65 protein-coding genes and 1 riboswitch (1 of these 66 cut by a window edge) are annotated in these 56,859 nt (G+C 36.8%); of the genes, 40 read left to right on the top strand and 25 right to left on the bottom strand.

What is annotated here, in order from left to right:
* A protein-coding gene (locus ACQKMI_RS17180; RefSeq protein WP_427490904.1) for a hypothetical protein crosses the window boundary here: on the top strand, window positions 1-192 show its 3' portion. The gene continues 108 nt to the left of window position 1, outside the view; the window shows 192 of its 300 coding nt (coding positions 109-300); the start codon falls outside the window, past its left edge; it ends in the stop codon at window positions 190-192.
* Window positions 193-238: 46 nt separating this feature from the next.
* On the opposite strand, the gene ACQKMI_RS17175 is transcribed toward ACQKMI_RS17180, so the two are convergent.
* Both ACQKMI_RS17175 and ACQKMI_RS17170 read right to left on the bottom strand, forming a co-directional pair.
* Window positions 239-592, bottom strand: coding sequence for a hypothetical protein (locus ACQKMI_RS17175; protein WP_427490902.1), 354 nt, complete (start codon window positions 590-592; stop codon window positions 239-241).
* 23 nt (window positions 593-615) lie between these two features.
* Complete coding sequence (locus tag ACQKMI_RS17170; RefSeq protein ID WP_427490900.1) at window positions 616-1,311, bottom strand: DUF2225 domain-containing protein; 696 nt, start codon at window positions 1,309-1,311, stop codon at window positions 616-618.
* A 594-nt stretch (window positions 1,312-1,905) separates the two neighbouring features.
* Here ACQKMI_RS17170 and ACQKMI_RS17165 point away from each other — a divergent pair.
* Together ACQKMI_RS17165 and ACQKMI_RS17160 are read left to right on the top strand one after the other, a co-directional pair.
* Complete coding sequence (locus ACQKMI_RS17165) at window positions 1,906-2,682, top strand: Cof-type HAD-IIB family hydrolase (protein ID WP_427490898.1); 777 nt, start codon at window positions 1,906-1,908, stop codon at window positions 2,680-2,682.
* 143 nt (window positions 2,683-2,825) lie between these two features.
* On the top strand, window positions 2,826-3,422 hold the full coding sequence (locus ACQKMI_RS17160) for a DedA family protein (protein ID WP_427490896.1): 597 nt from the start codon (window positions 2,826-2,828) through the stop codon (window positions 3,420-3,422).
* Between the two features lie 438 nt (window positions 3,423-3,860).
* On the opposite strand, the gene ACQKMI_RS17155 is transcribed toward ACQKMI_RS17160, so the two are convergent.
* The 3 genes from ACQKMI_RS17155 to ACQKMI_RS17145 all read right to left on the bottom strand — a co-directional run bounded on the left by ACQKMI_RS17155 (window position 3,861) and on the right by ACQKMI_RS17145 (window position 6,743).
* Window positions 3,861-4,598 carry a cyclase family protein gene (locus ACQKMI_RS17155; protein ID WP_427490894.1) on the bottom strand — a complete coding sequence of 246 codons (738 nt, stop codon included), beginning with the start codon at window positions 4,596-4,598 and terminating at the stop codon, window positions 3,861-3,863.
* Window positions 4,599-4,724: 126 nt separating this feature from the next.
* Window positions 4,725-4,829, bottom strand: a riboswitch (SAM riboswitch).
* A gap of 163 nt (window positions 4,830-4,992) precedes the next feature.
* Entirely contained in the window at window positions 4,993-5,400 is a 408-nt protein-coding gene (locus ACQKMI_RS17150) for a hypothetical protein (protein ID WP_427490892.1), read from the bottom strand.
* Window positions 5,401-5,558: 158 nt separating this feature from the next.
* The gene (locus tag ACQKMI_RS17145) at window positions 5,559-6,743 is read right to left on the bottom strand and encodes an MFS transporter (protein ID WP_427490890.1); all 1,185 of its coding nucleotides are present in this window, start codon (window positions 6,741-6,743) and stop codon (window positions 5,559-5,561) included.
* A 110-nt stretch (window positions 6,744-6,853) separates the two neighbouring features.
* Between ACQKMI_RS17145 and ACQKMI_RS17140 the strand changes: the two genes are divergently transcribed.
* Complete coding sequence (locus tag ACQKMI_RS17140) at window positions 6,854-7,237, top strand: winged helix-turn-helix transcriptional regulator (protein ID WP_427490888.1); 384 nt, start codon at window positions 6,854-6,856, stop codon at window positions 7,235-7,237.
* Between the two features lie 54 nt (window positions 7,238-7,291).
* Here ACQKMI_RS17140 and ACQKMI_RS17135 read toward each other — a convergent pair whose 3' ends face one another.
* Window positions 7,292-8,137 carry an aldo/keto reductase gene (locus ACQKMI_RS17135; protein WP_427490886.1) on the bottom strand — a complete coding sequence of 282 codons (846 nt, stop codon included), beginning with the start codon at window positions 8,135-8,137 and terminating at the stop codon, window positions 7,292-7,294.
* A gap of 228 nt (window positions 8,138-8,365) precedes the next feature.
* Here ACQKMI_RS17135 and ACQKMI_RS17130 point away from each other — a divergent pair, with 228 nt between their 5' ends.
* The 9 genes from ACQKMI_RS17130 (at window position 8,366) to ACQKMI_RS17090 (ending at window position 17,361) form a co-directional block, all read left to right on the top strand.
* Window positions 8,366-9,175, top strand: a complete 810-nt coding sequence (locus ACQKMI_RS17130; RefSeq protein WP_427490884.1) for a GNAT family N-acetyltransferase — start codon at window positions 8,366-8,368, stop codon at window positions 9,173-9,175.
* A gap of 265 nt (window positions 9,176-9,440) precedes the next feature.
* Window positions 9,441-9,884 carry a VOC family protein gene (locus ACQKMI_RS17125; RefSeq protein ID WP_427490882.1) on the top strand — a complete coding sequence of 148 codons (444 nt, stop codon included), beginning with the start codon at window positions 9,441-9,443 and terminating at the stop codon, window positions 9,882-9,884.
* A gap of 315 nt (window positions 9,885-10,199) precedes the next feature.
* Window positions 10,200-10,868, top strand: coding sequence for a response regulator transcription factor (locus ACQKMI_RS17120; RefSeq protein WP_427490880.1), 669 nt, complete (start codon window positions 10,200-10,202; stop codon window positions 10,866-10,868).
* The gene (locus tag ACQKMI_RS17115; protein ID WP_427490878.1) at window positions 10,865-12,226 is read left to right on the top strand and encodes a sensor histidine kinase; all 1,362 of its coding nucleotides are present in this window, start codon (window positions 10,865-10,867) and stop codon (window positions 12,224-12,226) included. The genes ACQKMI_RS17120 and ACQKMI_RS17115 overlap by 4 nt, the downstream gene beginning before the upstream one ends.
* A gap of 459 nt (window positions 12,227-12,685) precedes the next feature.
* The gene (locus tag ACQKMI_RS17110) at window positions 12,686-13,597 is read left to right on the top strand and encodes an ATP-binding cassette domain-containing protein (protein ID WP_427490876.1); all 912 of its coding nucleotides are present in this window, start codon (window positions 12,686-12,688) and stop codon (window positions 13,595-13,597) included.
* A complete protein-coding gene (locus ACQKMI_RS17105) occupies window positions 13,594-14,304 on the top strand; it encodes an ABC transporter permease (protein WP_427490874.1) in 711 nt (236 codons plus the stop codon). Before ACQKMI_RS17110 ends, ACQKMI_RS17105 begins: the two co-directional genes overlap by 4 nt.
* Window positions 14,305-15,042, top strand: a complete 738-nt coding sequence (locus ACQKMI_RS17100; protein WP_427490872.1) for an ABC transporter permease — start codon at window positions 14,305-14,307, stop codon at window positions 15,040-15,042. It begins immediately after the preceding gene.
* Window positions 15,043-15,204: 162 nt separating this feature from the next.
* Window positions 15,205-16,467, top strand: coding sequence for an erythromycin esterase family protein (locus tag ACQKMI_RS17095; protein WP_427490870.1), 1,263 nt, complete (start codon window positions 15,205-15,207; stop codon window positions 16,465-16,467).
* Between the two features lie 735 nt (window positions 16,468-17,202).
* Window positions 17,203-17,361 (top strand): DUF1540 domain-containing protein, encoded by a 159-nt coding sequence (locus ACQKMI_RS17090; RefSeq protein ID WP_082172635.1) that lies wholly within the window; start codon window positions 17,203-17,205, stop codon window positions 17,359-17,361.
* Window positions 17,362-17,407: 46 nt separating this feature from the next.
* On the opposite strand, the gene ACQKMI_RS17085 is transcribed toward ACQKMI_RS17090, so the two are convergent.
* From ACQKMI_RS17085 to ACQKMI_RS17070, 4 genes are read right to left on the bottom strand one after another with little or no spacing between them, the layout of a single operon-like run.
* Window positions 17,408-17,653: a group-specific protein gene (locus ACQKMI_RS17085; protein WP_427490868.1), complete on the bottom strand. Its 246-nt coding sequence runs from the start codon at window positions 17,651-17,653 to the stop codon at window positions 17,408-17,410.
* A gap of 31 nt (window positions 17,654-17,684) precedes the next feature.
* Window positions 17,685-17,939 carry a hypothetical protein gene (locus tag ACQKMI_RS17080; protein ID WP_427490866.1) on the bottom strand — a complete coding sequence of 85 codons (255 nt, stop codon included), beginning with the start codon at window positions 17,937-17,939 and terminating at the stop codon, window positions 17,685-17,687.
* The gene (locus ACQKMI_RS17075) at window positions 17,902-18,996 is read right to left on the bottom strand and encodes a sensor histidine kinase (protein WP_427490864.1); all 1,095 of its coding nucleotides are present in this window, start codon (window positions 18,994-18,996) and stop codon (window positions 17,902-17,904) included. Before ACQKMI_RS17075 ends, ACQKMI_RS17080 begins: the two co-directional genes overlap by 38 nt.
* Entirely contained in the window at window positions 18,987-19,712 is a 726-nt protein-coding gene (locus tag ACQKMI_RS17070; protein ID WP_427490862.1) for a response regulator transcription factor, read from the bottom strand. The genes ACQKMI_RS17075 and ACQKMI_RS17070 overlap by 10 nt, the downstream gene beginning before the upstream one ends.
* Window positions 19,713-19,869: 157 nt before the next feature.
* Here ACQKMI_RS17070 and ACQKMI_RS17065 point away from each other — a divergent pair, with 157 nt between their 5' ends.
* The 4 genes from ACQKMI_RS17065 to ACQKMI_RS17050 all read left to right on the top strand — a co-directional run bounded on the left by ACQKMI_RS17065 (window position 19,870) and on the right by ACQKMI_RS17050 (window position 23,467).
* Window positions 19,870-20,793 (top strand): ABC transporter ATP-binding protein, encoded by a 924-nt coding sequence (locus ACQKMI_RS17065; protein WP_427490860.1) that lies wholly within the window; start codon window positions 19,870-19,872, stop codon window positions 20,791-20,793.
* Window positions 20,786-21,478, top strand: a complete 693-nt coding sequence (locus ACQKMI_RS17060; protein ID WP_427490858.1) for an ABC transporter permease — start codon at window positions 20,786-20,788, stop codon at window positions 21,476-21,478. The genes ACQKMI_RS17065 and ACQKMI_RS17060 overlap by 8 nt, the downstream gene beginning before the upstream one ends.
* A 428-nt stretch (window positions 21,479-21,906) precedes the next feature.
* Window positions 21,907-22,779: a DUF4097 family beta strand repeat-containing protein gene (locus tag ACQKMI_RS17055; protein ID WP_427490856.1), complete on the top strand. Its 873-nt coding sequence runs from the start codon at window positions 21,907-21,909 to the stop codon at window positions 22,777-22,779.
* Between the two features lie 31 nt (window positions 22,780-22,810).
* Window positions 22,811-23,467 (top strand): uridine kinase family protein, encoded by a 657-nt coding sequence (locus ACQKMI_RS17050; RefSeq protein ID WP_427490854.1) that lies wholly within the window; start codon window positions 22,811-22,813, stop codon window positions 23,465-23,467.
* 80 nt (window positions 23,468-23,547) lie between these two features.
* On the opposite strand, the gene ACQKMI_RS17045 is transcribed toward ACQKMI_RS17050, so the two are convergent.
* From ACQKMI_RS17045 to ACQKMI_RS17035, 3 genes are all read right to left on the bottom strand, one after another.
* The gene (locus ACQKMI_RS17045) at window positions 23,548-24,198 is read right to left on the bottom strand and encodes an SIMPL domain-containing protein (protein WP_427490852.1); all 651 of its coding nucleotides are present in this window, start codon (window positions 24,196-24,198) and stop codon (window positions 23,548-23,550) included.
* A gap of 63 nt (window positions 24,199-24,261) precedes the next feature.
* The gene (locus tag ACQKMI_RS17040; RefSeq protein WP_427490850.1) at window positions 24,262-24,885 is read right to left on the bottom strand and encodes a DUF2238 domain-containing protein; all 624 of its coding nucleotides are present in this window, start codon (window positions 24,883-24,885) and stop codon (window positions 24,262-24,264) included.
* Window positions 24,886-25,002: 117 nt separating this feature from the next.
* Window positions 25,003-25,305 carry a YunC family protein gene (locus tag ACQKMI_RS17035; RefSeq protein ID WP_079562172.1) on the bottom strand — a complete coding sequence of 101 codons (303 nt, stop codon included), beginning with the start codon at window positions 25,303-25,305 and terminating at the stop codon, window positions 25,003-25,005.
* Between the two features lie 326 nt (window positions 25,306-25,631).
* On the opposite strand from ACQKMI_RS17035, the gene ACQKMI_RS17030 reads away from it, so the two are divergent.
* Window positions 25,632-26,369, top strand: a complete 738-nt coding sequence (locus tag ACQKMI_RS17030; protein WP_427490848.1) for a polysaccharide deacetylase family protein — start codon at window positions 25,632-25,634, stop codon at window positions 26,367-26,369.
* A 79-nt stretch (window positions 26,370-26,448) separates the two neighbouring features.
* Here the strand turns inward: ACQKMI_RS17030 and ACQKMI_RS17025 are convergent, their stop codons facing one another.
* Window positions 26,449-26,709 (bottom strand): hypothetical protein, encoded by a 261-nt coding sequence (locus ACQKMI_RS17025; RefSeq protein ID WP_427490847.1) that lies wholly within the window; start codon window positions 26,707-26,709, stop codon window positions 26,449-26,451.
* A gap of 107 nt (window positions 26,710-26,816) precedes the next feature.
* Here ACQKMI_RS17025 and ACQKMI_RS17020 point away from each other — a divergent pair, with 107 nt between their 5' ends.
* On the top strand, window positions 26,817-27,608 hold the full coding sequence (locus tag ACQKMI_RS17020) for a DUF2268 domain-containing protein (protein WP_427490846.1): 792 nt from the start codon (window positions 26,817-26,819) through the stop codon (window positions 27,606-27,608).
* 276 nt (window positions 27,609-27,884) lie between these two features.
* Here the strand turns inward: ACQKMI_RS17020 and ACQKMI_RS17015 are convergent, their stop codons facing one another.
* From ACQKMI_RS17015 to ACQKMI_RS17005, 3 genes are all read right to left on the bottom strand, one after another.
* The gene (locus tag ACQKMI_RS17015; protein ID WP_427490844.1) at window positions 27,885-29,207 is read right to left on the bottom strand and encodes a CitMHS family transporter; all 1,323 of its coding nucleotides are present in this window, start codon (window positions 29,205-29,207) and stop codon (window positions 27,885-27,887) included.
* Window positions 29,208-29,312: 105 nt separating this feature from the next.
* Window positions 29,313-30,026: a response regulator gene (locus tag ACQKMI_RS17010; RefSeq protein WP_427490842.1), complete on the bottom strand. Its 714-nt coding sequence runs from the start codon at window positions 30,024-30,026 to the stop codon at window positions 29,313-29,315.
* Entirely contained in the window at window positions 29,995-31,533 is a 1,539-nt protein-coding gene (locus ACQKMI_RS17005; RefSeq protein ID WP_427490840.1) for an ATP-binding protein, read from the bottom strand. The genes ACQKMI_RS17010 and ACQKMI_RS17005 overlap by 32 nt, the downstream gene beginning before the upstream one ends.
* Window positions 31,534-31,834: 301 nt before the next feature.
* On the opposite strand from ACQKMI_RS17005, the gene ACQKMI_RS17000 reads away from it, so the two are divergent.
* Window positions 31,835-32,347: a DNA-deoxyinosine glycosylase gene (locus ACQKMI_RS17000; protein WP_427490838.1), complete on the top strand. Its 513-nt coding sequence runs from the start codon at window positions 31,835-31,837 to the stop codon at window positions 32,345-32,347.
* Between the two features lie 77 nt (window positions 32,348-32,424).
* Here ACQKMI_RS17000 and ACQKMI_RS16995 read toward each other — a convergent pair whose 3' ends face one another.
* Window positions 32,425-33,291 carry an endo alpha-1,4 polygalactosaminidase gene (locus tag ACQKMI_RS16995; protein WP_427490836.1) on the bottom strand — a complete coding sequence of 289 codons (867 nt, stop codon included), beginning with the start codon at window positions 33,289-33,291 and terminating at the stop codon, window positions 32,425-32,427.
* A gap of 160 nt (window positions 33,292-33,451) precedes the next feature.
* Here ACQKMI_RS16995 and ACQKMI_RS16990 point away from each other — a divergent pair, with 160 nt between their 5' ends.
* Window positions 33,452-33,910: a hypothetical protein gene (locus ACQKMI_RS16990; RefSeq protein ID WP_427490834.1), complete on the top strand. Its 459-nt coding sequence runs from the start codon at window positions 33,452-33,454 to the stop codon at window positions 33,908-33,910.
* Window positions 33,911-34,257: 347 nt separating this feature from the next.
* Window positions 34,258-35,127, top strand: a complete 870-nt coding sequence (locus ACQKMI_RS16985) for a hypothetical protein (protein ID WP_427490833.1) — start codon at window positions 34,258-34,260, stop codon at window positions 35,125-35,127.
* Window positions 35,128-35,578: 451 nt separating this feature from the next.
* On the opposite strand, the gene ACQKMI_RS16980 is transcribed toward ACQKMI_RS16985, so the two are convergent.
* Entirely contained in the window at window positions 35,579-36,070 is a 492-nt protein-coding gene (locus ACQKMI_RS16980) for an SRPBCC family protein (protein WP_427490831.1), read from the bottom strand.
* An 11-nt stretch (window positions 36,071-36,081) separates the two neighbouring features.
* Window positions 36,082-37,485 (bottom strand): PLP-dependent aminotransferase family protein, encoded by a 1,404-nt coding sequence (locus ACQKMI_RS16975; protein ID WP_427490829.1) that lies wholly within the window; start codon window positions 37,483-37,485, stop codon window positions 36,082-36,084.
* Window positions 37,486-37,599: 114 nt separating this feature from the next.
* Between ACQKMI_RS16975 and ACQKMI_RS16970 the strand changes: the two genes are divergently transcribed.
* Window positions 37,600-38,559 carry a proline dehydrogenase family protein gene (locus ACQKMI_RS16970; RefSeq protein WP_427490827.1) on the top strand — a complete coding sequence of 320 codons (960 nt, stop codon included), beginning with the start codon at window positions 37,600-37,602 and terminating at the stop codon, window positions 38,557-38,559.
* A 103-nt stretch (window positions 38,560-38,662) separates the two neighbouring features.
* Complete coding sequence (locus ACQKMI_RS16965; protein WP_427490825.1) at window positions 38,663-39,022, top strand: YybH family protein; 360 nt, start codon at window positions 38,663-38,665, stop codon at window positions 39,020-39,022.
* Here ACQKMI_RS16965 and ACQKMI_RS16960 read toward each other — a convergent pair.
* Window positions 39,019-39,813, bottom strand: coding sequence for a sulfite exporter TauE/SafE family protein (locus tag ACQKMI_RS16960; RefSeq protein WP_427490823.1), 795 nt, complete (start codon window positions 39,811-39,813; stop codon window positions 39,019-39,021). The two genes, ACQKMI_RS16965 and ACQKMI_RS16960, sit on opposite strands and share 4 nt — an antisense overlap.
* 249 nt (window positions 39,814-40,062) lie before the next feature.
* On the opposite strand from ACQKMI_RS16960, the gene ACQKMI_RS16955 reads away from it, so the two are divergent.
* The 12 genes from ACQKMI_RS16955 (at window position 40,063) to ACQKMI_RS16900 (ending at window position 49,651) form a co-directional block, all read left to right on the top strand.
* Complete coding sequence (locus tag ACQKMI_RS16955) at window positions 40,063-40,629, top strand: nucleotidyltransferase family protein (protein ID WP_427490821.1); 567 nt, start codon at window positions 40,063-40,065, stop codon at window positions 40,627-40,629.
* Between the two features lie 25 nt (window positions 40,630-40,654).
* On the top strand, window positions 40,655-41,119 hold the full coding sequence (locus ACQKMI_RS16950) for a DinB family protein (RefSeq protein WP_427490819.1): 465 nt from the start codon (window positions 40,655-40,657) through the stop codon (window positions 41,117-41,119).
* A 10-nt stretch (window positions 41,120-41,129) separates the two neighbouring features.
* Window positions 41,130-41,960, top strand: a complete 831-nt coding sequence (locus tag ACQKMI_RS16945) for a helix-turn-helix domain-containing protein (protein ID WP_427490817.1) — start codon at window positions 41,130-41,132, stop codon at window positions 41,958-41,960.
* Between the two features lie 222 nt (window positions 41,961-42,182).
* Complete coding sequence (locus ACQKMI_RS16940) at window positions 42,183-43,157, top strand: ABC transporter substrate-binding protein (RefSeq protein WP_427490815.1); 975 nt, start codon at window positions 42,183-42,185, stop codon at window positions 43,155-43,157.
* A 395-nt stretch (window positions 43,158-43,552) separates the two neighbouring features.
* Window positions 43,553-44,560, top strand: a complete 1,008-nt coding sequence (locus ACQKMI_RS16935; RefSeq protein ID WP_427490813.1) for a FecCD family ABC transporter permease — start codon at window positions 43,553-43,555, stop codon at window positions 44,558-44,560.
* A 37-nt stretch (window positions 44,561-44,597) separates the two neighbouring features.
* Complete coding sequence (locus ACQKMI_RS16930; protein WP_427491004.1) at window positions 44,598-45,581, top strand: FecCD family ABC transporter permease; 984 nt, start codon at window positions 44,598-44,600, stop codon at window positions 45,579-45,581.
* Window positions 45,582-45,610: 29 nt separating this feature from the next.
* Window positions 45,611-46,393 (top strand): ABC transporter ATP-binding protein, encoded by a 783-nt coding sequence (locus ACQKMI_RS16925; protein WP_427491003.1) that lies wholly within the window; start codon window positions 45,611-45,613, stop codon window positions 46,391-46,393.
* Entirely contained in the window at window positions 46,390-47,169 is a 780-nt protein-coding gene (locus ACQKMI_RS16920) for an alpha/beta hydrolase (protein WP_427490811.1), read from the top strand. Before ACQKMI_RS16925 ends, ACQKMI_RS16920 begins: the two co-directional genes overlap by 4 nt.
* Before the next feature lie 102 nt (window positions 47,170-47,271).
* Entirely contained in the window at window positions 47,272-47,745 is a 474-nt protein-coding gene (locus tag ACQKMI_RS16915) for a GNAT family N-acetyltransferase (protein ID WP_427490809.1), read from the top strand.
* Window positions 47,746-47,756: 11 nt separating this feature from the next.
* Entirely contained in the window at window positions 47,757-48,401 is a 645-nt protein-coding gene (locus ACQKMI_RS16910; RefSeq protein ID WP_427490807.1) for a hypothetical protein, read from the top strand.
* A gap of 157 nt (window positions 48,402-48,558) precedes the next feature.
* Entirely contained in the window at window positions 48,559-48,987 is a 429-nt protein-coding gene (locus ACQKMI_RS16905) for a hypothetical protein (RefSeq protein ID WP_427490805.1), read from the top strand.
* Window positions 48,988-49,138: 151 nt separating this feature from the next.
* Window positions 49,139-49,651 (top strand): YfiT family bacillithiol transferase, encoded by a 513-nt coding sequence (locus ACQKMI_RS16900; RefSeq protein WP_427490803.1) that lies wholly within the window; start codon window positions 49,139-49,141, stop codon window positions 49,649-49,651.
* Between the two features lie 150 nt (window positions 49,652-49,801).
* On the opposite strand, the gene ACQKMI_RS16895 is transcribed toward ACQKMI_RS16900, so the two are convergent.
* Together ACQKMI_RS16895 and ACQKMI_RS16890 are read right to left on the bottom strand one after the other, a co-directional pair.
* On the bottom strand, window positions 49,802-50,413 hold the full coding sequence (locus tag ACQKMI_RS16895) for an exosporium glycoprotein BclB-related protein (protein WP_427490801.1): 612 nt from the start codon (window positions 50,411-50,413) through the stop codon (window positions 49,802-49,804).
* Between the two features lie 250 nt (window positions 50,414-50,663).
* The gene (locus tag ACQKMI_RS16890) at window positions 50,664-51,821 is read right to left on the bottom strand and encodes a hypothetical protein (RefSeq protein WP_427490799.1); all 1,158 of its coding nucleotides are present in this window, start codon (window positions 51,819-51,821) and stop codon (window positions 50,664-50,666) included.
* A gap of 245 nt (window positions 51,822-52,066) precedes the next feature.
* On the opposite strand from ACQKMI_RS16890, the gene ACQKMI_RS16885 reads away from it, so the two are divergent.
* The 4 genes from ACQKMI_RS16885 (at window position 52,067) to ACQKMI_RS16870 (ending at window position 54,523) form a co-directional block, all read left to right on the top strand.
* On the top strand, window positions 52,067-52,705 hold the full coding sequence (locus tag ACQKMI_RS16885; protein WP_427490797.1) for a hypothetical protein: 639 nt from the start codon (window positions 52,067-52,069) through the stop codon (window positions 52,703-52,705).
* A 141-nt stretch (window positions 52,706-52,846) separates the two neighbouring features.
* A complete protein-coding gene (locus ACQKMI_RS16880) occupies window positions 52,847-53,422 on the top strand; it encodes a hypothetical protein (RefSeq protein WP_427490795.1) in 576 nt (191 codons plus the stop codon).
* Window positions 53,415-53,711 (top strand): hypothetical protein, encoded by a 297-nt coding sequence (locus ACQKMI_RS16875; RefSeq protein ID WP_427490793.1) that lies wholly within the window; start codon window positions 53,415-53,417, stop codon window positions 53,709-53,711. Before ACQKMI_RS16880 ends, ACQKMI_RS16875 begins: the two co-directional genes overlap by 8 nt.
* Before the next feature lie 14 nt (window positions 53,712-53,725).
* Entirely contained in the window at window positions 53,726-54,523 is a 798-nt protein-coding gene (locus tag ACQKMI_RS16870; RefSeq protein ID WP_427490791.1) for a hypothetical protein, read from the top strand.
* Window positions 54,524-54,674: 151 nt separating this feature from the next.
* Here ACQKMI_RS16870 and ACQKMI_RS16865 read toward each other — a convergent pair whose 3' ends face one another.
* Window positions 54,675-55,217 (bottom strand): isoprenylcysteine carboxyl methyltransferase family protein, encoded by a 543-nt coding sequence (locus ACQKMI_RS16865; RefSeq protein WP_427490789.1) that lies wholly within the window; start codon window positions 55,215-55,217, stop codon window positions 54,675-54,677.
* A 1-nt stretch (window position 55,218) separates the two neighbouring features.
* The gene (locus ACQKMI_RS16860; RefSeq protein ID WP_427490787.1) at window positions 55,219-56,301 is read right to left on the bottom strand and encodes a type III polyketide synthase; all 1,083 of its coding nucleotides are present in this window, start codon (window positions 56,299-56,301) and stop codon (window positions 55,219-55,221) included.
* Window positions 56,302-56,859: the final 558 nt, after the last annotated feature.

Genomic DNA, 56,859 nt, shown 5'->3' with positions numbered 1-56,859 from the left:
CTATATTTACAGTTTTATACGGCTGGCAACGGTGATGCACTTCTTATTAGGATTGAGGATGGTTCCGTTTGGTATTGGAGTCATGAGGAAGATGAGTTCGACCTACTAGCCAAGCGTTTTACTATCTATGTAGAGCGAGCTACAGCTTTAGGTTGTATAGGTGCAGATTGTGGTTTGAGCGGAGGCAGGTGAAAAAACATCTCCAAAGCGTAAGTACACTGTAGAGATGTTAATTGTTTTATTTATAGTGATACGTGCTAGCTCTTTGATTATTTCGCTGTATTTGATTGAACCATGCACGATCCTTTTCCTCTTGTTTTAATGTACTAACGATGGTGGATGAGCAGCTAACACAGATTTTTGCCTGAGTAATTTGTCCACAGCGTTCACAAGGTGCGCCTAAATTAGGAAAAATCGACTTTTTTAATTTTCCTGTTTTCACCCATTTATAGAGTAGCTCAGATGAAACCCCAGTTAATGCAACTACCTCATCGTTCGTTAAATAGCGATTGTTTTTTCTAAGTAAAAAATGATGTAATTCCGAAAAAATATCTTCTTCTCTCACATCAATCCTTTTGGTAAATAGCAGCATGTTTATCACTCTCCCCGTGTACTTCAATTTATGACTTCTCCTATACTTTCATTTGCATTGTTAGGCTGCTCGTCATATTTATAGTTTTCCCAACGATTTCGTGCTAGTTTTCGATATTTATTGGAAACATTTCGATCTGCAATTAATCGAGAGAATCCTTTTTTCGCCTCGGCAATATCTCCAAGTCGAAGGCTTAATTCGGCATGTAAATATTGAATTCTCTCTCCACCCTCTTGATTGGATGCAAAAGATTTGCTGTAAAAATCTCTTGCTGCAAAGAGGTAGCGCATTTCCGATTCATGATCATTTTTTAAGCGATATAGCCAGGCTATTTTTAGTGCGAAGTTGGCCATAAGAAGGGACTCTTCCATCGATGCTCTTGATACAAGATAAGCTAATTTAAGGCTTACAATGGCATCATCAATCGTACGCTCCTTGCAGATATCCATAGGTTTTTGTAGCTCTTTAATGTACAGCTCATCAATAAGAAGCATGAACGGTCCATACGTTCTTGTCATAGATTTGTGGTAAGCGTAGCCACAATGAGGACAAACGGCAACTTCATATAATAACGGGTTTAAACCTTCATAAACTGGCATGAAGTCTGTTTGTTCTTCGATAATTTTATATCGATTAGGGCGGACTTTATATGTAGTAAAATGCTTTTTGCAAAACTTACAATCCACACTACTTTCATAGTAGTAAATGTTAAATGCCATAAGAATCAACTCCTTTACATTCAGACGGTTATTATTTCTTTTGTTCTATTTATAAGATGGATAGTATCGTTCAATGTATTTAATTAGTTATCTTTTATTTTAACAATTCTATGTTCTTTGGTATACTCCTTTAGAATTATTGAACTAAAAATGTTCTCTACATTTTAGTTGTTTGAAATTTTGATATGTACCCGTAATAGTGTTTATCGGTGTCGTTAAAGCAAGTTATACATTCGTTTTAGTTTGTCAAAATATGTACAAATGTTTAATTAAATAGCTACTGATTTTTATATAATAAAGTAAAAATACATGTAGGTGAAAACACCTATATGTATTTTTGGTATAAAGATGTTTCTTAATGTAAAATTATAAGCGCATTAATTGGTAAAAAATGGGGTGTTTATGGATGGTGAAGAGGAGTCACACAATGCATGTCTGTGGCGGAAATTAGCATCTTTAAACTAGAGAGAGTAATCATCAAAAGTTGTGGATGATATTTGTTAAAACAATGCCATGTATAAAGGTTGAATGGAGGTGAAGGCTGGGCTAATCGATATAATTGATAAAATTATGTAAAAAGATAAGGAGCGAACGATGGATTATAAAATTGTATTCTTTGACGTAGATGGAACGCTGGTTAATTACGAAGATGGTCGTATTGAAGAAAGTACAAGGAACGCTATCGAGCAATTAAAGAACAAAGGAATTCATATTGTTGCTGCTACAGGAAGACCTTTATCGATGTGCCAAGATTTAAGAAATGTAGGAATAGAGACGTTTATTACAGCTAATGGTGCATATGTTAAGCACCAAGATCAAGTCATACATAAAATCCCTGTTGCAAAAGAAATTGTCCAAGTAGTTAAGGCTTTTGCTGATGAAAATAATCAAAGTCTATCGTTTTTTACAGAACAATTATCAATGAATAACGTCCAAGAAGAAAAGACATTAAAAGCCATACAAGAAACATTATCTTTGCAAGAGTTTCCTGTTATTAATGAAGATATTGTAAAGCAAGAGGTTTACTTAATGTGTTTATATGGTGATGAGGATATTGAGAAAAAGTATACTTCAAAATTTCCTCATTTATTATTTAAAAGGTGGCACCCTTACATTACTAATGTTTTGCAACATGATGTTTCCAAATCTATTGCTGTCCAAGCTGTGTTAGATTATTTCGACTTGAGTCCTGAGGAAGCGTTTGCTTTTGGAGATGGAGATAATGATATCGACATGCTGGAGCAGGTCGGCCTTGGTATTGCAATGGGCAATGGTAGTGAAGCATTAAAAAATATCGCTGATTATGTAACGAAAAAATCAACTGAAGATGGAATTGATTATGCTCTTCGTGAGCTACAAATAATTAGTTAGTAATGAAAAACATTTTTAAGATACAACATTGATGAATGCATGGAGAAAATTGTAATAAATTCATAACACTCATAATGTTATCTCTATTGAGTTATTATAAAGCTAACTATTAAAAATTATTACGATTTAGGTGGGATGGATTTATGGCGCATCACGTGCAATCTCTTATTGAACATTATGGATATTTTGGCATTATTCTTATCCTGGTTGGAGGGATTGTCGGGCTGCCACTTCCTGATGAAATATTTTTAACATATGTAGGGTATAGTGTATATCGTGAAACTCTTTCACATATTCCAGCTTTAATCAGCGCTATCGTAGGTGCAGCGGGGGGAATTACCTTGAGCTACTATATAGGCTATAAATTCGGGCTCCCCTTATTACAAAAATACGGTTCGAAAATCCATATAACTGAACAGAAAATTGATTTTACGAAAAAGTTATTTGAAAAAATTGGACCAATATTATTATTAATAGGGTTTTTCATTCCTGGTGTGCGTCATCTTACTGCATATATTGCGGCTATTAATAATTACCCTTATAAAAAATTCGCTTTCTTTGCTTATGCGGGAGCAACTATATGGACATTTACTTTTATTACCTTAGGAATGGTGCTTGGAGAGAAATGGCATTATGTTGGGGTATATTTATCCCGCTACAGTATTTATCTCATAGTATTGTTCATCATCATTATGTTGATCGTTTATGTTATTTTCAAAAGAAAGAATTCACCTAAATAAATGATTAAGAAAGGTCTGGTTCAATATTTATTGAATCAGACCTTAACTTGTCGAGTTTAATTTAAATAAAGTGTATCAAAAAACAAAGGTTGATTTTCACTCCGAGCTGGCGCTTTCCGCGGGCTTGGCTTCAATCTCCTCGTCACTCCGTTCCTGCGGGGCTTTCAGCGCAAGCTCATCCCGCAGGAGTCGCCACTCTCCGCGAAAATCAACAGTTCCTCATCATAGAATGAGTCGACGAGCGAAACAAAATAGTATTATAGCTATGGTTAAAATACTATACAAGGCAAGCCTCACCACATAGACTTCTCGAGTAAAACAAGATTAGATGCTCTTCATAAAATGCTAAATGGCAAAGTCTGTCAATTAAATTACCATACAGCTCTGTGCAAAACAAAGTGGTGTTTGTCCGCATTTCAAATCGTACCTATTGCTATTTTAAGGTAATATAGCAAATGAACGGACAGGGAATCCAGATGCTTTTTCAGGCTTTGGCACAATATTGAATATAACTCCACCTTTTGGAGGGAGCTTATCCAAATTTGTCATAAGCTCAATTTGGTAAGTATCTTGCTCAAGCACAAAATATTCGCCGTCTAACTTACCGTTTGTACGGAAATCTGCTGCTGAATCTGTATCAAAAGTTTCGTGGCCGACAGCACTTACTTTTCGTTCGTTGAATAAAAATTGTAACGCTTCTAATCCCCAGCCAGGAATATGATTATTGCCATCAGCATCTTTGTTGCTGAAAGACTCTTTATCTGGCCAGCGTTTACTCCAATCAGTACGCAGGGCAACAAAGGTACCTGCTTCAATTTCTCCATGTTCAGCTTCAAAGTCAAGAATATCTTGAACACTTAATGTGTAATCGTTATTAATTTCGGCATCCTTCGATTTATCAATAACGATTAGTGGTAGCACTAGTTCTTTTAAGTCCAGTTCTTCTAAATAGCGTGTATCTCGCACAAAATGAATAGGTGGGTCGATATGTGTTCCATATTGCCCTGGGAAAGTGAATTGTTGTGCAAAGAAGCCATCATCATGGGAAAATAATGTTTCAAATTTTGCATCGTCGAACACAAAGAAGTGTGGAGAATTTGGACCAAATGTATGTGTTAAATCGACCCATTCTTTCGATTTCAATAATTGAATTGCTTGTAAAAGTTCGTTTGCCATACTATTTCCCTGCTTTCTATTCATATTTTGGGTGCTATTTTTTGCTTATCATTCTCGTTAAATAGCAAATAAAAAAGAGTCCTCCTTGAAGAAGAGGACTCTTGTGCAAAGCAACTAAAGTAAGTCTTCTCATCTTCAAGGCTAAATTTTGCCATTTGGAATTAGCACCATACCTATAGGCTGGTTGCTGAGACTTCATAGGGCCAATCCCTCTGTCTCTCTTGATAAGAAAATGCGATATAAGAATTTTCAGAAATAAAGTTTACAAACACTTTAGCATATTTGTTTATAGTTTACAAGTTTGATAGGGATACAAGGTTAAAAAATTAAACATTTCAAAATCTCCATAAACATGCTAAAAGCAAAAAGAGGCCCTCTTCAAAGGACCAACTCTTCACCAACTTAAAGCTAATGTAAGCTTACAACATCCGCTATCAGTAAATATTATACGAATTCCATCTGGCGTATAGGTAGTTTCGAATTTTATCGTAACGCCAGTTGACGTAATTAATTTTTCAACTTCTGTTTTATTTGATAGTTGTGCTGCGTTCATAAGATCATGTGCAAATTGCTCTGATTCATCAATTTTATCCGTAAGTAATTGTGCTTGCTGCATAATAACCTTAATCCGTTTCGCAGAAGTCTTTAATTTCACTGTATTGATGGATGGAAATGGACTTCTATTCGTTGGGTCTGGCATTGCTAGATGTCTAGAAGGTTGTTGAGAGATTGGCTGATTTGCCATTACCCATGTTGGATAATAATTAGGATAGACAAAATACGGATAAGGATTGTAATACAACTAAACTCCTCCTATCCTATAGCTGATACCTTATCTTATGTACAATAAAGACTTTCGGTGTTAATGGTTGATGCTTTGAAAAGAATGAGCAAAAGTGGAATAGGATAAAAAATGAAAGGAAGCTTGGTTAAGACTTCCTTTCATTTTTTATCCTAGATCTATAGTTTGTTTCTATCGAAGATTAACCATAGTAACGTAGTAGCTGCCGCAAGCATCACCAAGGCGAATCCGTATATAGGTGTATGAGCTAATGATTGGTGGCGAATGATGAATCCCCCGATATATGAACCTAGAAAAATGCCAATATTAAAAGCTGAAATATTTAATGCTGAAGCCATTGAAATAGCTGAGGGTATATACTTTTCTGAAAGCTGAACGGCATAAAGCTGTAATCCTGGTACATTCATAAACATAAATAGCCCCATCATAAAGACCATCATTAATCCAATAAACGATGATTCCAAAAAGAAGCCGATGCCGAGTAATGATAATGCTAAGCCTATAAAGATAATAAAGATAGAACGTAAAGGGTTATTATTCGCAAAATGACCACCTAATGTATTACCAATTGCAACAAAAATACCGTATCCAACTAAGATCACGACAATTGCTTTCGGTGAGTAGCCCATATACTGCTCTAAGATAGGAGAAACATATGTGTATACTATGAATGCTCCACCGTATCCAATCGCAGTAATGAAGAGAATTAATAGCATTCGTATATTCCCTAATACTTTTCCGATATCGCGAATTGATATTGGATTGCCTTTAGATAACTGACTAGGAACAAGCAGGGCATTACTTATTAACCCGATAATACCAATTAAAACAATGAAAATGAACGACATTCGCCAGCCAGTTATTTGTCCAATAAAAGTTCCTAGGGGGACACCGGTGACAGTTGCTAATGTTAGCCCTGTAAACATAAAAGCTATTGCACTTGCTCGTTTATTAGGTGCCACAACATCTGCAGCGATAACAGAGGCAATAGACATAAACACGCCATGTGCTAATGCTGAAATAACGCGGCCGGCAAGTAGTAATGAGAATGAGGGTGCTAAGGCTGCAAGTAAATTCCCGATAATAAAAAGTACCATGACGAGCAGTAACACATTTTTGCGACTAATGCGAGATGTTAATGCTGTTAAAAGCGGTGCCCCAATAGTTACACCTAGTGCATATATGGAAACAGTTAAACCCGCAGTACTTAACGTTATGTCGAAATCTTCTGTAATTAATGGAAGTAGTCCAACGCTTATAAATTCTGTAGAGCCGATACCAAATGCACTGATTGCAAGTGCGAGTAATGTTAGTTTAGCATTCGGCAATTTTGTATCTTTCATTCTATTAAAATCTCCTTTGATTTTTTGTATAGTGTATAGTAATATTCATACATACCAAAAAGTTGTGTAGAGTACTTTTAGTTACTTTTGAATGTTACAGGAGGTTTACAATGAAAAAAGTTTATAATATTGGTGTCGAAGCCACTCTTGAAGTCATTGGGGGCAAATGGAAACCTATTATTCTTTGTCATCTTAACCACCATGGTCAGATTCGTACGAATGAATTTCGCCGATTGATTCCAGGCATTTCGCAAAAAATGCTAACAAGCCAATTGCGTGAATTAGAGCAGTCTGGATTAATTAATCGCAAGGTCTTCAATCAAGTACCGCCAAAAGTTGAATATTCGCTAACACCTTATGGTCAAGAGATGGACCCTGTGCTGAACGTCCTTTGCACTTGGGGTGAAAAACATATTGAAAAGCTACAAGATAAAGGTGAAGATGTACTGTTAATGCAACGTGATGAAGATATCGCGATGATGCATACATCTTAAATAGATTGGAAAGAGACTGTCTAAGAGAAGATAATTAGACAGTCTCTTTTCTGTTTATAGAGCAAAGTCAAAGTCATTTGGATTTGGCCCAACACGTTGGTCCAAATTCATATCGTTAATGATCGCCATCTCTTCATCAGTTAGTGTGAAATCAAAAATATCAGCGTTTTGAATCATACGCTCTTTACGCACAGATTTTGGAATTGTGATGATACCGTTTTGAATATCCCAGCGTAAAATAACTTGAGCATTTGATTTTCCGTATTTTTCAGCTATTGTTGAAATAGTTTCATGATTAAGAAGTCCACCTTGCATTAATGGTGCCCAAGCTTCCATTTGTATATTGTGCTCTTCGCAAAATGAACGTAGCTCAGCTTGTTGTAATCGTGGATGGAATTCCACTTGGTTAATAACTGGTGTGATACGAGCTGTTTTAAGTAGATCCTGTAAGTGCGACACATGGAAATTACATACCCCAATAGCTTTAATTTTCCCTTGCTCGTATAAATCTTCGAGTGCTCTCCAAGCTTCTGCAAATTTATTTTTACCTGGCCAATGAATGAGATAGAGGTCTAAATAATCTAGCCCTAATTTTTCTAAGCTGTCCTCGTATGCTGCGATTGTCTCTTCATAGCTCAATCCATCGTTCCATACTTTGGATGTAATAAATAAATCCTCACGTTTTAAATCTGTAGCAGTTAGAGCCTGTTTAATGCCTTCACCAACCCCTGCTTCATTGCCATAAATAGCTGCAGTATCGATACTACGGTAACCAACCACAATCGCATTTTTCACCATTTCTGCTGTAGCATCATTCTCTACTTGAAATACGCCTAAACCCATTCCTGGCATTTGTAAGCCATTATTTAATGTGATTGTATCTTGTAAATGATTGATCATTTTTCTGTCCTCCAATTTTCGGTAGTGCTTTGTTGCTTTCTTATTATGCTTTCATGCCATTGCAAAAAAAAGTACGCACTTTTTAGTTTCATAGAAACGTGTAGGTTACTTTTGTGAGATATCAATGGTTCACAGGAAGAAATTTTTATTAGTTTACGTGGTTCGGCCCTTTGTGTAGGTTACAATTAGTGGTAGAAAAGTAAATCTTATAGGGTGGGTGAATAAGGAGTGGTAATAACGAAAAACTTGGCAGATAACTTTGAAATGACGGAAATTAAGATGTTTGAGTCGAGGCTGAATGCAATTAAGGAAATTCAGAACAATGCCATGGGAGTGGAGGTTGTTCAATTTGATGGTGCTTATGCTTTCTCCATAAAAAATATCCCCGGTCCCTCTTACAATGTGGTAAAGGGCGATAGTTTTAGTTCGGAGAATAGTATAGATAAAATCCTTAGCTTTTATAGAGCAAGAGAAATACCAGTTCGTTTTGATTTAGCCCCTCAATATGTAAATGCTACTTCGCTACAAAAGTTACATAATGCTGGTCTTTTTCAGAGTGATTTTCATGCAACATTATATTGTAAGCTAAACGAAGAGACGGTAGGGAAAACAAAGAATTCGTGCATTAAAATAAGACAAATCAAGGAAGACGAATTTGATTGTTACGGGAATATCTATGTTGAAGGTTTTGGTATGCCAGCATTTTTAGCAGAAAGTGTCGCAGCCAATAATCAAGTGTTGTGTGACAAGCCAGGTTGGTCGTTTTACATTGCTTCTCTTCAAAACGAGGACGTTGGGGTTAGTTCTTTCTATGTATATAATGGGACAGCCATTTTAGCTGCATCGGCCGTGAAACCAACTGCCCGTAATCAAGGAATTCACCAAGCATTCATACAGTTTCGTATCAATGAAGCCTTGAAACAAAATTGTATTTTAATGATAGGTCACGCAAAATTTGCATCCATAAGCCAAAATAATATGGAACGATGCGGATTAAAAATGGCTTATACAAAAAGTATATGGACAGAAGCAACATGAATGGTTTACAGAAGGTGGAAGGGGATTCAATGCTTGAAATAGAATAAGTAAGGGATGCTTTTATCTTCATTCAGCAATAAATGTTTTTGTATCTTCAGCTACAGAAGATGAGGATCCTATTCAATGGTTGTTCCAAATACCTACTGAATGAAGATAAAGCCTCCGGCGGATGTCACGGATTTTGAAAGGAATGAATTGTGCAAGCACAATTCAAAATCCGGACGCAATTACGCCAAGGCGAAATTGATATAAAGGAGATGGATAGATGAATCGTTTGAATTTAATAACGTTGGGTGTAAAAGATATGGTCGAGTCTCTTAGATTTTATAGAGAGGGTCTGGGGTTTGAAGTGATTGTTTATGGTGAGGAAACAAATCCAGATGTTATTTTCTTTAATAATGGAGGGACAAAAATCTCACTGTTTCCGATTGACCGTTTAGTAAAAGATATTAACGAGGCAAATCCACCGGCTATTGGCAATGGCTTTAATGGAATCACACTTGCTTATAACGGAAAGTCGAAAGAAGAAGTTGATCAAGTGTTTGATTTAGCTAAAAATGCCGGGGCGAAAATCGTCAAGGAGCCGGAAACTGTATTCTGGGGTGGCTATAGTGGCTATTTCCAAGACCCAAACGGCTACTATTGGGAAGTTGCTTATGGGGATATGTGGAAGTTTGATGATAATGATATGATGATAATTACTGATTAAAAGAAAGAAAGACGTATTTGGGGAATCCAAATACGTCTTTTTATAGTTTGCCTGTTTTATCGATGAAATTTTAAAGTTACCGCCCAACCTTTTAGTTTTATTACCCAACTTTTAAAGTTTATTACCCAAATTTGAAAGTTTATCGCTCAACTTTCAAATTTTATCGACATACCGAGCTTTAGATGTGATTTATTAAATGAATCTCTCACTTTACAGACAACGATTGAGTACAAATCTATGAAATCGTATAATACGAATATGCTTCTAATAACATTTATTTCTAAAATTTAGTCGTGGATTGGGAGGGTTACCATTTTGTATAACATATTGTACATAGAGGACGAAAAAGAGATTGGTCAATGGGTGACAAAGGATTTAACGGAAAGAGGTTATGAGGTTACATGGCTTGAATCTGGGGAAGAGGTCGATCAGCACATAGCTTTTAAAGATATCGCTATATTGGATGTGATGCTGCCAGGCTTAGATGGCTTTTCAATTGGCAAAAGAATAAAGCGGGAAAATAAAGAAATCCCGATTTTAATGCTATCAGCAAGAACTGCTGTAGAGGATAAAATAGAGGGCCTTAACTTCGCAGACGATTATTTAACGAAGCCATTCCACCCAGATGAGCTTATAGCTCGTGTAGAGGTTTTACTAAGAAGATATCAAAAGAATGATGATGTATTAGAACTTCAACATTTAAAAATTTATACAAAAGATATGCGGATTATCAACAAGGAAACTAATGAAGAAATTCAATTAACGGGTAAGCAATTCTATTTATTACAGTATTTTATTCGCCATTTAAATCAAATTTTAACGAAGGAACAGCTCTATGAAGGTGTCTGGGGAGAAAGCTACATTGAAGGCGATAAGACATTAATGGTACATATTCGATACTTAAGAGAAAAAATAGAAATAAATCCAGCTAAGCCGACAATTATTGAAACCATTCGTGGTATTGGATATAGGGTGAAACAATGAAATTTTTTCGTTCATTACTAGCTAAGTATATGTTTATCATTCTGTTCGCTATTTCTATTGTTCAAATAGCCTATCTCGTCATTCCTCTTTTTGTTTTAGGGATTGCCCAAAATGGAGAAGATGATCTTTCAAAGGGAGCTGAGATTGAGAGTAAAGTAGAGGAAAAATGGCATGCAGAAGCTAAAAGTTTAAAAAACATGACAAAGGAAGCAATTGTTCAACATTTTGAAAGTTGGAAGAAACAATACCCTAAAGCATCTATGTTTTGGGTAGGTGAGGATGGTACATTGCTTACAACATTGAATGTGACTGAGCAACTGCCATTAAAATGGACACCAGCATTTACAACAAAGTTTATAAAAGAACGCTATGGTGGAGATCCATTTACTGTCATTGCTTTTTTAGGTGAGGATGAATCGAATGGATTTATCGTTTTTGAAATTCCTAAAGAAGTGTTTAAGCCACCAATTAGGGGTGTTTATGAAAAATATGGGACCTTTGTATTTTTCGGTGTTATTGCGATTATATTATTTTTCATTATCATCTCCTTTTTATTTTTCAGAGGGATTCGAAAACGGTTATTGCACCTTCAGGAAGCGATGGAACTTCGTGATGTAGATGGCTTACCTATTGAAACGAAGGTCAAGAAGAAGGATGAAATCGGTCAGCTTGAACATAGCTTTAATCGCATGGTGTGCGAGCTTAGGGAGAGTAAGGATCGTGAGCAAAAGGAAGAACAGTTAAGACGTGAATTGATTGCTAATTTATCACATGATTTACGAACACCATTAACGAAAATACGAGCGCAATCCTATTCAATTAGTAAAGAGGCGTTATCAGAGGATGGAAAACAAGCGATTAAGGCAATGGAAACATCGATTGTTAGTGTTGACGCTTTAATAGAAAATTTAATGTCCTATACATTGCTGATGGCTAGTAAATATAAATTTGAGGCGAAAGAAATCAACGTTATACGTTTTGTACGTGAGCAAATGACTACATGGTATTCAGTGTTTGAAAAGGAAGGCTTTGAAATCGATATTGAACTACATTCATTTGAGAAAAATGAATGGCAAGTGGATCCGATTTGGCTTGGACGTGTATTTGATAATTTATTTCAAAATATATTACGTCATGCAAGTAGCGGGAAATATATTGGCGTGGAAAACGAATCGACGGAGCACTATGATGCATTTATCATAAAAGATCACGGGAACGGAATGAAAAATGAATCCGATGCTAAAGGTGCTGGTATCGGCTTATCTATAGTCGATATTATGGTGAAGGGCATGAATTTAGACTGGGATATTGAGTCAAGCGAATCCGGCACCAAGATTAAAATTAAACATTACAAGTAGAATAATTCATGCAGCATGTTAAGGAGTGCTTCACTTCAGTAATTGTCTAAACAGTATGCCAGCATAGCTAATAGAATGCTATTTTTATGATTCATACTCCATACATACTCCGTGGGAAAGCAGGACGGAGTAGTACTTTATAGTAAGGCCATTGGAATTGCTTTCATAAGATATCTTCTTTTAAAGCTCATCACAAAAATAGGGGATTCCAATTGATTAAACGTACGTCATGTAAATAAGTTGATTGGAGTGGAGGCTGGGCGACTCCTTGGGGATCAGCGTCACAGATGAGACCCTGGAGCGCAGCGAAGCGGCTCATCGGACGCCCCCAGGAAAGCGCCCAGCCGGAACGGAAATCAACCCACGTTATGACAAAGTGTCTTTTTTAAACAAAATTTAACCTTAGACCTTACCTGTTTTTAACCTTCATTACTTATGATAATTACAGAGGTGAGGACAATGGAATATATCGTACAAACAGAAAACTTATCAAAGAGCTTTGGTAAGGAGCAAGCTGTATCAAATATAAATTTAAAAATACGTAAAGGTGAAATATATGGATTTTTAGGACCTAATGGAGCGGGGAAAACGACAACGATTCGTATGCTTCTTGGTTTAATGAAGCCATCTTCTGGAACTATTAAAATGTTCCAAAAAGATTTAACGAAGGAACGAATTAATATTTTAGCAAAGGTTGGTTCATTAGTAGAGAACCCTTCTTATTATCCACATTTAACGGCTTATGAAAATTTAGAAGCGTTAAGAAAAATTTTAGGTGTCCCGAAATCACGTATCGATGAAGTGTTAGAAATTGTTCGTTTGAAGGATGCCGCAGAAAAAAAAGTAAAGGGCTTTTCTCTTGGGATGAAGCAGCGTTTAGGTATAGCTGCATCGTTGTTACATAATCCTGAATTACTTATTTTAGATGAACCAACGAATGGTCTTGATCCATCTGGTATTATCGAAATTCGTAATTTGATTAAACGACTACCTTCAGAGTATGGAATGACGATTATTATTTCAAGCCATCTATTATCAGAAATTGATCAAATGGCTACACAAGTGGGCATTGTGACAAAGGGGAAAATGATTTTCCAAGATTCGATTGAAGCAATGCGTAGATTTGCCCAGCCAAAGGTAGTCATTAAAGTGAGTGACGGTGAAAAGGGCTGGCGTTCATTAGTAGCAAATGGCATTAAGGCAGAACATAAGGGTGACCTCATTTTATTTGATGAATGTTCAGATGAAAAGGTAGCACATATTGTACAAATTCTTGTACAAGAAGGCATTTCGGTTTACCGAGTAGAAGAAGAGAAACGATCTTTAGAGGATATCTTCCTTCAAATGACAACAGGAGAGCAAGCGCTATGATAGGAAAACTGTTAACTTCTGACTTTTTGAAAATTAAACGCAAAGGATTATGGTTTTTAACAGCTTTAGGACCAATAGGTGTTGTTGCTCTACAAATGGTGAATTACGGTGTAAGGAAGGACTATCTGTTAGAGCAAAGCGAGGACGATTGGGGCTACTATTTATTAAATGTTCATTCATTTACACCACTTGCTATCGTTTTAGGGATTGCTATTTTAACTTCATTTATAGCGAGCATTGAAAATGAAACGAACGCTTGGAAGCAATTAATTGCACTACCGGTGTCTAAATTAACGGTGTATTTATCAAAGTTCACTGTTCTAGCGATTTTACTGTTCTTGTCTTCCACGATATTAATGCTAATGACATTGACTTACGGAATCTTTTTAGACTTAGGCAATAGCACACCTTATATGGAAATTGCTAAATTTGCTTACTATCCATATTTTGCTTCATTGCCAATATTGGCACTTCAACTTTGGATTGCAAGTGTTTGTCATAATCAGGGGATCCCAATTACAGTTGGCATTTTCGGCGTGATTTTTGCGTATTCCTCCTTTGTATTGCCTGATTGGATGATTTGGAAATGGCCATCTTTAATGAATCAATGGGATGAGCCCGTTATAAATGTCATGCTAGGAATCAGCATTGGTATTTTGCTGTATATTATCGGAATGATAGATTTCGCTAGAAGGGATGTAAAGTAAATGTGGTCAATACTGAGCGCTGAATGGTTTAAACTGCGAAAATCTAAAATGGTGCCAATCATTTTAGCCGGGCCGATAATCGGACTTTTTATCGGATTAACATCAAATTTAGAATCTAATACGCAAGATCTTGATGTGAATCCTTGGTACATTTCTTTGTTTTCAATGAATTTAACATACGCATTATTGTTTCTACCTTTAATTGCAGGGGTATTAGCAAGTCTTATTTGTAGATATGAGCATCAATCCGGCGGTTGGAAACAGCTTTTAGCATTACCGGTGACAAGAGGAAGAGTATTTGTAGCTAAGTATGTATTAATTATTCTTCTTATGTTGGCGATGCAGTTATTATATTTATGTTCTATATTTGCTGTAGGCATGATAAAGGGCTATACAGATCCTTTCCCGATGGAGATTGTTTGGAAGAGCATTATCGGAGGATGGGTAGCGACATTGCCATTAGTGGCTTTGCAGTTGTGGATGTCTATCATGTTTAAAAGCTTTGCTGCCCCATTTGCAGTTAATGTAGTTTTTACTTTACCTTCTATACTGGCAATCAATTCAAAAACTATCGGACCCTACTATCCATGGGCTCAACCATTCTCAATGATGTATGTAGGCGGCAATACGGATGATGTATTCTTCGTACCTTGGGATCAATTATTAACAGTTGTAGGCGGAGGATTCTTACTGTTTTTCCTTGGAGGATATTTATATTTCCAACGAAAAGCTGTATAAAGTGAAACTTTAATCAGTGGGATTTTACTTCATCCCCACTGATTATTTGTCTTCACCAATTGGGCGATTATGGGCAGTTAAACTTTCACTCCTTCTCGAAATGTGAATTTCTGCCTGCTAACGTGGGATAACTTTTTTATAAATAAAGGGAGGTTTTTTTAAATGGTACTTGTTAAAAGGAGTTTTTTGTTAATTTCAACAATATTTCTTGTGTTTGTTTTAGCAGGATGGGGAAAGGTAGAGGCTGTTAAGGATGCTTCAAAATATACATCTGCGGTTAATGATATCGATATTCCGAATGACGTGAAAGTAATTGGTTTTGGAGAAGCAACACATGGTAACGTGGAATTCCAAACTTTAAAGAAGGATGTATTTCAAGCCTTAATAAAAAATGAAAATGTTCGTGTTTTTGTGTTAGAAGGTGATTTTGGTGGCGCTCAGCAAATTAATCAGTTTATTTTAAATGGTACTGGCACAGCTGAGGAAGCGGTAAAAGCTTTGGATTATGGTATTTATAAAACAGAGCAAATGATTGAGTTTGTTCAGTGGATGCATGATTACAACATGACTGCCAATGAGAAAGATAAAATTTATTTTTACGGTAACGATATGCAACGCTATGATTATAGTAAAAAAGGGTTATTAGACTATTACGAAGTGGTCAATAGTGAAGGTGCTAAGAAATATAAGGCACAGTTAAAAGATGCGACGAATAAAACAATGAGAGATTTATCTAGTAGTCAGCTAGAGGAACTTGACAAAAATATGGATGCAATCATAAAAGATTTGAAAACAAATAAAGATTCTTATGAAAAGCAATCGTCGAAAGAAGCTTATTTACTTGCTGCTCAATATGCGCAAATTATGAAGCAGCGAACGCAATTATTTTTAAGTGATAGTAATTATACGAATCTTCGTGATGAATATTTAGCGAACAACTTACAATGGATCGTTGATTTTGAAGCGGCTCAAGGTCATGATAAAGTACTGATGTCTGCTCATAATGGACATATAGAGAAAACTTCGGCGAATCTGGCAGGGTACAAATCTATGGGTCAATATTTAGACGAAGTGTATAAAGATGCGTACTTCGCTATTGGGACTGACTTTGTTAACAATACGTTTCAGGCACAAAATGGGTCTGGCGTAAGAAAAGAGTATACAATTAAGCACCATAATGCATTAATAGATGCTTTCAGCGAAGTGAAGGAAAATATATTCTATGTAGACTTTAAAAAGGCTAATGAATCTCCGGATTTAGCTGACATCTTAGCAAAAAAACAAAGAATGGGTAATATCGGAGATGACTTTAGTGTTTGGTATAAGTTTATGAAGATGCTTTATACAATTAATATGACACCTGCTGAGGCATATGATGGCATTATAATTGTGCAAGAGGCAACGCCAACAAAGGTTATTGAATAACGTGGAGAAAAACTATTGTGACAATGAAATTAAAGAATGACTCTTACGGCACAACGAGTAGTTGATTTCCGTTCCGACTGGGCGCGTCGGGGCAACAGGATGTTGGTCACGAAGGCGTTATCACAGGATGTGATAACGCCTTCGTTCCCCTATCGCTAATCCCCAAGGAGTCGCCCAATCTCTACTCCAATCAACCACTACTTAGCGTATATTTATTTAGATGTCACTCTAATTAATAGTAATAAAACAATACTTCAGCAACAATGGATTGTCTGTGCAAAGCGACAGCAATAATTGCTTTTATATTCGAAGACATAGTGGCAACAACAAGAGATACAATTGCATCACTGTTGTAAATCTATTCTGTTCAAATATAGTGAGCTGTCATAGCGTTCACTTTTGAAATGTATAAAATTTATAAAAGTTCTATTATTGTTGATTGGAGTGGAAGGCTACTCGACTCCCGTGGGAAAGCGAGACAGGCGAGACCCTGCACGGAGCGTAGCGGAGGAAGCGGCTCGACGCTCGCCCACAGGAAAGCGAGTAGCCTGGAACGGAAATCACTCTCATTTAGAGAGCCACAACATTCACAAAGATTTCTTTGACCATTTTGTTTTTCAACACTATGAAATCGAAGTTTAGATGATGTATATTTCCGTTTATTACACCTTCTATAAATAAGTATTAAAATACCTCAATTTTGTTAATGATAACAAAGGAGGAGGTGTTGAAACGATGGCACAAGAAATTCTTTGTGAAGTCAATAACTGTACATTTTGGAACTCTGGAAACAGATGTGGTGCAGAAAAAATTTATGTTGTAAGTCAAAAGGGACAGCAGGCATCTAATAGTGAAGAAACAGATTGCAAAACATTTAATCCTGAAACACATTAAATGTTTTAAGGGTAACCATCTATACGGTTACCCTTTTCCCATCTCTTTATAAATAGACATTCACTTTTTCTTTGTTAAATAAAAGCGTATGAGCATTTTTCACTTTTTCTTCTACATAATCTAAAGAATACTTTCCATAGGAATCTGTTAAATCACCAATTGCACGAGATAAATTATCAATAACAGGAATCAACGTTTCTAAGTGCGTAAGTTCTTCACCTTTATGCATTTTATCAGTAATTTCATGAGCAAGATGTTGAATCTTTCTTAGTCGCAATTTTTCAGATTGCATGAAATCCTCCTTATGAACCGATTTATGATGCTTAAATATATGTCAAACCATATAATTTCATGAATGATTCCGATGGGTCTTCAAATTGATTGGGTTCACTGAAGAACTGATCGGGTAAACCCCAAAAGTGATCGGGTTTACCAGAGAAGTGATCAGGTAAGTCCCAAAAGTGATCGGGTTCACCGAAGAACTGCTCAAGTTCAACAACCGACAGCTCAGGCGAAATCCAAAAGTGTTCAATTCCTATATTATTTTTTAGGCAATGTAATAATAAACGTTGTTCCATTAGAAGGTTCGCTCTGTACAGAGATAGTGCCATTATGTGCTTGAATGAGCTTATAAACGATCGCCATGCCCAGTCCAGTACCCTCAGATGAAGATTCTGTTGTGGTGCCACGATAATATTGTTGGAATATATTATCCATCATGTGTTGAGACATCCCTACGCCGTTATCCACAATGTGAATTTCTACATCCGCTGCCTTATCAAAAATCTGTGTATAAATATTTGTGTTAGGCGGATTGTGGATAATGGAATTCATAAGAATGTTTTGTAATATGCGTTGCATGAATTTCGTATCAAAGTCAATGTTAATAACGAATGTATCAGTTTTGAAGTGCAATATATAGTCATTAGCCTGTGGATTGTTGCTTATAGTAGCAACAATTCTTTTTGTAAAATCCACAATATCCTGATTGGTTTTATGCAAGGGTAACTGACCGTCTGTATTATTAAACTGAATGACGAGACTTAAATCTTGAATAAGTTCCTCCATATGCTTGCCTTTATCTGCGATCTCTTGAATAAAAGAACGAGCTTCATCCTTAGACCAATCGTATTGTTCGTTTAATAATAGCGTAGAGTAGCCTGTTATATATGTTAATGGCGTTTTCAAATCATGCGAAATACCAGCAATCCATTCTTGTTTTGCTTGTTCAACCTTTTCACGTTCTGTTTCAGCAGCTTTTAATTTTACTGATAAGGATTGTAGATGTTGAAGTACCTCTTGATATAACATGTAACGCATACGGAGTTTTCCTTTACGGGTATAGATTTTAGAAGGTCCAGCAGGCTGTGTGTAGTTTTCTTGTGATAGTTGATGAATCCAAGACATGATAAATCCAAGAGGACCTCCAAAATACCACCCAAATACGGCAATACAAACAATAGTACTAAACCCAAAAATCCATACTACGATTAAACTCTCATACTCTTCACTCACAGATTTTTTAATGAGTGGAAGAATACCCTCGAGTCCGATAACAATACAAATTCCACTTAAAAGTATCCACAGAATAATCCCCAGTGCGAGATGTAATGTAAATCGAGTGTTTATTCGCATCGTGAATCCTCTTTTGGTGGGATGAATTTATACCCAATGCCCCTTAAATTCACGATTATTTTAGGTTTACGCGTATCATCCCCGAGCTTTTTTCTTAGCTTTGAAATATGAATTGTTACGGTTTTCTCCTCACCATATACATCATTTCCCCACACGAATTCATAGAGCTGTGAAGTGGTGAAAATACGATTTGGATTTTTACAGAAGAAATGCAGCAGCTCTAGCTCTTTAGCTGTACACTCGACAGACTGATTGTTAACGATTAATGTTGCAGATTCAGGATTTAAAGCAAAGTAACCAAAATCAAATCTTGTACTCTGCTGTTGCTGAGAACTCTCATACATTTTCTGACGTCGAAGGATGACCTTTATTCGAGCGACGACCTCTAAAGGATTAAAAGGTTTAGTAATATAATCATCTCCACCGATACCCAATCCTGTTAATTTATCAAAATCTGTAGAGCGAGCACTGACAAAAATAATGGGTGTATTTGTATGTTTACGTATTTCTGTGCAAAGTTCAAAGCCACTTATATCTGGTAGCATAATATCGAGCAAAATAACATCGTATTGATTTTCTTTTACGAGTTGTAGTGTACTTTTACCCGTTGAGGCAGTATCAATATGTATAAAGTTTTCTTTTCGCAACGTAATTTCTAATAATTTTAATATACCAATCTCATCATCTACGATTAGAATTTTTTCAGCAGTTTCCATTTTTATCCCTCGTTTCAATCTCATCATAACAGCTTCTGATCTTCATATCTTTACTCTCCTAAAAAAATTACCGTCATTTTCCATCTAGTTTACTTTGATTTTACTTTCACTTAGTAAGCTTAATGTAACGAATTCAAAATGGTAAGGAGTATATAACATGGAAACCGTTATTCAAATACATCAATTAAGTAAAAGCTTTAAAGGAGTCGAGACCGTATCGAATGTCAATATGAATGTTAAGAAGGGGGAGATTTATGGGTTTCTAGGTCCGAATGGGGCAGGAAAAACGACGATTATGAAGATGATTTTAAATTTAGTAAAACCAACTTCAGGTGATATTAAAATATTGAATCAATCCATCTCAAATACATCCTATCAATACTTGAGCAAAATAGGCAGTATTATCGAGTATCCGGAATTTTACGAAAGACTGACAGCTAAAGAAAATTTAGAGCTTCACTGCGAGTATATTGGGGTTTATGAAAAAGGAGCCACGGAGAAAGCACTAGAGATAGTAGGTCTCAATGGTGTTGAACATAAAAAAATACATGAATTTTCGCTAGGGATGAAGCAAAGGCTAGGTATCGCACGTGCGATTGTTGCCAAACCGGAAATTCTTATTTTGGATGAGCCGATAAATGGTCTTGATCCAATCGGTATTAAAGATATTCGGGAGCTCTTGCTTCATCTAAAGGGGAAGCTTGGAATCACCATATTAATATCAAGTCATATCGTATCAGAAATTGAATCAATAGCAGATACAATTGGTATTCTTCATCATGGGAAGTTATTGAAAGAGGTAAGGATGGAGGATATTCGAAAAGAGAACATGGAGTATCTGGAGATTAAAATAGACGATGTGAAAAAAGCGATTCATGTGCTAGAGAACAAGTTAGGTATTCGGAAATATGAAATTGCGAATCAACATTGTATTCGAATTTTTGAACATGACATTTCCCAATCTCAAATTAATAAAGAACTTATTTTAAATAACATTGCTGTCAATGGCATTGAAAAACAGCAACAGCATTTAGAAGAGTATTTTTTAAATCTTATAAATGGAGGGAATCAAATTGCTTAAACTATTAAGACTTGAATGGAAAAAGAATCGTATATCTAGCTATTTTAATGGCTTAATCATTTGTATTGTTGGAATTTTTGCGGCAGTTGCACTAATGGCCATGGGTTCTGGAGATGAAAAGATGTTTCAGGATTATACAGATTTTATGTCTTTAACAAATATTTTAATTCGAATTGTTTTTATCATTTTTTCGAGTGTCATTTTATCTCGTTTAGTCATAGATGAATACAAAAATAAGACTGTTCAATTATTATTTACGTATCCATTAAAAAGGAAAAAAATTATATTTGCTAAGCTGTCTCTAGCTTTCGGATTTTGTTTCTTCAGCATTGTGGTTGCAACCTTTACGATCAATATCGCTGTTTATTTCTTCAATCCAATGATGAACTTGTTTGATACGCCTGTAAAGATTCAGGAGATGGTAGCTACAATTCCGTCTATCTTTGTTATTGCTTTTATGATGGCTGGGGTAAGCTTAATTCCTTTGTACTTCGGTATGCGAAAAAAATCAACTGCTGCAACAATTACGTCTGCTGTATTAATTGGATTTCTTATTAATGCAACAGTTGGGGACACATCTGCCAGTTTATTTCAATTTATCATGGTCCCAATAACAATGTGTCTATTGGGGCTTATTATCGGCTATCTGTCCTATTATAAAGTCGAAAAAGTAGATTTAATTTAACTTCTTTCAGCGGATGTCCAAACACCCGCTGAAACAGAGGAACTCAGGCTAAGAGCTTCACATCCTGTGAAAACGCCTGAATGACCAACATCGGTGCTGCTGCCGCTACGTTAGCACTACGCTTTCGCGCAAAAAACATCTGTTGGCCTAAAGCCTCCGGCGGATGTTACGGAATCGGAAAGGAGTTCATAGGGGATGTTAGCCTAAAACCATCGCATCCATGCGATAACGGCTAACTGACCTGCATCGGTAAAAACGCCACGTCCTGTGGCATTACCGAAATGACCGACATCGTGTCGGCCTTCGTGCAGGCCTAGGCACAAAGCCGATTCCGAACGCAATTATGCCGAGGCATAATTGATAATCTTCTTTCAGCAAAAGCTGGAATAGATTCGAGGCATAATTGAAATGAGAAATGAGGATGTAAAGTGAAAAAAGCGATCATAGCTTTGATATTCGTTATTGCGATAGGAGGAACTTTATTCACCCTTAACATAAACGGAGAAAAAAGCATTAATGAAGAACAATCCTTTGATGTTAAGGAAATTGAAGAACTAGAACTAAACATAGAGTCTTGGAATATAGCATTAGAAAATACAGAATCTGAAAAAATAACAATTGAAGTTGAAGGTAAGCAACAAGAAAATCCGGAAAACAATCCTGTTGAAATTAAGAAAGACGGAAATAAAGTAAAGGTAATTCAACGAGACACTGAAGAAGGAGTTATGAAAAACTTTAGCTTTGGAAAAAAAGGTACTATTCACATTTCTGTTCCTAAAGATGCTGTGAATAAGATTGCATTAAAAAACAGCTATGGTGATATCAAAATTAACAACATTGAAACAGAAGAACTATCGATTTCAACGGATTCTGGCACTAAAACCATTAAAGGGATTTCGGCAAATAAAGGTGTAATCACATCAAAAGATGGTGAATTGAATATCCTAGATAGTTCCTTAAATGAATTAACAATAGTCGCTACGAATGGCGATAGCTATATTACTAGAGTCAACAGTCCGAAAACGAAAATTACTTCGACTAGCGGTGAAGTTCTTATGAAAGAAATCAGCGAAGGAAAATCACTATTTATAGAAACTGCTTCAGGGGATATAACAATATCGTACAAAGAGGCACCGAAATCATTAGCGCTTATAGCGAACAGTGAATCATCCGATATAAGTGTTAATTTAGAAGGTTATCAGAAAGAAGAACATACGGATCAATTAAAGAAAGGTAAAATTGGCGATGCGTTAAACGAATTGGAACTAATTGGCAAAGAAGGTATAATAACTGTGAAGTAAAAACTAATAATTAAGTAGCGGGGGAAGAAAGATGGATAGGTTATTGCAAGATATCGTTACTTGGGCTAGCAAGGAAGATAAGCCAATTGTTATTGGTATTTCTGGTCATGGAGCAGCAGGAAAAACAACGTTCGCCAATAATCTTATTAACTGCTTTAACAAAGATGAAGTGAATTATATTAATACTGACCCATATATTGTAAGCTCGGATATGCGAAAACATACAATTATTAACTATCCTTATCGAAACGAGCAGCATCATTTTAAAATGACAGCTTGCCATCCAGCGGCGCATCATTTACCTTCTTTGGAAAGAGACATTCAAATGGTTAGAAAGGGTCTGGATTTATTGACAATAGATACGCATTATATGAAAAGTGCGTTAATTTCTTCAAAAAATAAAGTAACAGTTGTAGAGGGGATGAGTGTAGCATTTATCGATCCCCAACTATTTGATTTGAAAATTTATTTTTATACAGATAGTGATACGGAAATGAAGAGAAGGTCAGGCCGTGATGTACTTGAAAGGGGAGCCGATATCCATTATTTAAAGCAGTCCCATGAAGAACGTCGAATTCAATATGAATTGTTTATGCATTCCTATAGTGAGCATTTTGATATCATTTTTAAAACTTCTGATGAAGTAGTATGTCTAGAAAAAAATACGTTTGAATTTAACTACAGATAATCTCAAGTTGTAACTACAAGCTTAAATAACTTTAAGAGCCTTCATGCTATTAAGCAGAAGGCTCATTGTAATGACTCAATTTAATATTGAAATTTCACTCGAACAGTCGCATGAACGGCTATTTGCCCTTGTTCAATAGGTGTAGAAATGGCGGAGTCGGTCATCGCCATTGATCTATATAGGACAGGTCTACTTTTATGTTCCTCAACGATTTCAATTGGTTGAAGCTGAATGGGCAAATGCATCGTCTCTGCAATCGTTTTAGCTTTCATCTGGGCATTATGAAGGGCTAAACTAAGAGCTTGTTGATAATAGGCATCTGCGTTGTCAATGTCGAATTGGATAGAGGAAATACGATTTGCACCATTGTCCACTGCTGTGTCAATAATTTTACCAATCTGACTCGTATCCTCGACTTTAACGGTAATAGCATTTGTTACTTCGTAGCCATTAAAAATCTGTTTGCCATCCTCATAATCATAAAGTGGTGAAATAGTATAGATAGCTGTTTGAATATTTTCTCTTGGTATATGAAGAGCTAAAAGAGATTGGATAACACGATTCATCATTATTGCATTTTCTTGTTGCGCATCTTGTGCATTTTTTCCTCTTGTATGGACTTCTATTCGAAGTTGAACATAACTTGGAGTAGCCATTACTTCTCCATTTCCAGTGACAACAATCACGCGAGATATATGGGACGATTGTTGACTAACGCTTGCATAATACATAGAGTACCACCTTTCGAATGGTTCATATTAGTTATGCTATGCTTGCTACAGAAGAAAATTGTTTTACTTTGTCTGCTTTCTCAACAATTTATCATGGAGTTTTGTAAATAAAAGTAAAGCTAAAAGAGTTCCGATGAGGGCTAAAAGCATGTCCCATTGTGCATCCCAGCGATCACCCTGCATCCCTAAAAAATCTTTAGCACCTCTGCCGCCTTTTGAAATTTTTGTGCTAAGCCATTCAATAATTTCATAGAGAGCAGCAATAGCAAGCATAATGCTTATTGTTATGCCTGTTAACCAGGCGCCTTTTACTAGTGGTGTTTTTCGTATTAATATTTCTCTTATGACAATGGCCATCAAACCTTTTAGGAAATGCCCAAAACGATCGTAGTCATTTCGTTTTAAGTGAAACTCCTCTTTAATCCAGTTAAAAAGTGGAACCTCCGAATAAGTATAATGTCCACCAATAAAAGTTAGAATAGACAAAAGGGCAATGATAAAATAAGAAAATGTTGTAAAGCGAAACTTGTTATAAATAGCGACTACAATAATAATTGCAACGACAGCAGGACTTACTTCTGCGATCCAGTCTAAATAGGATACTGGTTTTATGACAGACCATACGAAAATGATAAGTACTATTAACAACAAAATTACATGTATTTTCCGATGATTATCTTTAGACAAAACGAACACTCCTTTTGTCTAAAGTATAGGGTTAGAGTAAATAGCTTATACACTTTTACATAAGACCGAGAAAAAAGCGCCTAGTCGTAATTGCACTGACGCTTTGTGAAAAATTTGTTATACCATTCTTAATAATGCCTCTACACCAGACATTCCTTCCGAAATACCAAGTTGATGCGCTTCATATGTCACGGATTCTAATGGGGCTGTCAATAACTCATCAATCGTTTTCACGCCAACTGCTCGGCCGGCAATTATTTTCCGATCTGCTAAGCGGTCATTTAATAGACCAACATCTAAAGCCCCACACATAATGTACCCCGTGTCGTTAGAAATTGTTAGCAGTGTTGTTTTTGGTAATTGAACAACTATTGCAGTGAAAAAATGGCCTTTGATCATAATAGGCTCAATTGTTACCATCCGAAATCACTCCTTTTCTCTATATACATATGGCGATAGTTAAAAAGGTGTTCGGCATTTTTACTAAAAATTATTAGTTACCTAAAACAACCGGTGTTTTGTATAAGAAAGCATAGCTGGTTGTTTTAAATTTTTTTAATGCAACCGTTGCCTCGTTTTTTGTTTTATATTCAAACATACGTTAAGTATTTTAAACAGGGAATAGAATAGAGTTTTGTAATAATTAAGAGGAGAAAACAGCCAAACCTTCATAAGTATAATTCATTGTAATTCGTAAATAGTAAGTTGACGGAGTTATGTGAATTTGAACTTGGGAGGTGATGCTTATGACACGTAAATATGTATTGGTTTTATCCCTTTGTTTTTTAATCATATCGGTACTTTTTACAGAGCTGACAACCTATGCGGATAAAGGTCGACCTTATTATGAGGAGACAGGGGAAGTCGTGTGGGACATTAATACAAAAGACAAAATAATTGCTCTAACTTTTGATGATGGACCTCATCCCGAATATACGGCTGATATTTTGGATTTATTGGAGAAGTATGATGCAAAGGCGACGTTTTTTATTATTGGTAAAAATGCAGAAAAATATCCAGACCTTGTTTTACGATCTTATTCAGAAGGGCATGAGCTGGCCAATCATACGTATTCACATCCGTTTAAAGCTTCCGTAGCTGAATTACAGGCACAACTACGTAAGACAAATGAATTAATTTATAGTATTACTGGATTTGCACCAGTCTTGTTCCGTCCTGTAGGTGGTTATTATAATGATCAAATGATCAATGCCGCTGTTAAGGATGGATACAAAGTAGTTATGTGGTCTTGGCATCAGGATACTCAAGATTGGAAACAGCCAGGGGTTAACAAAATTGTACAAAAAGTGATGAAAGGATCGAAGCCTGGAGATGTTATTCTGTTCCACGATGGAGGCGGCAATCGCGCGCAGACTATTAAGGCACTGGAAGAAATCTTACCAGAACTGAAAAAACAAGGTTATACATTTGTCACAATATCCGAGTTGATTAAAAGCAAACAGCAACAAGAGCAAGTGCAATAAGGAAAATAAGCCATCTCATCAAATTGAAATGGCTTATTTTTTCTCCGCGCAGCGGATAGTAAAATTAGTCATTTCAATATTACCAAAATAGTAGTGGTGCAAGGGCAATTCCGGCAACTACCCCAAATGCGATTCCAATTCCAAAACCTGCTCCTGCTCCTCCAAAACCCCAACCCCATCCTAAACCATAACCACCAAATCGTCTATCAGGTAGAATCCACACCTGTCTTCTATCCACCCTAGTTATTTCTCCGTAATGTACTCTGCCACCTCGTTCTTCAATTCTTACACGTTTACCATGATATTTGCAGCAAAGATTATAAGTATCAGCTGGATTCACAAACTATCCCTCCTTTCGACTTCCTTACAAGCTAATATATGCGGTTGCGAACATTATCACTAGCCGATTGTCTACTTCAGACATAAGCTATAGTAAGGGGGGAATGTATGTCGGTAATTCCAACAGATGAGTGGCTCAATAAATTAATAGCTAGTCAAAGACTTAATAACAGTAAAAATCTTGAGGACTTACAACGCTCTATTCTTTGCAGTCGTTTAGTAGAGGTTTTTATTGGCGGATCTCCAGATGAAATACAATTTGAACTACAGCAACAGGGGCTTTTTCAGTCACATGAAAAAATAGACATTAACAAGTTAAAAAAACAACACGTTTGGGAAGTAGTACAAAAGGAATTTATCTATTTAAAGGAGAGATGGAGCGGTCCAAATATACCAATCTATATCTTCCCGATCACACAGGAGCAAACGATTACTAAGAAAAATGGTGTTGCCTATCCTAATGCTCTGTTTTTATATATAGGAGAGCTTGAAAAGCAGGAGCTTAAAGCGTTATTTGCACATGAGTATAATCATGTTTGTCGTCTGCAATATGTAAATAAAACGCTAGACGAAGTGACTTTGTTAGATTCTTTAATTTTAGAAGGTTTAGCAGAATGTGCAGTAGAGGAGATCTATGGGGATAAATGGTTAGCGCCATGGTTGAGGTCCTACTCATTGGATAAGATGCTAGAAATTTGGGAGGGGCATTTTTTGCCTCAAATCAATATTCAAGGATTAAACAATCATGTTGAATTTTTATATGGTGGAAAGCTTCCTCAATGGATAGGGTATTGCATTGGTTATGAAATAGTAAGGACCTATATAAAAAATAATTCATCCAATAAATTACATGTGAAAAGCTCAGAGGAAATACTTGCTGGCTCTGATTTTTCTTTATAATCAATACCTATGTAAAAGGTTTATCACCGAAAATTTGGGATGACATTTTGTTGAAACGTAAATAATGAAGAATGGTTGATTGTAGTGGAGGCTGGGCGACTCCTTGGGGATTAGCGTCACAGATGAGACCCTGGAGCGAGCTCCGCGAGTGGAGCGGCTCATCGGACGCCCCCAGGAAAGCGCCCAGCCGAAACGGAAATCAACCCCACGCTATGAGGATAGAAAAATAACCAGTTGCCGATCAATACTCGACAACTGGTACTCTAGTTAATTTATTTAGATAGCAATAATTCCTAATGCTACAGCAATGAATAATAAAGTAATGCTCAATCCCCACATCCAGAAGAAAGAGTATTTTAAGTGTTTCCCCATCTCTAAGCCTGATAAGCCTAAAGCTAACCAAACTGCAGGAGCAAGTGGCGATACAAATGTACCTACAATATTACCAATAATCATGGCATAGGCAGTTGAAAGAGAATCAATATCGAAAGATAAGCCAATTTGTTCAACTACAGGGAATAAAGCGAAGTAATATGCATCCGTACTTAGTAATAAATCAAATGGTACCCCCAATACCCCGATAATGATATGTAAATAAGATGATAGGGCTGATGGTAAAATGTTTACAGCATTGTTAGCAATCGCAGTTAACATCCCAGTACCATTAAGTATGCCTAAGAATAGTCCAGCGGCAATGATGATAGACGCCATCGTTAAGGCATTCGGAGCATGTGCACGTACACGTTCCATTTGTTCTTTAGGAGAACGATAGTTGATTGGCAGGGCGATGGCCACTCCAATTAAAAAAGCTAATCCTGCTGGTAAAATACCTGCAACTAAAATTCCGATAACAAGAACAGTAACAATTGCATTAATCCACAATAGTTTTGGTCGTTGTAAACTTGTGTCTACTTCTGATGAAACAACACCTTGTGTAATAGCATGATCATCATTTGTGAAGTCCAGGGTACCGTATTGTTTCAGAATACGCTTCTTTTCTCTAAAACCAAGGAACACCGCTAAAGCTAACATTAATACGACACCAATGATTTGAATAGTGATTAAAGGATACCAAAGTTCAGTTACATCTGTCTCTAAAACGGAAGCAACACGACCTAATGGACCACCCCAAGGAATCATATTAATAACTGCTGCAGATCCTCCAACTAATAACAGCAATAGATACGGATTCATCCGTAAACGTAAATATAAAGGTAATAATGCTGGGATTGTAATTAAAAATGTTGAAGCTCCAGAACCGTCTAGTTGCGCTACTACAGCAATGATCACTGTTATCACTGCAACGACTATAATGTTTCCTTTTGAAAGCGCAATCATTTTATTGATCAATGGCTCGAATAATCCTACATCCTGCATAATACCAAAGAAAATAATAGCGAAGATAAACATAACAGCTACGTTCATCACAGAGCTTAATCCAGAACTAAAGAATTCTCCCAATTCATCGAAGTTAAAGCCAGCTATAAATGCAGCTACGATAGGTGGTATAACCATTGCTACAAGTGGTGATACACGACCACTAATTAGTAGAGCAACAATAATAATAATAGTTAAAAATCCGATTATACTTAGACTCAAAAATATTTCCTCCCTTTGTGGTTAATCATTCAGATTATTTAAAAAATAGCACAGTGCTAAAGAGAGGAAAATAATATAATCATATGTTAAATAAATAACATACTATTAGTTTTGTTCATAAGTTCCATGATAGACATATTTTCGTTCAGGTCTGCCAACGGTCCCGTAAATTAGTTTTGTCTCTAAAAACTGCTCGCCAACTAAGTATTCTAAATAACGGCGAGCTGTTGAACGGCTAGAACCAATGAGTTCACTTAATTGGGAGGCTGTGAGCTCCTGGGTTTTGAGATCTTCAAAAATGCTTTTAACTATTTGTAATGTGTGCAAATCAATTCCTTTTACAAACGTTTCTTCATCTACTACCTTATTGTTTGATTCACTATAAAATAAAGAATCAAGGTCATTTTGAGTGACATTTTTGCTATTTTGAAATAAACGAAGTTCCTGCAAATATTTCTGAAATGCGCGTTGAAGTCGTTGTTGTTCAAATGGTTTAATCAAGTAATCTAAAATACCTAAGTCCAATACATCCCTTATTAAACTTACTTCAGTTGCTGCTGAGATTACGACAATTTTTATAGACGGATAGAGGTGACGTATATGGCTTACTAATGAGCTACCTTCAACATCCGGAATATATAAATCTGTTAATATAATTTCTGGTAAGTTCGAAGTCATCTCCAGCTTTTCGATTGTTTCTTTTCCTGTGCGTAAGTTTTCAGTGACGATAAAACCTTCTATATTATGAACATAATCTGCATGAATTTTTGCTACTCTAAAGTCATCTTCAATAATCCATATACTTTTTAATGTTGTCATTCTCAATGTCTCCTTTAGGAACTATAATCAAAAAACATGCTCCTGATAAATCACCGGAGTCCAATAAAATTTCCCCATGTATCTCCTGAAGGGCTTTCTTGCTTATAGCAAGTCCATGTCCGCGGTCTAGTCCTTCTTTAGTAGATATACCCTTTGTAAAAATTTTATCGTAAATAGTGTGATCAATACCTGGTCCATTATCTTGAATCTCAAATAAGTAATGATTTTTATAATTATTGATGGATAGTCGAATCACTTTATCTGAGGATTCCCAGCTTTTTAAAGTTTCAATAGCGTTTTGAAGTACATTACCAAGAGCTGTTAGGATAGCATCTTCTTGCTGTTTAGATAATTCAATAGATGAAGAAATTTCGTTTAGCTCGAGTTTAATCCCTAGTTCTGCGGCTTCTGCAATTTTTCCCTGAATTAAGGCAAGTAGAAGCGGGGTTGTTATATTGCTATTTAAAAAAGCTTGATTTTTAAGTTGTATGTTTCGTTCTTCTTTAATAAACTCAATTGCTTCGTTGTAATGTTTATGGACAAGTAAACCTAAAATGATATGAAGCTTATTAGCGAATTCATGAGTATAGGCCCGTTGAACATTTGCATACTGCTTCATCTGTTTTAATTCATCCGTGATTTTTTGGATATCTACTTTTTTTCTAAAGGTGTATAACGAACCAATTTTCCTTTTCTTTTCAACTAAAGGCACTTTATTTAAAATAATAATATGCTCATCAAGTGGTAGCTCTAAATTATGAATGTTTTGCTCTGCAACAATTTTAGGCGTGAAAATATGTTCAATTTTTGTGCCCATCCAATCTGAGAGTGATTTATTGTGAGCCGAATCTAGCATTTCATAGGCACTCTTATTAATGGTAGTAATTTGATTAAAGTGATCGACAGCCAGTATACCCTCTGCTGTTGTTTCTAAAATGACCTTGTTTTGTTGATATAATTTAGCAATTTGAATAGGCTCCATATTAAACAATAACTTTTTAATATAAATGGAAATAGCTATTGCGCCTAATATGCCTATGAAAAGAATGATTACGGTGTATTTGATCCATTTGTGAATATAGCTTTCGATGATTGTGTCGATATTTTCTGTTAAAAAACCGACAGATACAACACCAATAATTTTATTGTCTAATAGGATAGGGGCTTTACCTCGAATCGATTCACCTAGTGACCCTATAGTTTTAGATATATAAGCTTGCCTATCTAGCAATGCGGCATCGTTATCTCCACCAACCATTTTTTCTCCAATTTTATCTTTTAAAGGGTGTGAATAACGAATTCCTTCAGAATTTCCAACGACAATATATGCAGCGTCAATTTCTTTTCTTAAAGGTTCGACGATTGGCTGGATGATTTCACTTGGCTCTTCTTTATCGAATGCCGTAATGATCTCTTCCGTAGATGCGAGGGTTTTTGCAATATTCAATGCCTCCATCCCCATCTGTTTTTCTGTCGTATCGCGAATATGTTCTTGCAAAAGATACATAAACAGTCCACATATTAAAAGGATCAGGATACTTATTAAAAAAATCATTCTAGCTGTAAGAGACTGGAACCAACTTTTCATATTTCACCTCTATGTAGTTTGATGCTCATAATCAACATTTGTCTGATGATTAGTCTATCATAAATATCCAACAAATAGAGAAGGAGCCTTTCTTAGGAAAGTGCCGAGTCAGAACGGAAATCAACCCCATGGTATGGTGATAAGCTTTGATTTTTGGTACATGCTCTTCAATAACATTCGCGCAAATTTTTCGCTACAATATAAGGAAGGGGTGATTGTCATGTCAAATGAACTTAAAAATGTACTACCACCGGTTATTGATTTGTCAACGAAGGTGCTAATTGTCGGCTCAATGCCAGGAAAGCAATCGTTAGAGAAGCAGCAATATTATGGTAACCCGCGCAATCACTTTTGGCCGATTATTGGGGAAATAGTAGAAGTAGATGTACCTCAGGATTATGGAGAAAGATTAAAATTGCTAAAGAACCATCATATTGGTCTTTGGGATACAATTGAGTCGTGCGAGCGTAAAGGAAGCTTAGATGCCACTATTCGTAATGAAAAACCGAATGATTTTAAAACGCTTTTTGCACACTATCCTCATATTGAGCTAGTGCTTTTTAATGGTGCAAAGGCATTCGAGGTTTTTAAAAAGCATATCGGCCTTGAGGTTTTAGATGGTCGAGCATATCAAAAAATGCCTTCGACTAGCCCAATACCAGGTAAAAATATTAAATCTTTTGAAGAAAAGCTGGAGGATTGGCGAGTGATGCATTCTTATTTGCCTAGATAATTATATTAAAAACCCCCTCCGATTAGTGTTGCTTGACGGAGAGGATTGTAAGCATTATTTAACAGATGGGGGGACCATCACTGCCATGTGTTGTAGTATGATCCTGCCGGGCTATAAAAGAATTTAAAATGATGTTTTTCAGCTAAGGTACGACTTTTCTCTTCGTCGTTAAATCCGATCGTCATCACCTGAGTACCGAATTTTTCTCGGATCTGAACTAATTGCTGCATCCTATTCAACGCCCATTCATCTTCTTCGACTACATCATACGAAAAGTTTTCCCACATAACAAAATCGATATAGGGTGCTGTATAATCAGCTAATGTTTGAAAGCCCCAATTTTGGGCAACAGATAAGTCGTTATATTGCTGCTTTATGTTTTTTATAAAGGCAAGCATTGCTTCATTTTGCACGCCCTGTTCTTTTTCAGGTAAGTAGGACTCGATATTGCCAACAGTATCTAAAAACACACCATCCAATCCTCTTTGAACAATTTGTTTTTGAATTTCTTCTAGTAAAAGTGCTTGATAGTGTTCAGATGCCATATCCATTAAATACGAATCCCACTCAGAGAAATACATCTTTTCTCCGCGCTCGTCTTTATAAAAATCCTCTTCTTTCAATTGGTTATAGAACTCTAAATTCCATTTGTCTGCTTCCATAGCGTTAATATAGCCATAAATTAACGTTCCATTTTTTTGAGCCTGTTTAATATACTTCTGCTGCATTTCGATAGGCTCCACAATGACTAAATCTTCTTTAGCCATTTCCTTGCCAATCTTGTCGTTCCCTTTATCTAAATAATATTTGTACTTTTTAACAGCAGCTAGCCTGTCTTGAATACTTGTTGATTCTGCAGAAGAATTTGAGTTTGTAGAGTTAAAAAATAGCCAGATCCCAAAGGACAATAGAAGTGTAGTAATTAGTAAAAATGTTTTTCGCATAAGTACCCCTTTTCTTGGAAAATACACCTTTTATTATACGGAGTTAACTATAGGAATGCGAGTGCAGTTTAGGACGACTAAATACAAAGGTAATAGGCAATTGCTCAACGGTTATTAGCCCTCTTACATATATTGAATTATGTAAAAGGAGGGGTTTATCATGTACAATCCATATGAAGAAATTATGCCACTTCCAGAACCCGGTTTCGAACCGTCATTCGGACGGCCTGGGTTTGGCCCACCGTCATTTAGACCACCTGGTGTTGGAACACCACCATCGTTTGGTCCGCCTGGTTTTGGACCGCCACCATCGTTCGGACCGCCACCATCGTATGGCCCACCAAGCTTTGGACCGCCACCGGCAGGTCAAATGCCTCTTGGTCCACCACCTAGCTTTGCACCAGCACTTCCATCATTCGGAATAGGTTCAAGTGGTATTCAATCATGCTTATTTAGAAATACGTATATATGGTTGTTTAATGGATCAGGCTTTTGGTTCTTCCTAACTTCTGTAGGAAGGGAGTTTATTACAGGGTTCCGATGGAGTAACAGAAGCGGTTGGCGCTTCCAAACTATTGCAAGAAGAAATATTCGCTCGTACGAATGCTCTAGATGGTAATTAGTGCCATAGATAAACTATTAGTTGTACTATACTTATAGGTAAAAGATGCTTCCTCAGTAATGGAATACAAATAAAGCTATGTGCATATGCTTATTTGTGTATATTTTTGCGACTAATCCTTCCGAAATACTTGGAGGGATTTTTTTGTTCCTTATAAAAATTTTTGAACATGTAAATAGGTGGCGGGATGAATGCGAATTTAAGTTACTTTTTAGCAGGTGTCCAAACACCCGCTGAAATAGAGGAACTAAGTCAAAGTTGACGAAACGAATTAATGTGCTTAGATAACAAAAGGTTTAAAGTTGATTACGGACAGGAAAAAAGAAATAAAGGAGGGCAATGCCATGAAAAAAATCTTTTTTACCTGCATGCTTTTAAGTTTCAGTATGTTAAGTGCATGCTCTGATAAAGAAGAAAAACCTAACGTGCCGAATAAGCCACAAGAAGAACAACAAACTAACGTGCCAAACAAGCCACAAGAAGAACAACAAACTAACGTGCCAAACAAGCCACAAGAAGAGCAACAACAAACACATGAACATCAACAGAAACCGCCAAAAACAAATAATGAAAACACAGTAGCATCTAATACTCAGGCTGGGGCACTAAAAAATATTAAGGACCAGCTTAAAACGAATTTACCGATAACTTTACCAAAAGGGCTTCCAATCACAAAAGGTACATTTTTAACTGCTACAACGAAGACTGAAACTAACCAAGTTGAAATAGTATTTTTGGAAAGCAAAGAGTATTTATCCATCAATGATAGTAAACTAAAACAACCGGATAGAGCGACGGCTATTGCTCGGCTCTCCGTGCAGCAATATGAAAGTACAGACGAAGCGAATGAGCAAATTTCCTTTGAGAACTATAGCCAAAATGGTGGTCAAGAGGTTGATCTTGGATACAACATTAAAGGTTACCAAGATGCAGGTGTTGGCTCTTTATGGACTGGTTGGAATGAGGGAAGATGGGCAATAGCGACACATACAAGAACAGAAAACCCGGAGGCGGGTGTGAAGCTTGCTAAGCAGGCAGTACAATTTTTAGAAACACATATGCTGCCTATTCCGAAGCAAAATGGCTTTGCCCGTTTAGATGTTTATGAATCAGGGAATTTAATCGTATGGCAGGAGGGCAAACTTGTCTATACGCTGGATTCGATTAAGGATCCGCTAAAAGCACTTGAAATTGCTACAGCTTTTTATCATTAAATAATATTGTAAGGTGCCATATTGAAAAGGACGGCTCTTCGGCAAAACGAGGGGTTGATTTCCGTTCCGACCGGGCGCTTTGTTGTTGCTGTCGCTACGCTTTCGCACAGATAAAACAATTGCTGCCGCTTCGCTTTCGCACAGAGCAAAGCTTCCTGGGGGCGTCGGGCCAACATGATGTTGGTCACGAAGGCGTTATCACAGGATGTGATGCATTTAGCCTTCGTTCCTCTATTGCTGATCCCTGAGGAGTCGCCCGGTCTCCACTCCAATCAACCACTTCACATGGCACGGATCATCTCGCATATCACTCTAATTTATAGTGAAAAATGCGAAAAGAAATGCAAACGAAGCGGAAGCAACAGTTTTTTCCTTGATCATTTTGTTTTTTTAACACTTAAAAACTCCTAGGGCATTAACTTCACACCCTTGGAGTTTATTTGCGATATGCTTAAATCTTCTCTACGCTATCCACAAGTTGCTTATACTTTGCAAACCACTTTTGCCATTCTTCCATTGGAAATGTCTCATGTACAGTGCCATTTAATAAGTCTGAAAGCAGGTCTAAGCATATATGCCAGCCAGCTAAATCCTTTGGTGTATGTTCAGTTAGCTCACCGATCGATTCAAGTAATACTAATATGGAACCGCTACTAGTGGGGGAGAGTTCAAATCTGACTGTATCTTTGCCCCAATCAAATTCAAGCACTTCCTTCTCAACATGGTCTGTAATTGTTATTTCCATATAAGTATCTGTTCCATCATTCATATTAAAATGGATTTTACCGTTTTTTCGAAGATCAATAATTTCTAAATTGTTCATCCATTTTTGAAGCTTTCCATTCTCCGTTAATACAGCCCAAACAGCATCAACTGAATGTGACAGTGGACGGTTGAATGTTACGATATAGCTATTTTGTTGTTTTTGAATAGTAGCTAGCATGGATATCCTCCTTATAACTTTACCTCATCATAGACTGCTTGAAATAGTCTTGTCACGCCTTCTTCTATTTCATTCTTTTTTAAATGTCCATACCCTAAAATAATCCGATTAGTATAGTTCCCTTTTTCTATCGAGTGATCCTCTACGGGGTATACCTTTACACCCAACTGTTCGATTTGTATCAATAACTTTTTAGAAAAATGAACATCCTCCAGTTCAACAATTAAATGCATGCCAGTAGAGTAACCTAAAATTTTTACTTTATTTGAAAAGGTTGTATGTAAACATTGGATAAGGAAATCTCGCTGGCTTTTATAAAATTTCTTCATTTTTGCAATATGCCGTTCCAAATAGCCATCCTTAATGAAACGAGCGAGAATAAGCTGATCTAATGAGGGCGTGTGTAAATCAGTAAACCATTTCAGTTTCCGACATTTCTCAATTAGATGAGTTGGAAGAACGATGTAACCTATTCGTAATGCTGGAGAGAGAATTTTGCTAAAAGATCCTATATAGAGTACACGTTCTGGATCTAATCCTTGTAAAGAGCTAACGGCTGAGCCTTCATAGCGAAACTCACTATCATAATCATCTTCAACTAAAAAACAATTATTCCTTCTAGCGAAATTGATTAATTGAATTCTGCGCTGTATTGGTAGCGTTCCTCCTAGTGGGAATTGATGAGATGGAGTAAGGAAGACAAATTTAGGATGTAAATTTTCTGGTATTAACGCTGTCTTCATACCATCTTCATCTACAGGTATTGGATAAATAGAGGCACCTGAAGATTTAAAAATCGTTTGAATATCATTAGTAATAGGATCTTCCAAAATGGCTATATCTTTCGGTAATAAAAGCAACCTAGAAACAAGTGCCATTGCTTGTGTAGCGCCTGATGTAATGACAATTTGTTCTGGATGACAGTTAACACCCCTAGTTTTTAATAAATAGTGTGCCAAGGCTTGTCTTAATTCTAGACGCCCTTCTGGGAAATCATATCCAAAATAAGTTGATTCGATATCATTCCATAGCTGATGTGATAGCTTTGCCCAAGTTTTACGTGGAAATAAGTCTAATGCAGGAATACCCGAACGAAAACTAATAATATGATCTTTTGTCTTTTTTTCATCGACTTCATGTAATTTGAATGGTGTCACATATTGTGTTAAAAAGGCTCCTTCTGCAACAAAGGTACCCGATCCTCTTCGTGCAACTAAAAACCCCTCTGCTAGCAATTGATCGTAAGCTTCCAATATGACATTTCTTGAAACATTTAGCTCGACAGAAAGCTCACGTGTTGATGCTAGCCTTTCCCCTGATTGAAGATGACCATTTAATATTTTTTCTCGAATTTGCTGATAAACTTGCCGGTTTAGAGGTATATCTGAAGAACGATCGATTGGTATCCATAACAACTTTGTCTCTCCTCCTACTTAAATTGGTACCTTGAAAAATTTTATAAAGTGGTTCTACTCCTGCCAATTTTATCATGTTAAATTACTGGGGAATAGATAAGAGGAGGAATAAAAATGAAAAAGACAGAAGAAATAGTGATTCAAGCATTAAAATCCGCAGCGAGAAATGCTTCAATGAAACATGATGTTCAACAATCAACAGAACTCTATCCGTTATTATGGAAGGCAGCGAAACGGTATGTTACGGGTGAAAATAGAGAGAATGCTATTCAAATTGCTCGAGAATTCATTGCCAAGGATTATCAAATATCATTAGAGTTTATAGGGGAGAATACAACTGATTTGGTGGAATGTCAAAAGGCTAAAGATGAATATTTGCAGCTCATTGAGGGCATGGGTGCATTGGCGATAAGACAAACGGTGTCATTAGATTTGTCGCATATTGGACTTTCTGTTAACGCAGAACTAGCATATAAACACTTAATTGAGCTAGCTAAAAAAGCATATCAGTTCAGAATTACATTGATGATTAGTATGGAGGAGTCATCAAAGACGAGTGATATTCTCGATATTTATAAAAAAATAGCTAGCCAATATTCCAATGTCGGGATTACGCTACAAGTTCATCTCTATCGTACAGACGAGGATATACAGCAGCTTATTCAATACCCAGGGAAAATAAGGCTTGTTAAAGGTGCTTTCCAGGAGCCAATCGACGTTGCGCTTAAAAGATCAGAAGCATTGAATGAACGTTATCTACATTATGTAGAGCAGTTGATTAATGCCAATCATCCAATCTCGATAGCTACGCATGATGAAGTATTGATTCAAGAAATGGAACAAAGACAATATTTTAATCGACCAAATGTTGAGATAGAAATGCTTTATGGCATACAACCAAATTTGATCCGTCAATTAAAAGAGAAGGGGTACCGCTGTAAGATGTATCTTACGTATGGAACTGATTGGTATTTATACTTATGCCATCGTCTTGCTGAATATCCGGAGAATCTATTTTTGGCTGTGGCAGACATCATTAATCCATCTATGTTAACTAGAAGTGAAGATTATTGAACAAGCAATACTGCTAGCATGTACTTCTGGTTATAAGTAATAACCAGAATGGTATTCCTATATAATGGGATTTTAGCTAATATTGTTGAAAAAGGAGAGTTTCTTGATGTATCAACAAGCTTTAGAACGTTATATTGTAGCTACAAATTCCCATGATTTTAATAACGTAAAGGGAATTTTGCATCCGCAAGCAGTGTATTGGTTTACGGATCAAACATGTGCGTCCTTAGAAGAAGTAGGTGCTTATTTTAATAATGCTTGGAATTTAATAAAGGAAGAAGTTTATTCGGCTACCGATGTCCACTGGCTTACGGTTGATGAACAATCAGCTACCTGTATTTATACATACCATTATGAAGGCTATCATAACGGAAAGTTTGTATCAGGTAGCGGAAGAGCAACGAATATTTTTACTGTCCTAAACAATGAATGGAAGTTAATCCACGAACATTTAAGTAGTTAAATTATTTTTATTACTACTTGTATAAGTAGTAATGAAATGATCATTATTAGTAATATTTTAGCTGCCTTTATCGGAACTTTCGGTAGAATAAAAAGTCCGAGCTGAGAGCCGATAATGGAGCCTATTGCCATCGCAATGGCATAATGCCATTGAATATAGCCAGTTTGGTAAAACACTAAAAATGCCCCTGTACAGCTCCCAAAAATAAGTACACGTGTGAGCTGTACAGCCTTTATGTAGGTGTAATGGTAGCGTAAAAAATGTAGTATGCTGAAGGTTGAAGAGCCAGGTCCAAAGCCGCCATCATAAACCGCGATTAAAAAAGGCTGCCATAATCTATTGTTGTGTGTAGTGTCGGTTTCTTCTGAGCTAACAGTCCATTCTTTATTTTTTAACGTTATAAATAAGGCAAAAATAAGTAGAATACATGCAATAATATTCATTGTTTTCTCTGAGATGGATACTGTTAGGAGTGCTCCACATACGCCTCCAGCAATGGCTACAGCGACATATTTCATAATAGATGCTAGTCGAAGCTCCTTATGATAAAGAAGATAAAAGATGCTCGACAACGCTGCAATGCCCGATGAAAACTTATTCGTAGCAATGCTTGTTTGAATAGGTATGCCAACAAGCATCATAGCGGGGATCGTAATTAGTCCAGCACCCCCAGCAAGGGTACCGATAAAGGCAGCAATAATTCCAATACTGACGAGTGTTAGTGAAAGCTTCGTATAAATAAGCCCCGTTACAATGGCAATGGCCACAATCAAAATAAAAGATTTTTTCATAAGCGTCTCCTTTATCGTTGTTAGTTAAAGGGTATTGCTAAATTATTTATAAATCTAATATATTATTTTTCATTTTATATAAATAAAATTTATAAATATAATCGGTACAAAGTACGATCGATGATGTAGGTCTTCGTGAAGCCCTGAGGATGTTGTTAAAAACATAAGCACATGGCTTGTGAATCACGTTTAATCTTTTATTAATTAGGAAGCAGCGCAGGAATTAGTGAAAAATGGATCCAGAGGTGAATGAAACTGATAAAAACAGAACAAGAGCTAAAAAGCTTAATTGCTGCAGATGAATGGATGATGAACATACTAAAAACTGTAGAAAAACTACAACTGCCTGATTCATGGATATGTGCTGGATTTATTCGATCGAAGGTTTGGGATTATCTACATGAAAAAGAATACAGAACGCCATTAGCTGATATTGATGTGATATATTTTGATAAAGTGAATTCTTTAGAGAATTATGAGAAGCAGTATGAACAAGAATTGAGGAAGTATTTACCGGGTGAGCCTTGGTCTGTGAAAAATCAAGCAAGGATGCATGTAGTAAATAATAGTGAACCTTATCAGTCATCGATTGATGGAATGGCACATTTCCCAGAAATCCCGACAGCTATTGGTGTGAGACTTACTAATGGAATACTTGAGATAGCTGCACCACATGGTATCAAACACTTAGTTTCCGGAATTGTCGCTCCTACACCATATTTTCAAAAAGGTTTTCCGATGCATGAAGTTTATAAGAGCAGAGTCCAAAATAAACAGTGGGAATTAATTTGGCCGAAACTACAGATTTTCTACTAAAAATGAAGGAAAGGAGCTATTGAATTTGTATCACGATAAACATCAAATAATCTCTCATTATGAAAAATCTATCGTATTTGTGGAAAGTTTAGTAAATATAACTGAAGAACAATGGCGTACCCCTATAGAGCCTGGGAAATGGTCGGTTGCAGAGGTAATTGGACATCTTACACCGTGGGATGAATTCGTATTAACCCAACGTTTACCGTTTCTTTTTACAAAGGAAAGCTTACCAAAAGGACCGGATGTAGGAGAGATGAATGCTAGTGCAGCAAGGAATAGTCGTGCACAAAGTAAAGAAGAAACGATAGCCAGTTTTATCAATCAGAGATATCAGCTAATTGACGCGCTTTATCAAATAGTTGATCAGCAATGGCAACAGCCTTTTACAATAGGTGCTTCTGAATTAACACTTCACCGTTATTTTGCTAGTTTAGTAGATCATGATCTACATCATTTTTCACAAATCCAGAGAGTTTTAAGGATGTAGAGGCTATAAAATGGATATCAAGCATTTAATTGAATACTATGCACATGCGTCTGTAAAGTTTACGGATGTTTTTACAAATAAAATGGAGCCAGGCCAAGTAGATAAAGGGCGAACAACAGCCCCTGGGAAGTGTGGATTGGTTGTGCCTCTTGCTGGTAGCGCTATATTTAGCTTTAACGGTACCCCTTATACAATGGAGCCGGGTATGGTCGTACATGCAGGACCACAAATGCCAATCGAAATTAAAGCTTCTGATGATAAAGGATGGGAATATGCAGTTGTTCATTATCAACTTTCTCCCGAAGAGTCAATTTTATATCCATTATCAATTCAGCACTTTTTAATTAATACAGGCTATCATATTAAAATACTTGATTATGTACAGCAGTTAATAGAAAGCCAAGCAATGCCAGGTAATATGTCGGTATTCAAAGCGAAGATTCTATTTATGAATCTTTTGGAAACCATTCTTATGACGGCAAAAGTGAAGGTGCTCGATACGGCAAGTGACCAGATGGAGCAAGCTCTACAGTATATACATGAGAATTATGCTACACAACTTTCTGTTTCGAAAATTGCTGAAGAATTTAGCGTGGAGCGTCGTAGGTTTGCCTATCTGTTTGAACAGCATACAGGGATGAATCCTAGCGTATACTTAACGGAATATCGCATCCGGCGGTCGAAGGAGTTACTGAAATATGACGATTCTCCAGTAGCGGAAATAGCAGAATGTGTAGGTTATGTAGATTGCTTTTATTTCAGTAGAGTGTTTAAAAAATGTACTGGGATGTCGCCGACAACATATCGAAAAACAATGCTTGAGGAAGCTAAATACTTATAAAAAGTTGTTTCTTGAAAAAAGAAGCAGCTTTTTTTGTGATCGAAAATCGGCAAAAGTCCATGTGATTCATGAAATTGTCCATTCACAACTAGTTTTCTCTTTGTTAGGATAGGAATCGTAAATGATAATGAATATCAATTAAATTGATAAACCCTATTGACTTATAAATGAAAATGATTATCATTATCAATATAATCAGGTTCGTTAGGAGAGAATATATCTATGAATAAATATTTTAAAATGTGTGCACCTGCTCTATTAGCGCTATCTTTGGCTGCGTGTGGAACGGATAAAGCAGAAGAGTCTTCTACATCTACTAATAATGTAGCAGAAACTAGTGCAACAGAAAATCAAGCGAAAACACAAACGATTACATACTTAGGCGAAAAATATGAAATTGCCGCAGATGTTAAAAATATAGTAGCTGCAAGCTTAGAGTCTATGGAAGATGCTGCAATGCTCGGGATTAAGCCTGTTGGTGTGCTTGATATCGGTGGGAAAATTCCAGCATATCTTGCTTCTAAATTAGAAGGTGCTGAGCTTGTCGGAAATAAAATGACACCGAATACTGAAGCCATTCTTAAACTAGATCCAGATGTTATTTTAGGTTCTTCAAAATACCCTGAGGAAATGGCTGAAAAGCTTAATAAAATTCAAACGATGATTCCATATTCACATGTCTCTACAAATTGGAAAGAGAACTTAACGTTACTTGCACAGCTTTCAGGGAAAGAAGATGAGGCAAAAAAAATCATTGCAGATTATGAAGCGAAGGTAGCTGATTCTCAAGTGAAATCTAAAGAGCAATTAGCGGACAAGCAGATTCTAGTTATTCGAGTACGTGGTGGCATCATGTATATCTATCCTGCAGGCGTTTACTTAAACCCTGTATTATATGAAGATTTAGGGGCTCCAATACCAGAAGTTTTAAAAACTGCAAAGGCACAGGCTGAACTATCTCTTGAAACATTAGCAGAAGTTAATCCTGATGCTATTTTCCTTCAATTCGAGGAATCAGAAAATGCCGATGCACCAAAAGCATTAGAAGAGCTACAAAAGAATCCAATCTTTGCAAGCTTAAAAGCATCACAAAATAATCAAGTTTTCGTGAATGCCATTGAACCTTTAGCACAAGGTGGTACTGCATGGTCTAAGGTAAAATTTTTAGATATCGCAGCTGAAAAATTACTTAAATAGTATAAAGTGGCTGGTAGTAGGTTTGGTGGCATCACCAGGCTATTACCAGCCTTTTATAAAGTGAGTTCAACTTCTTTCAGCAGCAGCCGCTGAAATAGAAGAACTCAGTCTAGGAACGCCACGTCCTGTGGCAACGACTGAGTGACCAACATCACGTTGGCCCAAAGCCTCCGGCGGATGTCACGGAAACGGAAAGGAGTGCTTAGGGGATGTTAGCCTAAATTCATCGCATCCATGCGAAAACGGCTAACTGACCTGCATCGGTAAAAACGCCACGTCCTGTGGCATTACCGACATGACCGACATCGTGTCGGCCCTCGTGCAGGCCTAGGCACAAAGCCGATTCCGGACGCAATTATGCCGAGGCATAATTGATATAGAAAAAGGTGTGGAAGTTGAAAAAAACAAACATTGTGGCATTTTCAATATTAGCAGCTTCTCCATTCCTCATTGCGATTGTGGCATTAGTATCCGTTATGTATGGCACAAAAGACATTAGCGCAATAACGGTATGGCAGGCGATTACTGCATTTGACCCTTCGAATGTGGACCACCAAATTATACGAACAGGACGTATTCCTAGAATTGCCGCTGTTTTACTGGTGGGAGCATTTTTAGCAGTAGCTGGCGCAGTGATGCAAGGTATTACGCGAAATTATTTAGCATCCCCATCCTTAATGGGCGTGAATGATGGTTCGGCATTTATGATTACGTTAGCAATCGTATTTTTCCCAGGGCTTCCTAATTACCAAATGATCTTGCTTTCTATGCTCGGTTCAGCATTAGGAGCAGGGATTGTATTTGGTTTTGGCTCTTTAATTCGAAATGGTTTATCACCGGTAAGGCTTGCTATCATTGGGACGGTCATTGGTACATTTTTAAGCAGTATTGCTACAGCCATTGCGATGTATTTCCAAGTATCACAAACGGTAAGTGTTTGGTATAACACAAAAGTACATATGGTGGATATGGATATGCTCATGCTATCGATTCCATTTGGGCTAGTCGGTTTAGTTCTTGCGTTACTATCAGCTAAGGCTATTACGATCACTTCACTAGGCGAAGATATCGCTATTGGGCTTGGACAAAAAACAAAAGCCGTGAAAATTATTAGTATGCTTGCCGTTGTATGTTTAACAGGAGCGGCTGTTGCACTTGTAGGAAAGATTGCCTTTGTAGGATTAGTCATTCCTCATATTACACGCTTCCTTGTTGGAGCTGATTACCGCTTTATCATCCCATGTGGAGCTGTAGTAGGTGCGTTTTTCTTAGCGCTTTGTGACGTACTCAGTCGCTTTGTTAATTATCCATTCGAAACTCCAATCGGCGTATTAACGGCATTGGTTGGTGTCCCGTTCTTCTTATATTTAGTTCGTAAACACGGAGGTGAAAAACGTGCGTAAAAAAACCTCAAGTGTATTCGTTGTTGTTTCAATACTGATGTTATTTATTTTGGGTGCCAGCTATCTCCATCTTACAAATGGTGTCTTTGATATGTCGGTGATGGATGTCTTAAAAACATTGCTACGCATCGAGCCAAACCCAAAATTTGATCTTGTCATTTTTGAATTCCGTTTACCACGTATTGCCATTGCAGCATTAGTCGGTGTTGGCTTAGGGATGGCAGGGGTTGTGTTACAAGGCATTACGCGTAATGGCCTAGCAGACCCTGGGATTTTAGGGATCAATGCTGGTGCCGGTGCAGCAGTGGTCATATTTATGTTTTTCTTTCAATTACGTCTTACATCTGCAGATATGAGCAGCTGGTTATCTATTTTGATGATGCCGATTTTTGGGTTTGTCGGTGGGGCGATGGCCGCTGTGTTAATTTTCTCATTTGCCCTGAAAAATGGTCATTTAGATATGCAACGGCTAATTTTAACAGGGATTGCGATCAATAGTGGCTTCGGAGCATTGTCATTGTTTTTATCATTGAAAATGAATGCTCAGGATTTTGAAGGTGCAGCAGTTTGGATGGCAGGCTCCATTTATAATGCAAACTGGATTTTTGTTGTGACTATGCTGCCGTGGCTTATTTTATTAGGCTTTTACGTTTATCGGAAATCATATTTGCTCGATTATTTTCAATTAGAAGAGGATAGTATTACAAGCTTAGGGATAGCGGTAGAAAAAGAGAAAATGAAGCTGTTATTGGCAAGTGTCGGCTTAGTCAGTGCCTGTGTATCGGTATCAGGTAGTATCGGTTTTATTGGATTGATGGCACCACATATTGCTAAACAGCTTGTTGGTATACAACATCGTTACGTCATGCCAGTAAGTGCATTGATAGGTGCGGGATTGCTTATTGCAGCTGATTTTATAGGAAAAACAGTATTTGCGCCGTCTGAGCTGGCAGTTGGTATTGTTGTCTCAATTATCGGGATTCCATATTTCTTATATTTACTAGTGAAATCGAAGGCATAGGGGGAAATCGTGTGCAAACGGCATTTAGAATGGAAAATTTAGCTTCTGGCTATGAACAGGTTCGGGTGTTTGAAGGCTTAAATTTAACAATAGATGAAGGAAAGATTACGACTATTATTGGCCCTAATGGATGTGGAAAATCTACACTATTAAAAACGATTGGTCGTATATTAAAGAAGCAGCAGGGTACGGTTTATTTACAAGATCAAAACATGCAAAATTTATCGACGAAGGACATTGCGAAAAAGCTAGCTATCTTATCACAGACGCCTATTGCACCAGGTCAGTTAAAGGTTGAGGAGCTCATTGCTTATGGTCGTTATCCACATCGAAATAATGTGAATCGCTTAACAAAAAAGGATGAGGAAATGATTGAATGGGCCTTAAGTGTGACAAATACACTTGAGTATCGAAATCGAGAGCTCGCTCAGCTTTCTGGAGGTCAACGCCAACGTGTATGGCTGGCGATGGCTTTAGCGCAAGAAACGAATATTTTGCTATTGGACGAACCGACAACTTATTTAGATATGGCACATCAGTTAGAGGTGCTAGAAATTGTGAAAAACTTAAATGAGCGGCATCGTTGTACGATTGTTATGGTATTGCACGACATTAATCATGCGGCACGATATTCTGATCATTTAATCGCAATGCGACAGGGGGCTGTAATGAAAACTGGCACACCTGAGGAAATTTTATGTGCAGATGTTATGCGGAACGTATTCAATATTAATGCACGTATTATGCAAGACCCAGTTACGAAAACACCAGTATGTTATGGCTATGATGTTATGAAGGAGATCGACAAATGATTGAAGAGAAAATCGCGAAAGCACTTGATTATGTGACGCAAGAAATTGTATCGAAGTTTACGGATTATACGTATACGGTAAATATTTATGTACCGAATGGGGAAGTACCGGAAGGAGGTTTTCCAGTTTTATACGTATTAGATGGATCGTCCTATTTCCATCTTGTAAAGGAAGCGGTCCGCCTACAAAGTCGCAATGCACCAAAAACGGGTGTTTTGCCAACTATTGTCGTTGGTATTGGGCATGGTGCGGATATGCATGAACGAAGATTTTATGATTTTACAGGACAATCCGAAACGTATACGTATCCTGCAAGATTTAAAGGTAAGGGCTATGAGAAACATGGAGGAGCAGAGAATTTTAGTACATTTTTAGAGGAGGAATTAAAGCCAAGTATTCAGGCGCAATTCCCTGTAAATATGCAGCAGCAATCACTGTTTGGGCATTCATTAGCAGGCTACTTTGTGCTTTGGCAATTATTCCATCATCAAGCAACCTTCCAATGCTATATAGCGATTAGCCCTTCTGTTTGGTGGAATGAGCATGAACTATTCAGTTATGCCACAACATTTATAAAAGAGCGTCCATTTGCTTATGAAAAATTATTCATCGGTGTGGGGGAACTTGAAACCTTTATGGTGGATGATGCTCAACAAATTGCGAGCGATTTAGGGAACATTATGGACATTGCGTTTTATGAAGCGTTGGAGGAAAATCATGCATCAGTCGTCCCAACTGTAATGAGTAAAGCAATTCGTTTTGTGAATAAAAACTAATAGTACAAACCTACAAACCGCATTATCTTATGATGATGCGGTTTGTTTTTGGTTAAAAATACATTATAATGTATTTTTAACCAAAAGGAGGAGTGTTGACAGATGAACATTATTTTAGCGCAAACAAAGGATGCTTCAGTAATTCATAACGTTATGCTACAGGCTTTTAAAGAGTATGAACATGCAACGCCACCATCAAGTGCATTAAGTGAAACAATTGAATCGATTGAACAGGCGATGGAAAATGGAGAGCAAGCCTTTATTGGGTATATCGATGAGCAACCAGTTGCGATGGTAAGATTTACACTTAGTGCTCAAGGAATTTATTTTTTTAGATTATCTGTTATTCCAGAAAAGCAGGGACAAGGATTGGCTAAAGCATTAATTGAAGAGCTTGAACAATATGCGTTTACTAATGGGAAGAGTACTAGTGGATGTAAAGTGCGCATGAGTGTACCAAGAAATATTGAGTTATATCGCTCATTAGGTTATATTGTCACAAAAGAGAGCAAGGAAGAAAATCGTAACGGTTTCTCTCTTTCTGTAGCGACAATGGAAAAGCAACTTACTAATTAGGGGGGCTAGTCTTGAAGAAGAAGCTTGGCTGCTTACATGCACACCATTCAAATATTGAGTATATAGAACAGGCATTTCAAAACATTGAGAAGGTAAAGTTAGTCCATTTTGTAGATCCAGGTCTTATACAGCAAGTTTCAAAAGGAACTGACGGGTTAGCTTTTAAGGTGAAAGAGCAACTTGAATGGATGGAAAGTTGTGATATGGATGCCATTTTAATAACGTGCACTAATTACATTGCATTGTTAGAGGAAGAGCAGTTGGAACTTTCCATTCCAATTATGAAAATAGATGAGCCTTTCTTTGAAATAGTATGTGAAGAAAAACAGCCTCAAACGATTCTTTTTACTAATCCTGAAACCGTAAAAGGTACGATGGACAGACTTCAGCAATATGCTTTGCTACATGAAAAATCCATTAATACTGAAGTGAAAATTATCGACAATACGTTTGAACTGATTATTCAGGGAAAAAAGGATGCATATAATAACGCTATTATACAAACTCTTCATGATGTAGCGGGGGAACAGCAGCACATTTCAGTTGCACAGCTTTCAATGGTTGAAGCAGCACAGCAATTCGAAAAAGAGTCAGCCTTAACGGTTATTCATCCGCTAAAGTCGTTAGTTAAGTTTGTGATGAGGTTTATAGAATAATAGGCTGCACTAGAAGAACTACGTTTTTCTGAATACTCTGTAACAATATGAGTGGAAAAATCGTTTCATAGGAAAGAACCGTGATTATTTAAGGGGTGATGAAATGAGGCGATGTATAGTTTTGTTTTCAGTGTTGTTGTTTTTGGTAGGCTGTACAATGAATGAGAAAGCGGTTGCTCTGCCAAATGATCTACCTGATTTTGTGCAAGAAAGTGACTTTACATCAATTGATTGGGACAAAAAGGCAGTAGAATTTGGAGAGAGAGGTATTATCGGTAATGCAAATAAATCGGGTGTTATCGGTGCCGATATGCCGAGTTTAAACACTCAAAAATGGATGTGGCATCTTTGGGGAAATGAAGAAGGCCAAGATACCATGTTAACAATTGTCGGGTATCATAAAGATTCTAAAACAGTGCATCCTATTTTAGTAGATGGTTGGACTACAGGGCTTGGCGGACCTGTTAATGGGGCAGATGCTCATACACCTTCAAGTGTAAAGATCCCGAAACCAGGAGAATGGGCAATTTTACTTTATAAGAATGAGAGCTATTTTGATACGTTAATTTATGATATTACTGAATAAAAAGTTAATATTCCACATAATGTGACCCTCGTTTTGTAAGCTAAAATTCTTACAAAATGAGGGTTTTACTTAGAAGAATGAATGTGAATAGCGTGAAAAATATAAAATTGGTAATATGAAAAGTAAGAAAATAGAAATGGAGGATAGCTACATGACCGATTTACGATACCCAATTGGACAATTTCAATTTCCGGAAGTAGTGACAGCGCAGCAAGTCAAGGAATGGATAGAGGATATTCGTCTATTACCGACACAACTAGCAGAGGAACTTCACGAAGCAAGTGAACAAGCCTTAACAAAATCCTACCGAGAAAATGGTTGGACGGTTACGCAGCTTGTCCACCATATTGCAGATAGTCATATGAATAGCTACATCCGTTTTAAGCTAGCTTTGACAGAGGATACTCCAATAATTAAACCTTATGACGAAGTGGAATGGGCACAGCTTCCGGATTCAGAAATGCCTGTTTCGGCATCTTATAAAATGATTGAAGGTTTACATGAACGCTGGGTTTATTTGCTGGAAAGCTTAACAGAAGAACAACTTCAACGAGCATTTGATCATCCTGATTCAGGGTTAATGACGCTTGAAAAAGCAGTAGCCTTATATGCTTGGCACGGCAAGCATCATCTTGCTCATATTCAAGTGGCTTTGGCGAAATAAAGGCAATATTCTAATAGCCAAAAATAGGTGATTTCTCAATTAGAAGAAATCACCTATTCAAACGATTGAATTATTGTCGAATGTTTTCCGTTTTTGAACGGGTGATGTTACTGTAAGGGCAGCTTTTATTTAAATTTACGATCACAATCTCTATTCAATAGTGATTCCTGCACTTCCGTTACCTTCAATAACGTTCACTAAAGGAGCAATTCCTGCTGCAGTAGCTGAGAATACCATTACTAAACGATCACCAGCAGCCACTGGTACTGGTGTAACGTTTGTAGTGCCACTTGCAAAAGTACCTACCGCGAATGTTGTGAGAGATGGTATTAAATCAACAAGTGCTGTTGTAGGGCTGAAAATATTACTTCCCGCATCTGCACGGTAAACTTGAGCTCTGATTGTTACTGTTCCTGCAACAGTTATAGCTGCTAGTACGCTAAAGGATGCTGAAATAGCTGTAATAGTACCTGCACGTGGAGCATTAAAAGCTTCCGTTCCCACAAGAGTTAAGTCAATATTATTGCCAACAAGCGAAACTCCTGGGAAAGCTGAACCGAATCCTACAATACTTACTGTGTCAATTAATCCACTAGCGATTGTTGCCAAAACAACCGGTGAAATTCCAGAGGCGAATGGGATGATTGAGCCAGTAGTAACTTTAGTTGGAGTAATGCATGCAGCGTCGACCGCTAAGAAAGGTCCAAAATTTTCACAAACATTATTAGATGAGCAGCCGCACATAGAATTATTCATACACATTTTTACACCCCCTTTCTTCATTATTCTATTCAGTGTAGATTGGGGGGCGAGGGCAATTATCTGTATCGTAGTTTTTATTTGTGGAAATTTTGAGGCTTCTTTTGAGAAGCTTTGGCAGTGCGAGTACTTACTAATGGGACTTATTTTTTCAATTGAACATAAAAAAGTCCAATATGTATTTTCATACTTATTGGACGTATTCATCGTATACTTTTCCAGTTTGTTAAACACAGTACATCCTAATTTTAAACTAACTCCATTTTCGAAAGAAATTGAAAAACAAAGAGTTCTTTTCTTTTTTATGCCCTTCTTCAGTTGATTCTTCTTTTAGCTCAGGTTGTTTGTTTACCTCTTCAATTTGTATATGGGTTTCATATTTTTCCTCTGGCGTAGCTTCAAAGACTTCAAATTCGTCATTTTTTAAAGTGGTGGATGTATTTGCGTCGACTTGCTTAACTACTTCAGAAGCTTCAGGAATGGCAGGCTCATTAACTACTTTAGAAGCTTCGGGAATGGCAGGTTTATTAATTACTTCAGCTTCTTCAGGAGTGACAGGCTCATTTGTTAGTACAGAGCTCATTTCATCTATAGTGACAGTTTTATTAATTTTTTCAGGTTCTACGTAATTAACTAAATCTTTCGCATTAAGGTCATTGTCAGTGGAATTATGGATTTCGGTATGCGGTAAAGTATTAGATTCATAAACACTAATTGGAATTTCCTGTGCATTGGTAGCGTTTTTAAAATGGAAGGAGGATTTAGTAGTGGTATTTCTATATAAACCATTATATATTTGGCTTGGATGAGTATTTATTGATTGAAAATATTGTTGATTAAAATGGCGTTCTTCGGGTACATCTCTTTGATTTCCGTTTTGAGCAGAAGGTATACCATTGTTACCATCTAATTGCGCATTTATTGCTTTACCTGCCAGACTTTGTAGCATTTTATAAGATGGCTGTTTTGATGTAATCGCCGATTGGTTTGTTGTCTGTGTAATGATCAGATCCCTTTGTGCACCGTTAGCAATAAATTTAGATGTGTTTTCAGTTTTATGTGTAGTAGTTGGAGCTTCAGTATTTTCACTAGTGAGTAATTTGTTTAAAACCTTTAGTATTTCTTGGTTCATTTCCTCAATCGTTTGATTTAGAGATTCAATTTGTGCCGATAGAAGTTTTATCTGCTCCTCATTGCCTCCGATTTGTGAATTTTGCTTATCATCTATTTTTTCAGTTTGCCCTTCTAAAAGTGCCATCTGCGTTTTAATCCCATCAAAATCCATTTTCATAAATAAATAATCTTCAATTGAAGTTCCCGTTTTTAATGAAGTTAACGTGTCCTTGTAGGCTTCTATTTTTTGCTTCAGTTTTTCAATGTCTTGAGTGCAGTACAATTTTGAATTTTCCATTGCATTTCACCCCTTTCAGTCCATTAATATTTTATTAAAAATATTTACTTTCTGTTACAAATATACCGGTCCTTTCAAACATTTTTGTCTCTCTTTAAGAAGCGGAGATGTAAGCAAAAACGATAAATACTCATCCTGAAGAAAATAATAAAAATCAAAACAAATTATTTGTTAGCCCATGCACTTATAGCTAGAAAACATAAGATACAAACGAAAGGTAAAAAAAATATGGAGGTGTCAAAAGGATGCAAGAGAGTATGCCATCCCAGGCGCAGGAACAAATTTGTATAAACGTCGATAAGGTATTTGACTGGATTGTAAAGGAAGCGTCGTTCGAGTTTTCTACTACTGGATCAATTAGTTTTCCAACAGTAACGGCAACTACTAACTTAGCAGGAGCAGTAGTTACATGTAATGTAGTTCCAAGTGCAACTAATCCTATTGTTATTTTGAACCGCGAGAATCGTCAATTCACCATTGATGGTGCAACGGTATGTCTTCAAAATCTGACTATTCAAAAGAACTTTACGCTTACGTTAGTTGTTACTTTACCAAATGGTACTAAGTTTACAAGCAATCCTATTACAGTTTCACGTTGTGAACAAGTTACATTATGTGCGCCGAAAGGGACAGATGTAGAAATTTTATTCACAGATTTAGATTGTTTCGTGTGTTCAACAGGAACTCTAACACCTGGAGCAGGTACAATTACGTTTTCTGCATTAGTAGTAACTATATCAGTTTGCCAAAGTATTCAATCTACATTCCCAGTTACTGTGGAATTCTTAGCGACTTTCTGCGAGCCAAGAGCAGAATTACCGTTCGCATGTCCGGGTGTAGTTCGCCCAGCGCAATGCCCTGCTGTATTCCCAACTGTTGGTTAATGGTACTAACACATAGAAGAAAATCATATTGTAAAGAGAGGGTAATCCTCTCTTTTTTTTTATGAAAAGACGTAAATGTCACATAAAGAGGTTTGAATTTGCTTTCATTAATTCAATACTATTAGCAAAGGGGTACTGATTATGCTTACTCGCATCGATCGTGTAGAGGAAAAAATTAATGAATTAAAAAAACAAACGGATTTTTATGTTCATGAAATAAAAAAAACGATTGAGGAGTTTATTGTACCGGAGAGTATTAATGTTATTAGTTATTTCACATCCTCAATTAATTTTTCTTATAATCCCGATGAGGAAAGCCTATGCTTGGGATCTTATCATATTCGCAATTTAGGTAATAAGCCAATAACGAATCCTTATCTATGCATAAAGCTACCTGAAGATTCCCCATTCTCCTTTTCTGGAAGGTATGTCTATGAACATTTCGCACCAAATTTAAAAGGAAACAGTAGTTGGGAGCGAATCAATGATCAATCGAGCAAGGAGGAGTTCTGGCTTAGACCTATAGGAAAAACAACGCTAGAGCCAAACGAGACATTATCATTTCCTAACTTTCAAATCAAATGGGGTCATAAATCATCTTATTCAGGAAGTATCATGGGTTTTACATATTGTGATCAGTTAGAAGAGGGTGTCGTTGTGTTAAATCCTATTAATCTAAATGGAATGAGTTACACACAGGAGGATGAAAATGAGTAAGCGTGAAAATATGAATCAAAAAAAAGATAGTGTTGTCCATCAACTTATGAAGGAACGGCTTGATAATCTATCTAACTATAGTAATGAAGAAAATAATAGCTTTGCTTATCTCGAAAAGGGCACGTTGAATCTGCTTATTACCCATTTAATATCAGGAGAAAAGAGTAAAGTTGAAGAAATTGGCGATGAGGAAAGAGAAATGAAGATGCTGAAGCAACTTAATGAAATGTTAGAGGAGAGTAAGGAGCAATTTGAAGAAGTGATAAGTTTACTTAAAAAATTATCGTGATAGGAGGTGGAAGTGTGGATAATGATATTGTCAAAAACAATGATCCTATTCAACTCCAGCAAATGATCATTTTTTTAAGAGCCGAATTAGCGAAATATAAAAATGAAGTTAAAAGGCTCAGAGATGGTGATTATTATTCACTAATACTGAGATTAGAGCGAGAAAATGTTGAATTAACAAAACAGAAAAAGGAGCTTTCGATGGAGCTTTTAAAGCTGAAGAGAGACCATGATAGAACAATAAAAACTTACTATGATGATATACAAGCAAGAGAAATCCAGAAGAAAAAACAACTTTCTTCGATAGAGGGTTTATTAAAAGAACTGGAAGTACTGCGTGCAGAAAATAAGCTACTAAAGGAATCTTTAAAGTTCACTAAAGATGAAATAATTTCTATGAATTCAGATGCTAATTATAAGACTACAGTGGATGGCCTTGAAAATAAGTTGAATGTTTTTACAAGAGAGATGAGCCTACAAATGAAGACTATCATTGATGCTATTGAAAGATCCCGTTTAGAACAAGTCAATTCAGATAATAAGCATTTAACCAAAGAAATAGAGGAGAAAAGCAGTGAGATAGCAAAATTATCGGAAGAATTAGCGGATGTAAAAAAATATAGCCTTTCCCTGAGTGGAAAAACGATGATGAATCCCGAATTCCTTACACACGTAGATGCCCAAGTAAATAAGGTATTGGCTCAATCAATGGATTTTGAAAAGCAGTTGAATCATAAATTACGCTTGCTTGAGGATTTGGACCACAAATTGAACGAGCTGACTATCGAAATCAATACTGATAAAACTGTATAACGTATGTTGTGAAGGGCTGTTTCAAAAGTAAAACAAGACACTTTTGAAGCAGCTATTTTTATGTTGTTAGGATTCTATTATATTGGCATTTTATTCTTCGCCAATTGGGCTTTTACAAGCAGTAATTGCGAGAGAAACAAAAAGATTTCGGCTAGGATTCCGAAATCTTCTTGTGAAATACATGATTATAATTTGTCGCATCTCGTAAAGCTTTTTCCTCAATTGGAATGCGTACAGATAGCATTGTTACATTTAAAAGTGTAAAGCAGAATGCTGTAAAATATGCTTGGAACATTAAAGGTAGAAGAATAATTTCTAAGCAAACAACTGCGTAATTTGGGTGACGCATAAATGTGTAAGGGCCTTTCCGTACGACTTCTGCATTAGGTAAAATTAGTATTTTTGTGTTCCAAAAAGACCCTAATGAACGAATACACCAAATGCGTAATGCTTGAACGGCGATAAATAATAAGAATAATAACGGAAATAAAGGCGATATACTTTTATGATTAGTAACTACTTCAATGATTAAAAACAAGAAAAAAGCAGCGTGCAAAGTAACCATATATGGATAATGAGAAGAACCAACTTCATATGCCCCTTGTGAGAGCATCCATTTTTCATTGCGTTTTGCAATGAAAACTTCTGTCAATCTTTGTAGAATGACGAGGCTCAAAATAATGTAAATCATCATGCTACTCCCTCCAATTAAGTAATACAGCTTCAGCACAGAAGCCGGGGCCGAGAGCGACGAGCAAACCAGTATCCTCTACTTGTCCTTCGTTTAACATAAATTGCTCCAACACATATAACACCGTAGGAGATGACATATTTCCATGATATTTTAATATTTCCCGAGAAATGTCGGTTTTTTGGGGAGCTAGATAAAGCGTATCTTCATAAGCTTTTAATACTTTTTTACCACCAGGATGTGCAATGAAATGATTAATCTGTTCACAGTATAGTTCATGTTCCATTAAAAATTGTTCAATGAATGGGCCGAGCCAATTGGTGATGATGGCAGGGATACTTTTCTGAAAAACGACATGGAGACCGTTATTTTTAATAGTCCAGCCCATAACATTTTCTGAGTCTGGCATCCATTTAGAGCCAGTTCCGATAATAGTAGGTGTTGATTTTTTTACTGCGATGTTCACTTCATCTCCACAGACGAGTATACATGCTGCACCATCCGCAAAAAGAGAGGCACCAATTAAATTACTTTTTGAAAAATCATTTGGCTGAAAGGTTAGACTACATAGCTCAACACAAACAACAAGAACTTTTGCTTCCGGATGGGCACGACAAAAATCGTAGGCTCTACTAACACCAGCTGCACCGCCAGCGCAGCCAAGTCCCCAAAGTGGAATACGTTTAAGTCTGTCTGAAAAAGGAAGTTGATTCATAACCCGTGCATCAATACTTGGTGTAGAAATGCCTGTGCTACTCACAAAAATAATGGCATCGATATCTTTAGGAGAAATCGGTGATTGTAAAAATGCTTCATTTTGTAAACAGGCTTGAATGACGTTAACGCTATATTGTGTAGCTAGCTCAATATATAAATCGTTACGTTCCTCAAAGGAATGATCGGTACGGTGCCATTCTGGCGGTACACAAAAATGGCGTGTGGCAATACCACCATTCTCAAACACTTTTAAGTAGCGTTCTAATTTAGGGATTTTTGCATGAAATAGCTCCTTCGTTAGCTCCTCCGCATTTGTCTGTTGTAATGTGTACGGTGGTTTGTATGTACTGATCGAAATGATTTTTGACAATTCAACATCTCCTTCGTCAATAGTGATCTTGTTTATTGTATGCGGGGAGGGAGGGGATACATGCTTGTTAGATTACATATTACATTGGGCTCATCATCAATAGTTGTGGATGACATTTGTTAAAACATGTACTATGTAAATAAGTTGATTGGAGTGGAGGCTGGGCGACTCCTTGGGGATCAGCAATAGAGGAACGAAGGCTAAAACCATCACATCCTGTGATAACGCCTTCGTGACCAACATCCTGTTGGCCCGAGACCCTGGATCGAGCATTGCGAGTGAAGCGGCTCATCGGACGCCCCCAGGAAAGCGCCCAGCCGGAATGGAAATCAACCACTCGTTTTGTTTATGATTCTTAAATTGACAATTTCGGAAGATTCCGTTATATTGAAAATAACAAAATCGAAAGTAGGTGATGTGACATGATGAATAAAGCCGCTATTAACGAACAGCAATTCGGTTTGTTCAATTTCACACGCCTAAAATATACAATTTAACCACACATAGTAGTGAGATTTAATTCATGATTGTGGTGATTTGTATATTCTCTTAAATGTG

Origin of the sequence: Lysinibacillus sp. NPDC097214, from assembly GCF_050277945.1 — a bacterium.
Lineage (GTDB): Bacteria > Bacillota > Bacilli > Bacillales_A > Planococcaceae > Lysinibacillus > Lysinibacillus xylanilyticus_B.
The sequence above is the reverse complement of the archived record's forward strand: the minus strand, read 5'-3'. Positions and strand labels throughout refer to the sequence as shown.

Bases quoted from the DNA above. Each gene is read 5' to 3' on its own strand.
- ACQKMI_RS17175 (WP_427490902.1), bottom strand. From the start codon at position 592: ATGCTGCTATTTACCAAAAGGATTGATGTGAGAGAAGAAGATATTTTT.
- ACQKMI_RS17170 (WP_427490900.1), bottom strand. From the start codon at position 1,311: ATGGCATTTAACATTTACTACTATGAAAGTAGTGTGGATTGTAAGTTT.
- ACQKMI_RS17165 (WP_427490898.1), top strand. From the start codon at position 1,906: ATGGATTATAAAATTGTATTCTTTGACGTAGATGGAACGCTGGTTAAT.
- ACQKMI_RS17160 (WP_427490896.1), top strand. From the start codon at position 2,826: ATGGCGCATCACGTGCAATCTCTTATTGAACATTATGGATATTTTGGC.
- ACQKMI_RS17155 (WP_427490894.1), bottom strand. From the start codon at position 4,598: ATGGCAAACGAACTTTTACAAGCAATTCAATTATTGAAATCGAAAGAA.
- ACQKMI_RS17145 (WP_427490890.1), bottom strand. From the start codon at position 6,743: ATGAAAGATACAAAATTGCCGAATGCTAAACTAACATTACTCGCACTT.
- ACQKMI_RS17140 (WP_427490888.1), top strand. From the start codon at position 6,854: ATGAAAAAAGTTTATAATATTGGTGTCGAAGCCACTCTTGAAGTCATT.
- ACQKMI_RS17135 (WP_427490886.1), bottom strand. From the start codon at position 8,137: ATGATCAATCATTTACAAGATACAATCACATTAAATAATGGCTTACAA.
- ACQKMI_RS17125 (WP_427490882.1), top strand. From the start codon at position 9,441: ATGAATCGTTTGAATTTAATAACGTTGGGTGTAAAAGATATGGTCGAG.
- ACQKMI_RS17115 (WP_427490878.1), top strand. From the start codon at position 10,865: ATGAAATTTTTTCGTTCATTACTAGCTAAGTATATGTTTATCATTCTG.
- ACQKMI_RS17110 (WP_427490876.1), top strand. From the start codon at position 12,686: ATGGAATATATCGTACAAACAGAAAACTTATCAAAGAGCTTTGGTAAG.
- ACQKMI_RS17105 (WP_427490874.1), top strand. From the start codon at position 13,594: ATGATAGGAAAACTGTTAACTTCTGACTTTTTGAAAATTAAACGCAAA.
- ACQKMI_RS17100 (WP_427490872.1), top strand. From the start codon at position 14,305: ATGTGGTCAATACTGAGCGCTGAATGGTTTAAACTGCGAAAATCTAAA.
- ACQKMI_RS17095 (WP_427490870.1), top strand. From the start codon at position 15,205: ATGGTACTTGTTAAAAGGAGTTTTTTGTTAATTTCAACAATATTTCTT.
- ACQKMI_RS17090 (WP_082172635.1), top strand. From the start codon at position 17,203: ATGGCACAAGAAATTCTTTGTGAAGTCAATAACTGTACATTTTGGAAC.
- ACQKMI_RS17085 (WP_427490868.1), bottom strand. From the start codon at position 17,653: ATGCAATCTGAAAAATTGCGACTAAGAAAGATTCAACATCTTGCTCAT.
- ACQKMI_RS17080 (WP_427490866.1), bottom strand. From the start codon at position 17,939: ATGGAACAACGTTTATTATTACATTGCCTAAAAAATAATATAGGAATT.
- ACQKMI_RS17075 (WP_427490864.1), bottom strand. From the start codon at position 18,996: ATGCGAATAAACACTCGATTTACATTACATCTCGCACTGGGGATTATT.
- ACQKMI_RS17070 (WP_427490862.1), bottom strand. From the start codon at position 19,712: ATGGAAACTGCTGAAAAAATTCTAATCGTAGATGATGAGATTGGTATA.
- ACQKMI_RS17065 (WP_427490860.1), top strand. From the start codon at position 19,870: ATGGAAACCGTTATTCAAATACATCAATTAAGTAAAAGCTTTAAAGGA.
- ACQKMI_RS17050 (WP_427490854.1), top strand. From the start codon at position 22,811: ATGGATAGGTTATTGCAAGATATCGTTACTTGGGCTAGCAAGGAAGAT.
- ACQKMI_RS17045 (WP_427490852.1), bottom strand. From the start codon at position 24,198: ATGTATTATGCAAGCGTTAGTCAACAATCGTCCCATATATCTCGCGTG.
- ACQKMI_RS17035 (WP_079562172.1), bottom strand. From the start codon at position 25,305: ATGGTAACAATTGAGCCTATTATGATCAAAGGCCATTTTTTCACTGCA.
- ACQKMI_RS17030 (WP_427490848.1), top strand. From the start codon at position 25,632: ATGACACGTAAATATGTATTGGTTTTATCCCTTTGTTTTTTAATCATA.
- ACQKMI_RS17020 (WP_427490846.1), top strand. From the start codon at position 26,817: ATGTCGGTAATTCCAACAGATGAGTGGCTCAATAAATTAATAGCTAGT.
- ACQKMI_RS17010 (WP_427490842.1), bottom strand. From the start codon at position 30,026: ATGACAACATTAAAAAGTATATGGATTATTGAAGATGACTTTAGAGTA.
- ACQKMI_RS17005 (WP_427490840.1), bottom strand. From the start codon at position 31,533: ATGTATCTTTTGCAAGAACATATTCGCGATACGACAGAAAAACAGATG.
- ACQKMI_RS17000 (WP_427490838.1), top strand. From the start codon at position 31,835: ATGTCAAATGAACTTAAAAATGTACTACCACCGGTTATTGATTTGTCA.
- ACQKMI_RS16995 (WP_427490836.1), bottom strand. From the start codon at position 33,291: ATGCGAAAAACATTTTTACTAATTACTACACTTCTATTGTCCTTTGGG.
- ACQKMI_RS16990 (WP_427490834.1), top strand. From the start codon at position 33,452: ATGTACAATCCATATGAAGAAATTATGCCACTTCCAGAACCCGGTTTC.
- ACQKMI_RS16985 (WP_427490833.1), top strand. From the start codon at position 34,258: ATGAAAAAAATCTTTTTTACCTGCATGCTTTTAAGTTTCAGTATGTTA.
- ACQKMI_RS16980 (WP_427490831.1), bottom strand. From the start codon at position 36,070: ATGCTAGCTACTATTCAAAAACAACAAAATAGCTATATCGTAACATTC.
- ACQKMI_RS16970 (WP_427490827.1), top strand. From the start codon at position 37,600: ATGAAAAAGACAGAAGAAATAGTGATTCAAGCATTAAAATCCGCAGCG.
- ACQKMI_RS16960 (WP_427490823.1), bottom strand. From the start codon at position 39,813: ATGAAAAAATCTTTTATTTTGATTGTGGCCATTGCCATTGTAACGGGG.
- ACQKMI_RS16955 (WP_427490821.1), top strand. From the start codon at position 40,063: ATGAAACTGATAAAAACAGAACAAGAGCTAAAAAGCTTAATTGCTGCA.
- ACQKMI_RS16945 (WP_427490817.1), top strand. From the start codon at position 41,130: ATGGATATCAAGCATTTAATTGAATACTATGCACATGCGTCTGTAAAG.
- ACQKMI_RS16940 (WP_427490815.1), top strand. From the start codon at position 42,183: ATGAATAAATATTTTAAAATGTGTGCACCTGCTCTATTAGCGCTATCT.
- ACQKMI_RS16930 (WP_427491004.1), top strand. From the start codon at position 44,598: ATGTTATTTATTTTGGGTGCCAGCTATCTCCATCTTACAAATGGTGTC.
- ACQKMI_RS16925 (WP_427491003.1), top strand. From the start codon at position 45,611: ATGGAAAATTTAGCTTCTGGCTATGAACAGGTTCGGGTGTTTGAAGGC.
- ACQKMI_RS16920 (WP_427490811.1), top strand. From the start codon at position 46,390: ATGATTGAAGAGAAAATCGCGAAAGCACTTGATTATGTGACGCAAGAA.
- ACQKMI_RS16915 (WP_427490809.1), top strand. From the start codon at position 47,272: ATGAACATTATTTTAGCGCAAACAAAGGATGCTTCAGTAATTCATAAC.
- ACQKMI_RS16905 (WP_427490805.1), top strand. From the start codon at position 48,559: ATGAATGAGAAAGCGGTTGCTCTGCCAAATGATCTACCTGATTTTGTG.
- ACQKMI_RS16900 (WP_427490803.1), top strand. From the start codon at position 49,139: ATGACCGATTTACGATACCCAATTGGACAATTTCAATTTCCGGAAGTA.
- ACQKMI_RS16895 (WP_427490801.1), bottom strand. From the start codon at position 50,413: ATGTGTATGAATAATTCTATGTGCGGCTGCTCATCTAATAATGTTTGT.
- ACQKMI_RS16890 (WP_427490799.1), bottom strand. From the start codon at position 51,821: ATGGAAAATTCAAAATTGTACTGCACTCAAGACATTGAAAAACTGAAG.
- ACQKMI_RS16885 (WP_427490797.1), top strand. From the start codon at position 52,067: ATGCAAGAGAGTATGCCATCCCAGGCGCAGGAACAAATTTGTATAAAC.
- ACQKMI_RS16880 (WP_427490795.1), top strand. From the start codon at position 52,847: ATGCTTACTCGCATCGATCGTGTAGAGGAAAAAATTAATGAATTAAAA.
- ACQKMI_RS16875 (WP_427490793.1), top strand. From the start codon at position 53,415: ATGAGTAAGCGTGAAAATATGAATCAAAAAAAAGATAGTGTTGTCCAT.
- ACQKMI_RS16865 (WP_427490789.1), bottom strand. From the start codon at position 55,217: ATGATGATTTACATTATTTTGAGCCTCGTCATTCTACAAAGATTGACA.